Genomic DNA, 57,010 nt, shown 5'->3' with positions numbered 1-57,010 from the left:
TGTCGCCGTGCCGTACGGCCAGCTGAACGCCACCCAGGTCCGCACCCTGGCCAAGATCGCTCGCGACTACGACAAGGGCTATGCCCACATCTCCACCCGCCAGAACGTGCAGTACAACTGGCCGGCGCTGGAAGACATCCCGGACATCCTCGCCGAGCTGGCCACCGTGCAGATGCACGCGATCCAGACCAGCGGCAACTGCCTGCGCAACACCACCACCGACCAGTTCGCCGGTGTGGCCGCAGACGAAATCATCGACCCGCGCCCGTGGTGCGAGATCGTCCGCCAGTGGACCACCTTCCACCCGGAATTCGCCTACCTGCCGCGCAAATTCAAGATCGCCATCAACGGCTCGCAGGAAGACCGCGCCGCCATCGAAGTGCACGACATCGGCCTGGAGCCTGTGCGCAACGCGGCTGGCGAGCTGGGCTTCCGAGTGCTGGTCGGCGGCGGCCTTGGCCGTACCCCGGTGGTGGGTTCGTTCATCAACGAGTTCCTGCCGTGGCAGGACCTGATCAGCTACCTGGACGCCATCCTGCGCGTGTACAACCGTTACGGTCGCCGTGACAACAAGTACAAGGCGCGGATCAAGATCCTGGTCAAGGCCCTTACCCCGGAAGTGTTCGCCGAAAAGGTCGAGGCCGAAATGGTCCACCTGCGTGGCGGCAGCACCACCCTGACCGAAGATGAAGTGCAGCGTGTATCGCGCCACTTCGTAGACCCGCAATACCTGGCCCTCGACAATGTCGACTACGCAGCCCAGGACGCCGAGTACCCAGGCTTCGCCCGCTGGCGCTCGCGCAACACCCGCGCGCACAAGCGCCCTGGCTACGTGGCCGTGACCCTGTCGCTCAAGCCAACCGGCGTTGCCCCGGGCGACCTGACCGACAAGCAACTGGACGCCGTGGCCGACCTGGCCGAGCGCTACAGCTTCGGCTTCCTGCGCACCTCGCACGAGCAGAACATCATCCTCGCCGACGTCGAGCAGCGCCAGCTCCACGCGCTGTGGCTGGAACTGCGCGAGGGCGGCTTCGCCACCCCGAACATCGGCCTGCTGACCGACATCATCTGCTGCCCGGGCGGTGACTACTGCTCGCTGGCCAACGCCAAGTCGATCCCGATCGCCGAATCCATCCAGCGCCGCTTCGACGACCTGGACTACCTGTTCGACATTGGCGAAATCGACCTGAACATCTCCGGCTGCATGAACGCCTGCGGCCACCACCACGTGGGCCACATCGGCATCCTCGGCGTGGACAAGAAGGGTGAGGAGTTCTACCAGGTGTCGCTGGGCGGCAATGCCGCGCGTGGCGCGAGCCTGGGCAAGATCCTCGGCCCGTCCTTCGCCCAGGAGGCCATGGCCGATGTGATCGAGAAGCTGATCGCAGTTTACGTCGAGCAACGTACCGAGGAAGAACGTTTCATCGACACCTACCAGCGTATCGGCATCGACCCCTTCAAGGAACGCGTCTATGCAGCGAATCATTAAGAACAACCAGATCGTCGACGAAACCTGGCACCTGCTGCCCAAGGAAACGTCCTTTGACGAGCTGACCAACTGCGACGACTACATCGTCCCGCTGCAGATGTGGCGCGACCATGCGCACGTGCTCAAGGCTCGCGATGGCGGGCTGGGCGTGTGGCTGGACAGCGACCAGGAAGCGGAAGAAATCGGCGAAGACGTGCAACACTTCCAGGTCATCGCGCTGAACTTCCCCGCTTTCACCGACGGGCGCAGCTATTCCAATGCGCGCCTGCTGCGCGATCGCTACAAGTTCAAGGGCGAGCTGCGCGCCATTGGCGATGTGCTGCGTGACCAGCTGTTCTTCATGGCCCGTTGCGGCTTCGATGCGTTCGCCATCCGTGCCGACAAGGACCCGGAAGACGCGCTGCAAAGCCTCAAGGACTTCTCGGTGACCTACCAGGCCGCCACCGACGAGCCGCTGCCGCTGTTCCGCCGCCGCTGATCGTCCAGCCTCAACGAAACAGCCCGCCTTTCGGCGGGCTGTTTCGTTCATAGGCCCTGGCGCTCAATGGCCTCGCGACTCAACTCGAGCAAAAGCTGCTGTTGCGCCACCTCACGCTCTGCACGGATTTGCTCGGTTTGCGTAAGGTAATCGCGATCGCTCAACGTTTTCGATTGTTCGAACACGCTATCCAGTCGCTGCTGGAATGGCTCGTTCATACGGCTGAAGCGTTCAGCCTGATGCTTGTACAGGTAAGCCTGCCAGAATGACCGATCAGCCAGAGCTTCAGCCAAGGCGTGCGGCGTTTCCGCCTGCAGAACCTCAATGCGTGCAGCGTTCAGGTCTTCACGGATAACCCCGCTGTAAGTCTCGAATGCCAGATCGCTGGGCTGTTCTGGAAGGTCGAGGCTATCCGCCAGCTTGACGCGATAGGTCAGGTAAACTTCAACGGGATCGTTCGAAGAATATTGGGCAACATGCCGCGCCGCAATTTCGTTGACTTTGTCCAGACGGGACAAGGAGCGCCCCAGCATCACCAGCGCCCGTTCCTTCAGCAGCCCACTGCTGGCTGTTTCAGCCCTGGCGACCATCGCGCCAACCTCCAGCTCGCTGAGCGTCAGCAGCAACTCGTCACTGCAACTGCGCGGATGGCTAACCTGCTCGAACAGACTCGCGCGCACTTCGGCATGCTGCTCGCAAGCTTCGAGGATATGCCACACACGCGCCTGAAGGTCGCGGGGCTGTGTTTGATATTCACGCAGAATCTGCAAATCAGCGATGAACTGGAACAGATCACTCGCGTCGTCCTCCTGGTACAAGCGATTCCAGCGCGCCAATCGCTCTTCGCGCTCAGCCGGCGTAAACCCTGACAGCCAAGGGGATGCAGCGCTCGGGCTCGACGATCCGTGCGGCGCACGTCGACGCGCAGTTGCCCCGGCTGCCGCCCTGGCCAATTGCAGGCGCTGAAGGGTCTCGTCCGAGAGGGGATTGTCGTGCAACGCCAAGCCCTGCAACAAGCGAAGCGGCAACATGGTCAATGCTTCAGGCAACGTCTGGATCTGGTTGTCACGCATGTCCAGCAACTCCAGATTGCCGTGCCTGGCCAGTTCAGCAGGCAAGTTGCCCAGCCCGGTGTTGCGCAAGGACAAACGGCGCATCTGGGGGAACGATGCCAAAGGTGGCAGCAAGCCTACAGGGTTGCCGTTGAGTTCCAGACGCCGTAGCCCAACAAGCTGGCCCAAGCGAAGGTTATCGTCGCTGGAAAGCACGATCTGGTTACCGCCCAGGCGCAGGGTCCTCAATTCGGCCAGTTGCTCGATACCTGCCGGAAGGCGTGTCAGCTGGTTACCTCGCAAGTCCAGGTTGCGCACCTTGCTGAAACGGCCGAGGAAACCCGCGTCAAGGGCCGTCATCTGCATGTTGCGCAGGGTCAGGTGGGTGATGTGGTCGAAAGCCACATTCTCAGGCAAAGCCGGCAGCCCACCCACCCGCTCACCCACGATGGTCAGGTGGAAATCACCCGCCAACTCCCCTGGGCTCATGCGCCGCCAACTCGTCGTAATGCACCTGGCGACCTTGCTGCGGCGCCAGCGACGAAAAATGTTCAGCCCCGGCTCGTTCCGCCAGGCCTGCAATACCTGCTTGAGCCTGGCCTTGGCCTGTAGCAATTGGCTGACATGATTCCACGGCTCCATCCCTCGTTGAGCCAGATCTTCCAGGTATGACTCCAGCTGCTCATTGCTCATCAGCGGGAACAGCTGATTCAAAGCACGGCACAGTGCCTGGCGAGTCCCCGACAGGTGGCCGCTGAGCGGGTAGCCCAAACGCTCATCGAATAAACGCACCGGCGGGCGCACCCCCTGCCCCACCCGGGCCAACCCAATCAGCCGGGCCGCCGCTTCACGGTCCGCAAGCGCTTCACGCCCCAGCCGCTCGCCCAGTGCGCTTTCCGTTATTTGGCTAGCGCCGAGCAACTGCACCTGGCTGCTTTGCAGCTGCCGCATCAACGCCTGCAGTACCCCACCCTTGCCAGCGGTAGGGAGTTCAACTTCGACCCCGGCCGGCCAGGGTGCGATGGCATCGATCAGGCCCCGCGCAAGCTTTGCGCTATCGTCATTGGCTGCCGAGGCCTGACGCAACCCTGCGCAGGCACGGTCTATCCGGCTGTCGCGTATTGCCCAGCGCGCCCGCTCCGCCAAAGCCAAAGGCACCCGCCCTGCGCTGATCAGACTTTCCAGCTCGTCGCTATTTGCCCCTTCGACGATTTCCCGTGCGCAGCGGTGCGAAAGGCTTGGAAAGCTGCGCATCAATACGTGGTCCGCTGCCTGCGGGTTGATCTGCCGCTCGTTGAACAATTCCTCGAAAGCACCACCTCGTAACGCCGGGAAATCACGGTGCAATTGCGCACGCTCAATGGCATCGAGCAAGCGTGCCGGCGGTGGTGCGTTTTCCAGTAACAAACGACGCAGGCCATCGGCATCGAAACCGGTGACCTGGAGCGCGACAGAAGCCGCCTCGTCGGATACTTGAGCTGTGCGGCTGGCCAGGCGGCGCACCAGGTAAGCGGCATCCTGCCAGCACTGCGGCTGCTCGAACTCATGCACCCACCCTCCGGCACCATTGTGTTCAAGGGCCGGTACATAGGCCCCCGGCCGCGTGGGGTGATGAATACGCAATGTGCCATCGCTGTGTTCGCTGACCTCATAGGCAGCATCGTGCAGGCGCCTCAGCGTTCGGCCATTGACAGTGGCAGCCTGCCCAACCACCAAGCTGACGCCATCATGCTGATAGGCCGACAGCGCTGGATCACACAAGCGCAACTGGCCATCCGCAAGACTCACCGGCACCATGGCATCTACGCGTGCCACTCGCTGGGCCAGCTTGCCGAGTGCCGACGTGCCAGCGGCCGTCACCGCCCCCAGCGCCACCGTCTCGGCCACGTTGAACAGGTGCCCCAATGCGGCGTTGCGGTCGCCCAGTTGCCAATCCTGATAGCCTTCGTACACCTCGCCTGCCAATTGCACTACCGTCATCCCAAGCAGGGCCTGCCCCAACACTGGCACGAACAGCGCGGCCAGGCCCGCAACGCTAAGCCCCAGGTTCAGATAGCCCTGTAGGCGTGCCTGGCGGTCGGCGATGTCCTCATCCTCTGTCGATACTGCCAAAACCCGAGCGTCATCCAGCATTTTTTGGGTTTGGGCTCTGCCCAGTGCGACGAACACTCCCCCTTCGATCGCAAAGCAGCGGCCATCGAGCTCAAGCATTGAACCTGTTTCGTCCTGCGTAAGCTGCGAGTTCAGGGCCGTATGGAAGGCAACCCGATCACGCTCTGCGATGAAACGCTGGAAGTACTTGCGATACGCTTCGCTGCGCAAACGTACGCCAAGCGCCGTGTACAGCAACTCCCAGGTTGTATGCCAGCTCACCGGGGCGTAGAGGTCCTCGGGAAACCACGCAATAACCCCGAGTAGATCAGCGTTGCGACGCACTTCGATCACAAGCGCGCCAATGATCTGCTTGCCCAGCAGCCTCAAGGTATGGCACTTCAACACAGCATTGTCGGCGGACGACACAGGTGCTGCGCTCACCACGCGAGCTATTCGCTGATGCGTCTGCTCGTCGATCTCACCCTTGGTCCTGGCGAGGATAGCCGCCACTTCCAGATTGGCGCTGGATGCCTCTTCCATGCATTCGGTCATCACCTCGCCTTCAAGGTGCGATTTCAAGTGGTTTTGATACCGCCGCCCGATATCGAGCCGTCGGCAAAGGTCGACGAATACCTCCACGCTCATTGGCAGCAGCCGCCCACTTGCATCGGTCAACTGTGACCCTGTAGCGAACCAACCCGGCTGCGTTTCATTTTCGTGAAAGTTGTGCAGCGCCGCTGAAACAAGCGTCTGGCTGCTAACCCGTTGCGTCCACTGGAGTGGCAAGGAGGGTGTAACTGGCGGGCTTAGCCGCCGGGTCACCATGGTAACCTGGGCCAAGCGCAGGTCTACCTGGGTGATCGAGTGCTTCGCGAGTGCGCTGGCAAGCAACGACTCGGCGAAGGTTTCCAGGGGGCTGATGGCTTGCAGCCTGGAATTGAGGTCGTCCTGGGCATTTTGCTGACGCAGTAACGCCGCACGCAATAAAGCCAGGTGTTCGGCTGAAGCTCCTTTGAGCCAACCTGGCAGCAGGCGGGCAATCAGCGCATCTATGGAGTCAGCAGGTATTACTGAAGTAGTCATGGGCAGCCTCTGCGCTTGATAGAAGCGGTAGCTGACCAAGGTTTCGACCCGTTCTGGCCATACTTATGTCTGAAGACAAAGCTTGGTGAGTGATTCGTGCCTACAGGTCAAATGACTTTGACGCAGTAGGCGCTTACTCACAGCCCTATGAAGTTGCACACTGGCCATCACATGATTCGCCCCACTTCTCCGGAGTAACCCCCATGAGCGTTCCTGCCTTCGGCCTCGGTACCTTCCGCCTCACCGGCCAGGCCGTCATCGATTCGGTCAAATCGGCCCTGGCGCTGGGCTACCGTGTCATCGACACCGCACAGATCTACAAGAACGAAGCCGATGTCGGCCAGGCCATCGCCGAAAGCGGTGTGCCGCGCAACGAGCTGTTCATCACCACCAAGATCTGGGTCGACAACTACGCCGCCGACAAGCTGATACCCAGCCTGCGCGAAAGCCTGCAAAAACTGCGCACCGACTACGTCGACCTGCTGCTTATCCACTGGCCGGCGCCGGGCAACGGTGTTGAACTCACCGAATACATGAAGGCCTTGGCCGAGGCCAAACAGCAAGGCCTGACCCGCCAGATCGGTGTCTCCAACTTCAACATCGAACTGACCCGCCAGGCGATCGAGGTGGTCGGCAAAGGCGAAATCGCCACCAACCAGATCGAACTCAGCCCTTACCTGCAGAACAGCAAGCTGACCGCGTACCTGAAAGAGCAGGGCATCACCGTGACCTCGTACATGACCTTGGCCTATGGCAAGGTGCTGAAGGACCCGGTACTGGCCGAGATCGCCGCCAAGCACAAGGCCACCGTTGCCCAGGTTGCCCTGGCCTGGGCATTGCAACTGGGCTACGCCGTGATCCCATCGTCGACCAAGCGTGAGAACCTGGCCAGCAACCTGCTAGCCCGCGACCTGAAGCTGGACGCCGACGACATGGCACGTATCGCCACGCTTGAGCGTAATGGACGCGAAGTCAGCCCTGACGGCCTGGCGCCGATCTGGGACTGAGGACAGCACCGCGCTGCTCGCCCTGTGGGTTTTGCACTGGCCAGTTGCTGGCAGTGGCCGGCCAGTCAAAACCGCACCCCCACATTGACCATCCCCGCCGCTGCCCCCAGCACCACGAATTCCGCCCCCAGCGGCCCCCAGTGCGCGCCAAACGACGGAATGATCACCGGTGCGACACCAAAATGGTTCAACGGTATCTTGTCGTCATACTCGCCCTTGTAGCCTTCTATCAGCCCTGCGCTCAACTTCACGTACACCGGATAACGGTCGTTTTCCCAGACCTTGCCCAGGTAGGCATAGTACGAGCGCTGGTAGAACGAGTTCTTGAACGTTGCCGCGCCCCACAGCAAACCATCGGTGTAGACCCGCTCGATGCCGACCAACTCCTGGTGGTTGTTGTGGTCCGGGTCATGGGTCCAGTGCTTGGTGTAGGCGCTGGTCTGCACGTACCAATAATCCCCTTCACGCTCGCCTTCCTCGGCGTTTGCAGCCAGACTCATGACCAGCAGCCCTAGCGCTGCGAATGACGTCCTGTTCATGTTCAACGCCTCGTGGGTCAATCCAGAGACCCTAGCCAAGCCCACACGATCGCGCCAATGCAAGGTTGCAGGGGGCGGCGATGGCGTAACACCCATTCCACCGTTGCACCTGGCGAAATTATGAAGTCCTCGGGCCAGGCATTCTCGCCATGGCTTTGAACCACTACGCTCCTACGTGCCCCTTCAACCCTTGGGAGTTAACCCGATGCCCCGCCCACCCCTTCCACCCTTCACCCGCGACAGTGCCATCGAAAAGGTTCGCCTGGCCGAAGATGGCTGGAACGGCCGCGACCCGGCCAAGGTTGCGCTGGCCTACACCCCCGACACGGTCTGGCGTAATCGTGTCGAATTCCCCCGCGGCCGTGCCGAGGTCGAGGCGTTTCTGACCCGCAAATGGAACCATGAACTGGAATACCGCCTGATCAAGGAGCTGTGGGCCTTCACCGGCAACCGCATTGCCGTGCGCTATGCCTACGAGTACCACGATGACAGCGGCCAGTGGTTCCGCGCCTATGGCAACGAAAACTGGGAGTTTGCCGACGACGGGCTGATGCACAACCGCCATTCGAGCATCAACGAACACCCCATCAGCGAAGCCGAGCGCAAGTTCCACTGGCCATTGGGGCGGCGCCCGGATGACCACCCTGGACTGAGCGAATTGGGCCTCTGATCACCCCAGCGGCAGTGTGACCTTGGCTTGCAGGCCGCCCTCGGGGCGGTTGCTCAATGTCAGGCTGCCGCCCTGCTCCAGCACGATGGCCCGTGCAGCGGGCAGGCCCAGCCCCACACCGCCCGTATCGCGGTTGCGTGAGCCTTCAATCCGGTAGAACGGCGCGAATACCTGCTCATGCAGTTCGGGCGCGATGCCCGGCCCGCGGTCCTGCACGGTGATTTCTATCTGCCTGGCGGTTACCGCCAGCGCCACCGTTGGCTCGCAGCCGTACTTGGCCGCATTGTCGATCAGGTTGACCAGCACCCGTTTGATACCCACCGGCCTGCCGCTGTACACACAACGCTGAGGCCCAGCAAAGCCAACCTCTATCCCCGCGTCCTTGAAGTCATCCACCACGGTCAGCAACAACTCGCCCAGGTCGAATACCGTGGTGGGCTCCAGCCGAGCGTCATCACGGAAGAACGCCAGCGCGGCATCGACCATCGCCTGCATGTCATCGACATCCTGGAACAACTTGGCCTGCAATTGCCCATCCTCGATGAACTCGGCACGCAAGCGCATGCGTGTCAGCGGTGCACGCAGGTCGTGGGAGATGGCCGCCAGCATCTGGGTGCGGTCGTTGAGGTAATGCTTGAGCTGCGCCTGGGTGGCATTGAACGCCAGAATGGCCTGGCGCAAGTCGTGCGGGCCGACCACTGGGATGGGCGGTGCGTTGAAATCCTTGCCAAAAAGTCGCGCGCCTTCGGTAAAGCGCTCCAGCGGCTTGGCCAGAAAGCGCGTGGCGAAGAAAGCCACGGCAAGGCTGGACGCCAGCATCAAGCCGAGGATGATCAGGTTGCGCGGCAGTTCATCCAGCCCCCAACTGCGGCTGGTGGCACGAAACAGCACCCAGGACTTGTCGCTCAGTTCGATCATCAGGGCATAGCCACGCTCCGGGGCGTATTCCGGCATGTCGGTAGGCTCGAATGCCTCGACCCTGGCATCCGGCCGCTTGAGCAGCGTCCGCAGAATAGGCGTGCCCTGGCGGAACTCGGCATCGACCAATACCGGCACACCGGCTTCGTCGTGGCGTTGCAGCCAGCGCACCGAGTATGAGCCATCACCTGCCGCGCCGGCGATATTGCTGCGCTGCGCGGCGGGCGCGGCATCGAGGATACGGGTTACCGTTGCCACTTTCTCGATAACCCCGCTCTCCAGCAGCGGTGGTTGCGCCCACACGCTCAGCAGCAGGCTGAACAAACCCTTGAGCAGCAGCAGGAACAACATCGCCGTCAGGGTGGTCAGCGCGATCCAGCGGGCTATGGTGATTCTTGGCTGCGGCAGGGCCTGGCGCAACCGGGCGAGCCACCTCATCGCCTGACGACCGCGGGGGTGAACAGGTAGCCGACGTTGCGCAGGGTGCGGATCAACGGCTCATGGCCGTTGTCGCTTTCAAGCTTGCGGCGCAATCGGCTCACTTGCACGTCAATGCTGCGGTCATAGGCGTCGTACGCTTCGCCACGGGCTAGGTCCAGCAATTGCTGGCGGCTGAGTACCCGGCGCGGATGCTCGGCAAACACCAGCAACAGCTCGAATTCGCCGTTGGACAAGGGGATCATGACGTTTTCCGGTGAGCGCAGCTCGCGCCGCACCACATCCAATTGCCAGCCGGCAAACTCCAGGGCCGAAGCTTGGCTCGTTGCGCCACCCGCGCCTTCCCCGGCCCTGCGCAGCACTGCCCTGACCCGTGCCAGCAGCTCACGGGCGGCGAAGGGTTTGGTCAGGTAGTCGTCCGCCCCCAGCTCCAGGCCCACCACGCGATCGCTCAGTTCGCCCATGGCGGTCAACATGATCACGGCCACCTTGTGCTCGGCCAACAGCCGCTGGCAGAGCACCAGGCCACTGTCACCGGGCAGCATCACATCGAGGATGACCAGGTCGGGTACGCGCCGCTCAAGCGCCTGCCAGAGCGCTTTACCGTCGCAGGCCACGTCTACCTCGTAGCCATGCTGGCGAAGAAACTTCTGTAACAGGTCGAGCACCTCGACATCATCGTCGACGATCAGCAAATGGCTCACAAAAAAGCACCGAAAACAAGGTAACCAAGCGCTACTTTAAGGCCATCACCCCGCGGCCGTCATATATTTCAACCCGGTAACAAAGTGTCCGAACCGAGACAATCCAGACATTCACAGGCAAGAAAACCCGGGCAGGATCGCCGCCAGTTCTTGCCAGGAATGCACCTATGTCCCGTTCATCCTCCACCTCCCGTTCGGCGCGCTCTGCCGCGCTGGCATTGTCGTTGCTCGTGGCCGCCGGCTGCAGCCAGCGCGCCCCGGCCGCCGCGGCCTGTGGCCCAGTTGCCTATCAGGTCAGCGACCCGGCGGAGCCCGCCAACCGCGCAGTGTTCGCCTTCAATCGCACGGTCGATGACTACCTGCTGACACCTGTCGCCCGGGGCTACACTGCGCTGCCAGATTTTGCCCAGCAGGGCGTGCACAACTTCGCCAGCAACTTCGGGGAGCCCAAGGTGTTCGCCAACGACCTGCTGCAAGGCAATGGCGAACGGGCGATGACCAGCCTTACCCGCTTCATCTTCAACACCACGCTCGGTGTGGCGGGGTTGGTCGATGTGTCCGGCAAAATGGGGCTGAGCCAACACCGCTCGGACTTTGGCCAGACCTTCGGCGTCTGGGGCATCGGCAATGGCCCCATCGTCGAACTGCCGCTGCTAGGTTCGCACAACCTGCGTGACGCCACCGGCACGGTCTTGAGCATGGCAGTGGACCCGTTCGGCGATAACAGCAATACAGTCGATACCCTCACTACCGTGGCCACAGCCGGGCACATCGTGGACAGCCGCGCTGCTGCGCTACCGTTGACCGACTTGCTGCACACCTGGCCTGATTACTACCTGGCGATGCGCGACTACACCGCGCAACAGCGCAGCAACCTGGTCGCAGAAGGCAAGGCAGGCAGACCGGGAACGTGGCAGGCCAATTGCCCGGAGGTCACTGGCCATGAATGATGCCCAAGCGGCCATGCTGCTGTTCCGGCGCCTGGAGGGTGCCGCCCGGCAACCCCTGTTGCTGCACGAATTGGAGGCTCGGGTGTCTGCCGATGGGCGCAGTCTGGTCCTCAGCCGTTATCGCGAACGCTATACCGCCGAGGGCGAGCCCTACCGGCACGAGGCTCACCGCAGTGTGCCGATTGCGGCATTGCTGCGCTGGATGGCCAAGAAAACCGAGCGATGATCCGTTCCCTGACCGGCGCCGATTACACCTGTAGGAGCAGCCTTGTGCTGCGAAGAGGCCGGCAGGGCCAAAGATCACCTTAGGCTGCAATGGCCTCTTCGCAGCACAAGGCTGCTCCTACCGGGTGATTCGCTAGCCTGGGGTGATGTCCGAAATACGACAGTGCCTGCCTGTTCGGCGCGAGACAGGCAACCCAGGCACTGGCTAACCTGCTGCGGCAATGCCTTGCTCCCTTGCCACAGAAGAACCTAGCCCATGACAACCTCCTCTGCCTCCGTGGCCGCCGCCACGTCTGCCGACCAGCCCCAAGGCTTTGCAGTACGCATCGTCGGTGCTGCTGCATTTGCCCATCTGCTCAACGACTTGATCCAGGCCGTGCTGCCGTCGATCTACCCGATGCTGAAAAGCGACTTCGCGCTGAGCTTTGCCCAGATCGGCTGGATCGCCCTGGTCTACCAGGTCACCGCGTCGCTGCTGCAACCTTGGGTCGGCATGTTCACCGACAAGCACCCACAACCCTACCTGCTGCCGGCCGGTATGCTGGTGACACTGGTGGGCATCGCCCTGCTCGCCTTTGCCGGCAGCTATGAAATGCTGCTGGTCGCCGCCGCCGTGGTTGGCGTGGGTTCGGCGACCTTCCACCCCGAGGCCTCGCGGGTGGCCAGGATGGCCTCCGGCGGGCGCTTCGGCACCGCGCAATCCACCTTCCAGGTGGGCGGCAATACCGGCTCGGCCCTCGGCCCGCTGCTCACCGCCGCCATCGTGATTCCGCACGGCCAGCCGGCCATTGCCTGGTTCATGCTCGCGGCAGCGCTGGCGGTCATGGTGCTGCTGCGGGTGACCGGCTGGAGCGTGCGCCACGGTCAGGCCCGGCTCAAGACCTTCGCCAGCCAGCAGGCTCCCGGGTTATCGCCTAAGGCCATGTGGCGCGCGGTGGTGGTGATTGCCGTGCTGATGTTCGCCAAGTTCGTCTACATCGCTTCGTTCACCAACTTCTTCACCTTCTACCTGATCGAGCATTTTGGCCTCAGCGTGCAACACAGCCAGCTTTACCTATTCGTCTTCCTCGCCGCCGTGGCGCTGGGCACCTTTGCCGGTGGCCCGGTGGGTGACCGCATCGGGCGCAAGGCTGTGATCTGGGTCTCGTTCCTCGGCGTGGCGCCCTTCGCCCTTGCCCTGCCCCACGCCAACCTGGCCTGGACAGCGGTACTGGCGGTGGCCATCGGCCTGGTGATGTCCTCCGCTTTCGCAGCCCTGGTGGTGTATGCCCAGGAGGCGGTGCCAGGCCGAGTCGGCATGGTCTCGGGGGTAATGTTCGGGCTGATGTTCGGCATCAGCGGTATAGGGGCTGCCGGCCTGGGCGAGCTGGCCGACCGGTATGGCATCGAGTGGGTGTACCAGGCCATTGCCTTCCTGCCGCTGCTGGGGCTGGCCACCGCGCTGCTGCCGGCTACCCGCTCACATGCCCGTCCCAGCCGTTGCTGCTAAAGTGGCGCGGCCAGGCTGCATCTACGCGAGGACACGATGGTAAAGCCGCAGCGTGAATTGCTGGTGGAGGTGGATGGGTGGACCTGGGAAGTGGGTAGCCGCGCGACGGACTACCCGAGCGACTGGTTCATCGAGCCCCATCAGCATGCCAAGCATCAACTGATCTATGCCATCAAAGGCCTGATGATCGTCGAGTCCGGCAACGAATGCTGGACGGTGCCGCCCAGCCGGGGGGTATGGATGCCTTGCGGCCAGGTGCACGCCATCCGCTGTGTCGGCGATGTGAAGATGCGCAGTGTGTTCGTGCGCACCGACGCAGCGGCCGGCCTGCCCCTGCAGAGCAAGGCCATCAGCATCTCGCCGCTGCTCAGCGAACTGATCAAGGCCTCGGTGGGCTTTACCGCACCGTTTGCCGAGGACTCGCGCGAGGCCCGGGTAATGCGCCTGATCCTCGACGAGATCTGCGTGTTGCCTACCTTGCCGCTAAAGTTGTCGCAGCCCAGTGACAAGCGCCTGCGGGTGATCTGCGCGGCGTTGCATGAACGGCCCGACGATAACGCCACCGTGGCCGATTGGGGCCAGCAACTGGGGGTGGACGAAAAGACCATCCAGCGGTTGTTCCGCAAGGAAACCGGCATGACCTTCGGCCAGTGGCGCCAGCAGGCGCGGCTGATGCAGGCGCTGGAACGGATAGCCCTGGGCGAGCGGATCATCGATGTGGCGGGGGCACTGGGGTATGACAGCCCCAGTGCCTTCGCCAGCATGTTCAAGCGCCAGTTCGGCATCACGCCGAGCCAGTTCTTCAAATAACCTGCAACCGGCCTCTTCGCGGGCATGCCCGCTCCCACAGGGACATCACTGGATCCAAGGCTGATGATCTTCTGTGGGGGCGGGCGTGCCCGCTCCCACAGGGATATCACTGGGTCCGAGGCTGATGATCTTCTGTGGGGGTGGGCGTGCCCGCTCCCACAGGGATATCACTGGGTCCGAGGCTGATGATCTTCTGTGGGAGCGGGCGTGCCCGCGAAGAAGCCGGAACAGGCAGTGCATCACTCTGCCTGATAACCTGCTTGCGGCTCGAACACCGTCACCGCCCGCGCATCCACTGGCTTGGGCAGCAGCCCCTCGCGATAGAAGGCATCGGCAATACGCTGTTGCTCACCCAGGTTGTCCAGTTGCACCGGCTGCACGTCATAACTGCGCCGGCCATTGGCCTGCTGCACCGTGGCGCTGTCCAAGTTGCCCCACAGCGGCCCCAGTACCCGGGCAGCCGCCGCAGGGTTGGCCTTGGTCCAGGCACCGATCTCGCGCAGCGCCTGATACACCTGCTGCAGCACTTCGGGGTGCGCCTTGGCGTAATCGCTGCCGGCCAGGTAGTAACGCTGGTAGCTCGCCAACTCGCTGCCATCGGCCAGGATGCGCGCATTCTGCTGGCGCTGGGCGCTGGCCACGTAAGGGTCCCAGGTAACCCAGGCATCAACCTTGCCATTCTCGAAGGCCGCCCGGCCATCGGCAGGGATCAGGTAGGCCGGGGTGATGTCCTTGAAGCTCAGGCCAGCCTTGGCCAGGGCCTGGATCAACAAGTAGTGGCTGCCCGCCGCCTTGGTCACCGCCACGCGCTTGCCCTTGAGATCGGCCAATGTCTTGAGCGGCGAATCGGCCGGAACCAGGATAGCCTGGGCCGAAGGCGATGGCGCCTCACGGGCGAAGTAGGTGAGCTTGGCACCCGCCGCCTGGGTGAACACCGGTACCGTGTCGGCCACGTCCGCCGACAGGTCGACATTGCCCAGGTTCAGCGCTTCCAGCAACGGCAGTCCACTGGGGAACTCATGCCAGCTGACGCGGATGCCTTCGGCTTGCAGGCGCTGCTCCAGCGTACCGCGGGCCTTGAGCAAGGTCAGCAGGGTGGAGGATTTCTGGTAACCGATGCGCAGGGTCTGCTCGGCGCTGGCAAGCGACGGCAGCAGGCCACCGAGCAGCAGGCCCAGGGCCAGGTGGCGCAGGCGTTTGCGGTGCAGCATGGGGTGTCTCCAGGTCAGTGTTGGGCCAGTGCATCAGCAGCGGGCACGGTGAAGCCAGTGGCGAAGGTCGGGGCAACGTCGAGGCGTTGATTCATCAGGCCATGGGCGTGGTAGAAGTCGGCGGTTTCCTGTTGTTCGCCGATGGTCTTGGCGTCGATGACCTGCCAACGCAACTGCCGGCGTTCAAACTGCAGACGCGCGGCGTCCTCAGGGAAGCCAATGATCGCCGCCAGGGTCTTCGAGTAGCTGTCCAGGTGTTGGTAGGCCCACACCTGGGCTCCCGCCAGGCGGGCCAGATAATCCTGCAGAGCCGCGCGCCGCGCCGGGTCCTCCAGCGCCTTGTCGGTAGCGGCAAGGAAACTGTTGCCGGTGGACAGCCCACGGCCATTGACCAGGACCTTGCCCTGGCCGCTCAGCTCGGCAAGCGCGGTGTAGGGTTCCCAGGTCGACCAGGCATCCACCGAGCCGTTGGCCAGGGCGATCTTGGCGTCGACCGGGCCGAGAAAACGGAACTCCACGTCCTTTTCGCTGAGGCCGACCTGATCCAGCGCCTTCAGCGCCAGGTGATGGCCAATAGAGCCGCGCCCGGTGGCGATGCGCTTGCCCTTGAGCTCGGCGGCGCTGTGCAGCGCGGCATCGGGGCGCACCAGCAGCGCCGTGCCATACGGGTCGGACTTGTCCACGGCAATGGCCTTGACCGGCGCCCCGGAGGCCAGCACGAACAACAATGGCGCGTCACCGATGATGCCGGCATCGATCGCCCCGGCATTCAATGCCTCGGCCAGTGGCGCGGCTGCGGGGAACTCGGCCCAGCGGATGTCGTAAGGCAAGTCACGCAAGGCATCGGCCGCCTCCAACTGGGCGCGCATGTTGCCCTTCTGGTCGCCGATGCGCAGGGTCAGGCGTTCGCTGGCAAAGGTGTGGGTAGCCAGCAATGTGGCGGCGGCGAAGAGCAACAGGCGAGATCGAAGGGACATCCGCAGTTCCTTGCAGGTTGAGGGAACTGCGAATGTAACGGGCCCACACAGATAACTGAAATTGATTTTAGAGATAAGCTAATATGCAAAATGATTAGTTAAATGACGACACCAGATAGGAGGCACTAGCTTTCGCTTCTACTTCAGCCCAGCCAGCGTACCGACGCAAAACCCGCGAAGGTCATCAGCAACGAGCCCAGCACATGCGCCGAAACCGTGGCCATTGCCCAGCCATAACGGCCATGCATCAACATCGCCATCACCTCGGCGGAAAAGGTCGAAAAGGTGGTGAGGCCACCGCAGAAACCGGTAGTGATCAGCAGTCGCCAGGCCGGGTCGAGGTTGGGCCAGCGCATGAAAAAGGCCATGGCTGCGCCGATGATGAATCCGCCGATCAGGTTCACCAGCAACGTGCCGAATGGCATGCCCGGCAGTAGCGAATTCAGGCGCAGGCCCAGCAACCAGCGCAACACGCAGCCAACGCTGCCACCAACGACTACAGCGAAAAAAGACAGGTACATCGGGATACTCCACAAGGTAGACGAAACCCTGTGGGCAGAAGGCGAGCAATAGCCTACGCGCCCTGTCACAGGGTGTGCGTAGGCATCATCAGCGCGGGGGCGGTTCGAGGAGGAATGCCATCTCCTGAAGGGCAATGTATGGAACCAGGCCCTGCTTTGCAACAAGTTGATACATCAGCACTCCAAGGCACCCATGTCACGAACAGGCGCATCAACCCTGCCAAGCCGTGTACAGTAGCCCTATAAAAACGCCCGATAAGGAGCCCGGCCAATGACCGTGACGCTGTCCCCCCTGCAGATCGACTGCGATTTCGACTCCGGCAACATCCAGGTGCTGGATGCCAGCAACCCGGCCCAGGTACACCTGGCCATCCGCCCGGACACCTACAGCGGCCACTACCAGTGGTTCCATTTCAAGGTCAGCGGGCTCACACCGGGGCAGGTCCACCGCTTCAGCCTCGACAACGCGTCCGGCTCCTCGTACAAGAACGCATGGAGCGGCTACAACGCGGTGGCCAGCTACGACCAGCAACGCTGGTTCCGTGTGCCCAGCCAGTTCGACGGCACGGCGCTGTCGTTCGAGGTAAAGGCTGAACAGGCGCAGATCTGGTTCGCCTACTTCGAACCCTACCCCCGTGCCCGTCACAACCAGTTGATCGAGCGTGCCCGGCAAATTCCAGGGGTCGAGTTGCTGGCCAACGGCCGCAGTGTCCAGGGCCGCGATATCCCGCTGCTGCGCGCCGGTGACGGTGCCCAGGGCAAGCGCAAGCTGTGGCTGATTGCCCAGCAGCACCCGGGCGAGCACATGGCCGAATGGTTCATGGAAGGCGTGATCGACCGCTTGCAGGCCAACGATGCGGTGGTCAAGCAATTGCTGGCCAAGGCCGACTTGTACCTGATCCCCAACATGAACCCCGACGGCGCCTTCCTCGGCCACCTGCGCACCAACTTCAAGGGCAAGGACCTCAACCGCGCCTGGCAGGACGCCAGCGTCGAGTTCAGCCCGGAAGTGTTCTTCGCCCAGACGCAGATGAAGCAATACGGCGTGGATGCATTCATCGACGTGCACGGTGACGAAGAAATCCCGCACGTATTCACCGCCGCGTGCGAAGGCAACCCAGGCTACACGCCGCGGCTGGCAAAACTCGAAGAACAGTTCCGCAGCACCTTGTGCAGCGTGACCCGCGACTTCCAGACGGTGCACGGCTATACCCGTGACCAGCCTGGCCAGGCGAACACAACGCTGGCGTGCAATGCCGTGGGCATGGCCCATGACTGCCTGTCGCTGACACTGGAGATGCCGTTCAAGGACCATGACGACGCGCCCGATGCGGTAACCGGGTGGTCGGGGGCGCGCTCCAAGGCACTGGCCGGGGCAGTGCTGGAGACGCTGGCAAAAATGGTTGGCGATTTGCGCTGATACCGATGGGGCAAACACAGCACCTGTAGGAGCAGCCTTGCGCTGCGAAGAGGCCGGTAAGGCTAACGATCATCTTCGGCTGCAATGGCCTCTTCGCAGCACAAGGCTGCTCCTACCGGGTAATGCAGTAGCCTGGGGATGGTGCCCTCAGAACTGCACATCCAATATCACACTGTCGGTATAGGTCGCCGCCGGCGGCGTCGCCTGGTCGGTATAGACCTTGGCGTTGTAGTTGAATACCTGGCTACCCGTGCCTGTACCCACACCGGGGTTGACGTCGGCATCCGTACTGGAGCGCCTGGCAGCGCCTGCCGAACCCCAGCGCACCGTCCCGGCGCTTTTGAAAATGTCATAGGCCAGGTAGTTGTTGGCCGGCGACTTCATCCGCCGCCGCCCAGCGGATACGTTCTGCCCATCATCCAGCCCCACCGTGTAACTGCTGCCTTTGGTGCACGACACGTTGATGCCCTGGCTCACCGTACCAAACCCTGCCACCACCGGCGCACTGGCGAAACTGATATTGGGGGTGGTGATCTGGCAATCGTTGGTCACCGTCAGGCTCACGTTCAAGGTCTGGCTACCCGAACCGATGTCACGCCCAAGGCATATCCCCAACGCGCCAATCCCCGAACAATAATTCCAGCTCCAGGCCACGGTCAGGTTCTCTTGATACAACCCCGCCGCGACATTGCTGCCAATCTGGGTGCGCATGTAGATCGGCACCGCCTTGGGCGTGGTGCCGCCGAGCAGCCCCAGCAGGTCGAGGATGCCGTTGCGGGCAAAGTCATAGGCCACACCTCGAGTGATCGGGTAGTTGGTACTGTTGTCGGCATACAGCGTGTAGGGGATGACATCGCCTGTCGGGCCTACCAGCCCGCCCGAGGCGGGCATGATCGTGGCGTAGAAATGATCACCGCTACTGAGCAAGGTCAGTAGCGAGCCGGTGCACTGCAAGCCGGAGTTAAGGCTGGAAGCCGTCTGTACCGTGGTCCGCACTTGCGTTGAATTGAGGCTGCCGAACGCTGCCGGCAACGTGGCCACCGACGAACACAGCGCCCAGGCCGTACCCGCTGGCAATAGCAGCACGCTCGCCCACAGGGCGCGCAGCCAGGCATTCATCGGCACACCAACGGGCCGATCAAGGGGACCGAGCCTTGAGCTTCAGGCAGGTCGAACGCCACCGCGCAATGCCCACCCCCTTCAATGTCCACCTGCAGATTGTTGTGCGGCGACAGGTTCTCCAGGTACACCAACCCGTCCCAGCCCACCACCGCCTGGCTGCCACTTTCCGTATGGGTGACCCGGCTACCCAGCTTGAGCACTTGCTGGTTGCCATCCACCAGTTCGACGCTGGCTGCCATCACGCGCTTGAGCGGGAACTCCAGCAAGTAGCCACTGCCCCGCCTGACCGCCACACGCTGCTCAACGTTCGGCGCGAGGACATCCGGTGGCAGGTCCATGGGGTCGATTTCGTACTTGCCACGGTAGTAACCGCTGCTGTATGGCACCAGCAAGTGCCCCTTGGAGTCGGTGCGGCCGACGTCCTGGTTTTCGTAGCGCACCGGCACATCGGCGTAGCCAGCGGTACTGACCACCACAAAGGCATCGTCGATGCGGTTGGCAGCGAATACCCCGGCATCCATCCACACCAGTGAGCCACTGGCGTCGGCCCAACGGGTCATTTCGCCGCTGCTGCCATACACACCGGCCTGCAACTGCACCGATTGCAGGCGCCAGGTGACGTCGGCCTGGCGATAGGCATCACGGTCGCTGCCTGCGGCATAGCCCAGGTTGTAGCCGACGCCGACACCCGCCGGCACCGCGCGACTGTAATTGACCCGTTGCAGGGTTTCGCCTTCCTTGCTGCGCTCCATGCCCAGCGCCAGGGTGCCGTGCAGGTCGAACGGGATCACCAACTGCGCCTGCACCGCCCACTGGCTGTCACCGACCTCACGGTTGGCCGACAGGTACACACTGCTGCTGCCCCATAGCGGCTTGCTGTAGCTCAGGTTGATCAGCCGGGTACGCGTGCCGTCTCCGGCGCGTACATCGAAGTAGCCGGCACCGATGCTGCCGTATTCGTTCAGGTTCAGGCTGAGGGTGACCTGCTCGCTGCTCTTGCTCAGTTGCATGTCGGCAAGGTCGACCCGGCTCAGGTCGGCATAGTCGCCATGGCGTTGCACGCGCTGGTAACTGAAGCCGATGCGCTGGCTGTTGTACTGGTAGCCGAGGGCGATCTGGTGGCCCTTCTCGCCCTCGAACCGGCTTTGTGCCAGGGCGGCGTTGAGCACGCCGAAGTTGCCCAGGCGCATGTTGCCGCCCAGGCCGCCCAGCATCAGCGACTCGGCCGTTTCGGCGTGGGTTTCCAGGGTGAACATGTCACTGAGCCCATAGCGCAGGCTACCCGAGGCCACACCCGGCCCATAGCTGAAATCGCGTACGCCGTAATCACGGCGCAGGCTGCCGGCGGCCACCGAGTAATCGGTCAGGCCCTTCTGCAGCAGGCTGCTGGTGACATAGAACGGCAAGGTGGTCGACACCTGCCGGCCTAGGGCGTCGGTGGTGACCACCACCGCCTCCCCGGCACCGTTGATGAACGGTACGTTGGTCAGGGTGTACGGCCCTGGCTGCAGCTCGGTGGTGCTGGACTTGAAACCGTTGATGAACAGGTCGAGCGACGTCGGCACCGCTGCCTCGCCTGCAAACGCCGGCAACGGGTAAGTGACCAGATCGGGGCGCGCAGCGAAGTCACGCGACAGCTGCACGCCGCCCACCCGCACCGAGCTGCTCCAGGGCAAGGCACCGGTCACAAAGTCGCCGGCTTCGTAGGTCAGCAGGCGCTGCTCGTCGGTAAAGCGCCAGGTGCTGTCGTAACGCATGAAGCCTTGGCGCGTATCGTCTGCCTGTGCGCCATTGAATGACTGGCGCCACTGCCCGGTACTGGAGAAGGTGCCCCAGCTGTCAAACAGGCGCAGCTCGTTCCAGGCTGCCAGGTAAGTGCCGCCCTCATCGGTGTCGTTGAGATACAGGTCGTAGTTGAACAAGGCGCCGAAACTGCTGCGCGCATCGCTGGGCGGGTACAGGTTGCGGTCGCCCACTTGCTGCTCGGGCAACCATGCCGGCGGCACCTGCAGCAGCAGGCGCTGGTTCTGGCTGTCGTAGTCGGTGTGCAGCCCTGTGATGCTGTCCAGGGCCACTTCGCCTTGGGGGTTGCCCGGCAACGAGATACCGGCTGCCCGCAATAGGTCGCTGTCCAGGTACAACTGCCCGGCCCGCTGCTGCACCGGTACCAGTTCAGCCCTGGGCATCTGGTTCACGACCAGGTCGAGGTACAGGGTGGCGTCGGCGATGGCGGACATCTCCGTGGGCGGCGGGGGCAGGTCGTCGGCCAGCGCCAACCCGGTGCTGACCATGGCCAGCCCCAGGCACCAGCGGCGCGTCGTCGCCGATAGCCATTTCACACACGGTTTCCGACCATTGCCGGGTCCTCCCTGGCCCCTGCACTGCATTCAGTCGTTGGCTCATTGGCCTTGGCGGATGGCGTCCGCCGAGCCTTGGCCATTGATCCTGCCCTTCAGCACGCTGCCACTGCCGGGCGCCACGGGCGCAGGCCAGCGCATGCTGGCGCCCGGCAGCACATAGCCCAGCAGCCCTTCGGCCAGTGGCTTGCTCTGGCTGCCTTGCTGCACCACCACATCGGTCAGCCGCGCATGCACAGGGCCGGTGTTGCGCAGTTCGACGTAAGGCTTGCCCTGCACGGTAACCGGGCGCCAACTGAGCTGCGGCTTGCCCACGCCCTCGGCATTGCGCTTGCCGTCAGGGTCGGCCTTGCCCCACAGCCCTTCGCCATAGACGAACAGCGGCACCGAATAACGCATCTGCAAACGAATGGCCGCGGTAGCGCCGGGCTCGGCCTTGTCGACCGGGATGGCGGGCGGGATCTCGTCGATGATGATGCGGTAGGCCTGCTCCTGGCCGGCGGGTGACGAGCCGGTACGGGTCAGGCGGATCAGTTGCTTCTGCCCAGGGGCAATGTTGGCGACCGGTGGGCTGCCGATGATCTCGCGCTGCGCCTGGAACTGCTCCTGGTAATCACCCTGGCGCCAGGCGAATACCCGTACCTGCAAGTTGGCCGGCGCAGTGCCACGGTTTTCCAGCCACAGGGCACCGGCCTTCTGGTCGGCCTCCAGCACCGGGTCGATCGGCCAGATCAACACCGAGGTGGCCGCCCCGGCCGGCAGGCTCGCCAGCCACCACAATCCGATCAATCCTCGCGCCCACTTCGCGCCTACCCGCATGCAGCTCTCCTTAGACACTTGTCGTTGGTGGCGCTGGCGTTCACCAGGTCACCGTCACTTGCACCACATCGGTGTAGGTCCCTGCCGGCAGCGTGCCGGTCAGCTGGACCCGCCCGTACACCGGCAGCTTGATCGCCGTCGGGTCGGCATAGCTCACGGCCACGCTCTGGCCGATCCCCAGGCTTTGGCTAAAGGCCGCGTCCCGGTACAACTGGTAGGCCAGCACTTGCGTGCCACTTGTGCGTTTCAGGTTGCGTGTGCCGCTGGCACTGTTCTGCCCGCCGTCCAGGCTCATGCTCATGGCCACGCCCGGCGTGCACTGGAAGGTCACGGTCGCACCACCCAGCGAAGTGCTGAGCAACCCCGTGGACAGCGCCGACTGCGAGCCATAATCGAGCGTGCCGTAGCTGGTGACACCGCCCACCACCAGGCAGCCGGCGACAACCTGCGCCGTCACCGTGAAGGTACTGCTGGTCACCGCCCCCAGCGGGGCGGCCAACAGCATGCCGATTCCGCTCAGGCCACCTGCCAGCCAGCCGCGCATGGTTCAGAACGACAGCTCGACCGAAATCGTGTCGCTGTAGACCCCGGCGGGTAGGCCCGCCTTGCCCACGGCCTTGCCGTATAGGTTGACGGTCTGGGCTGCGCCGGTACTGGTCGGCAGGGTGATGGTGCCGTCGATTGCCAGCAAGTTCGTACGCCCGGCGTCGGTGTAGAGGTCATACGGCACGAAGTTGCCCGAGCCATCGGCCAGCGCGCGCGTACCACCGCTCGACTGGCCGTCATGCAGGCCGGCGCGCACTTTGATGGCAGGCACCGTACCCGACGAGCAGAGGATGCTCATGGCACCGCCCCCGCCACCCAGCACCTGGGCATTGGCAGTGGTGAACAGGGCATCCTGAGTGCCAAAGTTCAGCGCGCCGAAGTTCAGCCCCGAAGTGCCCGAACTGCCGTTGACCTGGCACGCGGCAATCAGGGTCAGCGTCGAGGTGATACTCCCGGTCACCGTGGCGGCCTGGGCCTGAGTGGCCAGCGCCAGGCCAAGGCCTGCAAGCATGCAGCATGAAAGGTTCGTTCGCATCGGAGTCTCCTTGCGTGGTTACCAGTCCAGGGTCACTCTGAGGGTGTCGCGGTAAAGCCCGGCGGGCAGCGCGCGCGGCTGCGCCACGACCACACCGTAGATGGGAATCGGCACCTGCTGGCTGCTGCGAATGGTGAAGGCGCGCGCCTGGCCGATGCCGTAGCGGCTGTTGCCGCCCGGGTCGACCGCCAGTTGATAGGGGATCAGTTCCCGGCCGTTGCTCAGGCGGCGAATGCCGTCGTCACCATTCAGGCCGCCATTGATGCGCACGTTGAACGCCCGAACTTCGGGCGTGCAGGTGATCTGCAAGCTGCCCTCGCCCCCCACTTCGTCAACCCGGCTGCGCAGCGGCTGGTCCCAGTTCGGGCCGCGCTCGCCAAAGTCCAGTACACCCGGGTTGCCCAGCACGGCCGGTTGCGTCTCGTTGCTGCTGATCTGGCAGGCCGCGCTGATCACCAGCCGCGCCTGGATGAAACCGCTGCTGCTGCCATGTGCCGCACCGCCGGGTACCAGCAGCGGGCCAAGGGTGAGCAACAGGATCGAGGTGCGGTTCATGGCATGGCGTCCTTGTGCATGGTGGCGTCCCTACCAGGTGACGGTGACTTTGAGCAGGTCGGCATACAGCCCTGCATTCGGTACCCAGGCCAGTTTGTCGATACGTGCGTACAGTGGCAGCTCGACCGAGCCACTGTCCGGCACCCGCGCCGACTGGGCCACCCCCACCGCCAAAGGCTCGCGCCAGGCAGCGTCGCGGTACAAGCGGTAAGGAATGGGCCGGGCCGAGCGGTCGCTGCTGGCCAGGAAGCGCAGCTCGCCGACGCCGCCATGCTGGCCGCCGTCGACGCGCACCTGATAGGGGGTGTCCGGGTTGCACTCCAGGCGCGGTGGGCGCTGGCTAAGCAGTACGCCGCTCAAGGGTGCGCCAGGGCCATCCAGGCGCGCCGTCGCCCCTAGGTCGATACGCCCCAGGGCCTGTGCCCCCGCGTCGCGTGTCTGGTTGACCAGCATGCAGCCACGCTGCACCAGCACCCGCACCTCCACGAGGAAATCCGCTGCCACGGTACTGCCGCTGAACAACAGGCCCAACAGCGCGGCCACATAGCGCTCCGTCACCTTGTTATCCTTGTCGAAACGTCGTGACTTGAGCGTAGCAGCGAGGCAGCGCAACCGTGGTGGCATCAAGCCATTTTTTTGTATTAGCGATAAAGCGATACCGCTACATCAAAAAAAGCCTGAACGGTGCAGAACCCTTGAGCCACCCGATGCCTCCAATGGCCAGGGGCCGGTAAATGTGCCTGGATTCTGTTAGGGTGAAACAACCTCACCCTGCACCAGGCACCTGTGCCGCACATGGACGGACATGACAGGAGCGTTTTCAATCATGACTGCAGACAACACGCTGGCAGATGCGGTGGAGCGCTGTGCCCAGGAACCAATCCAGGTGCCAGGCAGCATCCAGCCTCACGGCTTTCTGCTGGTGCTGGATGCCACCGACCTGTGCGTGCTGCAGGCCAGTGAGAATGTCGAGCACTGGCTGGGCTTGCCAGCCCGGGAACTGATCGGTTGCCACTTTGCCAACCTGGTCAGCGACGGTTTCGACCTGCAGGCGCACCTCACACGGCTGCCAGAGGATGAAATCTTCCCCTTTCACATCGGCGATGTGCGCTTGCGCCAAGGTGCGCCCTACAGCGCCCCGCTGCACTTGCTGGCCCACTGTCACGACGACGTGCTGATCGCCGAGTTCGAACCCCCACGCCTGCCACCAGAGCTGGCTGGGCAAGGTGACTATTACCCACTGGTGCGCAGCTTCGTCGGCGGCCTGCAGCTGGCCGCAAGCCTTGAAGACCTGCTGCAGCAAACGGTGCAGCAGCTCAAGCGCATCACCGGTTTTGGCCGGGTCAAGGCCTACCGTTTCGATGCCGAAGGCAACGGCCAGGTGCTGGCCGAGGTGGCCGACCCTGGCTACCCCAGCTATCTGGGCCTGTGCTTCCCGGCCGCGGACATCCCGCGCCAGGCGCGCGAGCTGTACCGGGTCAACCGCATCCGCGTGATCGAAGATGCCAACTACCAACCCTCGCCCCTGCTGCCGTCAACCAACCCGCACACCGGCAAGGCGCTGGACATGAGTTTCGCCTCGCTGCGCAGCGTGTCGCCGGTGCACCTGCAGTACATGCGCAACATGGGCACGCTGGCCTCGATGTCGCTGTCGATCGTGGTCGACGGCGAGCTGTGGGGGCTGGTGTCGTGCCACCACCATCAGCCACGCGCGGTGGACCTGCGCACCCGCACGGCCTGCGAGCTGCTGGCCAGCGTGCTGTCGCTACAGATCGAATCCCGCGAGTCCCATGCCAGCACGCGCAAGTTACTGGCGCTGCGTCAACATATCGTGCGCATGATCTCGTCCATGGCTGACCATGACAGCGTCAGCGACGGCCTGCGCGACCTGCCCCACGTACTGCTGGCCTTTGCCGGCGCCCAAGGTGCGGCGGTGATCTCGGCCGAACGCTGCGACCTGATCGGCCAGACCCCGCCCGAAGCGCAGGTGACCGCACTGGTGCACTGGCTTGGCCAACGCGGCGAAGACAGCGTGTTCCACACTGACAACCTGCGCCGCGACGTCATTGACCTGCCCGAGCTGGCAGCCCATGCCGGTGGTGTGCTGGCAGTGGCCATCTCGCAGATCCATTCGCATTACCTGCTGTGGTTCCGGCCCGAACAGGTGCGCACGGTAAATTGGGCCGGTCAGCCGAGCAAACAGGTCGGGCCGCAGGGCAACCTCGACCCGCGGCACAGTTTCGAACGCTGGCAGGAGGAGCTGCGCGGCTACTGCGAGCCCTGGGACCCGTTAGTGATCGAGGGCGTGATGGAGCTGCGCAGCGCTGTGCTGGGCATTGTCCTGCGCAAGGCCGAAGAGCTGGCGCAACTGGCTGGCGAGTTGCGCCGCTCCAACAAGGAACTCGAGGCGTTTTCCTACAGTGTTTCCCACGACCTGCGTGCGCCCCTGCGGCACATCGCTGGCTACACCGAGCTGCTCGGCGAAATCGAAGGCCAAGGTTTGAGCGAGCGCGGCAAGCGCTTTTTGCAGCATATCGGTGAAGCGGCGCACTTTGCTGGCAGCCTGGTCGACAACCTGCTCAACTTCTCGCAGATGGGCCGCTCGGCCTTGCGCCTGTCCGACGTCGACCTCAATGCGCTGGTCGAAGCCATTCGCAGTGAACTGGCCCCTGATTACGAAGGCCGCGCAATCGTTTGGGACATCGCCCCGCTGCCTAAGGTGATCGGCGATCCGGCCTTCATCAACATGGCGCTGCACAACCTGATAGCCAATGCCATCAAGTACACCCGCGGCCGCACCCCGGCACGGATCGAAGTCAGTGCCGTGCAGCACCCTGGCGAAACCGAGGTCTGCATCCGCGACAATGGCGTGGGTTTCGACATGGCCTACGCCAACAAGCTGTTCGGCGTATTCCAGCGCCTGCACCGCATGGAGGACTTCGAGGGCACCGGGATCGGCCTGGCAAGCGTACGCCGCATCATCGAGCGCCATGACGGCCGGGTGTGGGCCACCGGCCAGGTCGACCAGGGCGCCAGCTTCCACTTCACCCTCCCCCGAAACACTGCAACCTGAGGCACCGCTACCATCATGCTCAAGCCCATCCTGCTGGTCGAAGACAACCCCCGGGACCTGGAACTGACCCTGCTGGCCCTGGAACGCAGTCAGTTGGCCAACGAGGTCATCGTGCTGCGCGACGGCGCCGATGCGCTCGACTACTTGCTGCGCCGCAATGCCTATGCCGAACGCGATGACGGCAACCCTGCGGTGCTGCTACTGGACCTGAAACTGCCCAAGGTCGACGGCCTGGAAGTGCTCAAGGCCGTGCGCACCACAGCCGAACTGCGCAGTATCCCCACGGTGATGCTGACCTCCTCGCGCGAAGAGCCCGACCTGCTGCGTGCCTACGAACTGGGCGTGAACGCGTATGTGGTCAAGCCCGTGGAGTTCAAGGAATTCGTCGCCGCCATCTCCGACCTCGGGGTATTCTGGGCAGTGCTCAACGAACCGCCACCCGGCTCACTGCGGCTGAACCGTCGCGGTAGCAACTGAGGCCGCCGCAACGATGCAGCAAACGCCGTTGAAACTCCTGATGGTCGAAGACAGCTCGATGGACGCCGAGCTGACACTGATGCGCCTGGAACGCAGCGGGCTGCATGTGCAGTCGCAGTTGGTGTTCGACCATGCGGGCGTCGAACATGCCCTGCGTGAAGCCCACTATGACCTGATCCTGTGCGACTGCGTGCTGCCAGGCTCGTCGGGCACCGAGGTGCTGGCCATCGCCCAGCGCCTGGCACCGGATATCCCGTTCATCTTCCTGTCTGGCATTTACGGCGAAGAGCACGCGGTGGAAATGATCCGCCTGGGCGCCACCGACTATGTGCTGAAAAAGAACCTGCCACTGCTGCCCAAGGCCGTGCGCCGGGCGCTGACCGAGGTGCAGGAGCGCCAACGCCGGCGCCGCGCCGAAGAGGCCTTGGCCGACGTCGAGGCGCGTGCGCGCATCGCCATCGACGCTGCCGGCATGGGCACCTGGGACCTGCGCCCGCAAGAAGGCCTGTTGATATGGGATGACCGATGCAAGACCTTGTTCGGCCTGCCCACCAGCACCGAAATGAGCCTTGAGGTGTTCTACGCAGGCATCCACCCCGACGACCTGCCAGTGGTGCGTGAAGCGGTGGAGCATGCCATGCGCCCGGAGAGCGGCGGCCATTACCGGGTGGAGTTCCGGATCGCGCAGCCCAATGGCCTGGAACCACGCTGGCTGCTCAGCAGTGGCCAGAGCCAGTTCGTCGACGATCAATGTGTGCGCTTTTCCGGTGTGCTGCAGGATATCCACACGCAACGCCTGGCCACCCAAGCGCTGCGCCAGCTGAACGAGATGCTCGGCGAACGGGTCGAGCGGCGCACGCGCGAACGCGATCGCGCCTGGGAGCTTTCGCAAGACCTGCTGGCCGTACTGAACAAGGACCTGACCCCGGTCGCGCTGAACCCCGCCTGGGAGGCCAGCCTGGGCTTCTCCCGCGAGCGCCTGAGCCAGTCGTCCTTGCTGCACCTGCTGCCCGAGCCCGACCAGGAGTTGCTGCTCACCGAACTGGCCGCCCTTGCCCATGGCCGCACCAGCGCACGCTTTGTCGGCCGCATCCTGCATGCCGGCGGCCAGCAGCGCTGGCTGTCGTGGGTGGTGGTGCCGGAAGACACCCTGCTGTACGTGGTGGCACGCGACATCACCAGCGAGCGCGAATCCGCCCTGGGCCTGGCGCAAGCCAACGACCGCCTGCGCGAGCAGATCAATGAACGCGAGCGCATCGAAGCCGCCTTGCAGCAGATGCAGCGGCTGGAAGCGGTCGGCCAACTGACCGCTGGCGTGGCGCACGACTTCAACAACCTGCTGACGGTGATTCTCACGGGCGCCAGCTTCCTTGAGCGCGATCTGGCCAAGGCCGACCTGGACAAGGCCCGCACGCGCCTTACGCATATCCGCGAAGCGGGCGAGCGCGGCGCCAAGCTGACTTCGCAACTGCTGGCGTTCTCCCGTCGCCAGCGCCTGGAGCCGGTAGCACTGAACCTCAACCGCACCTTGACCGGCCTGGAAGAGCTGTTGCGCCGCACCCTGGGTGGCAACGTCTCGGTGCGCCTGGACCTGGACCAGGCGCTGTGGCAGGCCATGACCGACCCCACCCAGACCGAGATGATCATCCTCAACCTGGCGATCAATGCCCGCGATGCCATGCCCGAAGGCGGACAGCTGACCCTGACCACCCGCAACACCCGTATCGGCACGCGCCCGCAACGTCCCGAAGACCCGGACCCGGGTGAATACGTGATGCTGAGCATTCGCGATACCGGTTGCGGCATGAGCGAAGACGTACTGGCCAAGGTGTTCGAGCCCTTCTTTACCACCAAGGACATCGGCAAAGGTTCGGGCCTGGGCCTGGCCCAGGTGTTCGGCTTTGCCAAGCAGTCCGGGGGTGGTGTGCGCATCGACACCACACCGGGGCGCGGCACCGAGGTGGCGGTGTACCTGCCGGCGGTGAAGGATGAAGTGGCGAACGATCCCGTCGCGGCGGTGCTCAGCCAGTCGATCAGCGAAAGCGGCCGCAACCGCACGGTGCTGCTGGTGGACGATGACCACCTGGTGCGCGACATGCTAGGCGATGTGCTGCGCCAATACGGCTACCAGGTGCGCCAGGCGCACAGCGGCGAGCAGGCTTTGGCATTACTGGATGACGAGATCGACCTGCTGCTGACCGATTTCGCCATGCCCGAGTTCAACGGTGCGCAATTGGCGCTGGCGGCGCGCGAGCGCTACCCCTGCTTGCCGGTGGTATTCCTTACCGGGTATGCCGAGCTGCAGGGGTTGGAGTTGCCGGGCAGCCTGGTGATCCAGAAGCCGGTGCAGGCCGATGAACTGGCCAGGGTGCTGAACGAGATACTGGGGAAAGCAGGGTAACCTGCTCTGCCCCTATCGCCGGCAAGCCAGCGCCAGGGCCGAAAAAACCACAGAAACGACAAAACCCAGCGCTTATCTGCTTAAGCACCGAGTCATATGCGTTGAAACTGGAAAATGGCAGGGGCGGCTGGATTCGAACCAACGCATGGCAGGATCAAAACCTGCTGCCTTACCGCTTGGCGACGCCCCTGTATCGGATGCAGCATTCGCTGCTCTGACAATTCCAACTGAGTGACAACTGGGTTGTTGTCTTGGAATGCGCGGCACTTTAACAACAAACTTTCGGTCTGTGAACCCCCTGATTAAAAAAAATTACTAAAAAACAGCGGGTTAGTCATTTCGACGTTGGCGCAGCAGCCTTTCGTCGCTATCCCCCGCTGCGCTTCAACACACCAGACCTATCGCATGAAGCGATCATTGCCGGTCACTTTCTGGATTGGTCAAAATGGCCGCCCTCGGGCAAGCTGCATGCTGCCCCGCCATCGCCCAAGGAGCGTTGCTTTTGTCTGCCTGGATCCCTGCCCCACTGCGCCAGCTTGGTCAGCGCCTGCGAGGCGCCGCCGCCAACCAGAGCGAACTGCTGACCTGGTTCGAGGACAAAGCCCGAAGCCGGGGTTATCAGCTAAGTGACGGCCAGCGACGGGTGATCCACTGCATGGCCGAACAGCTGGCACAGCTCGAACAAGGGCAGCCACGCAGCCTGTACCTGTACGGGTCGGTGGGGCGCGGCAAGAGTTGGCTGCTGGACGGCTTCTTCCAGGCGCTGCCGGTGGAGGCCAAGCGCCGCCTGCATTTTCATGATTTCTTTGCCCGCCTTCACCAAGGCATGCACCGCCACCGGGCGCTGGACGATGCACTGGGCGCAACCCTCGACGAGCTGGTGGGTGGCTGTCAGGTGTTGTGCTTCGACGAGTTCCACGTGCATGACATCGGCGATGCCATGCTGCTTACGCGCCTGTTCAACGCCCTGTTCGCACGCGGCGTGTTCTTGCTGGTGACGTCCAACTACGCGCCAGAAGGGTTGTTGCCCAACCCGCTGTACCACGAGCGCTTCCTGCCGGTGATTCGCCTGATCAACAGCTCGATGCACGTGCTGGAAGTGGGCGGCGACACCGACTTTCGCAGCTTGCCGGCCAACCGCGAGCACCAGCGCTTTACCCAGGGCCACTATGTGTGGCCGGGGAACGCGGCGCAGCGCCAGGCGCTGAAGGTGCCGAACGTACAGCCGGTGATACTGGAAGTGAACAAGCGCCCGCTGCGAGCGCTGGCCATCGATGGCCGGCGGCTGCTGTTGGGCTTTGACGATTTGTGCGAGAAAGCCACGGCGGTCATTGACTACCTGGTGCTGGCCGCGCAGTACGATGAATGGATCATCGAGGGGCTGGATGACCTGGCGGAGTGTTCGCTGGCGGCTCAGCAGCGCTTCGTCAACCTGGTGGACGTGTTGTATGACCAGGACCGGCAGGTGACGGTGATTGGCAAACGGCCACTGGAAGAAAGCTTGGGCGGGCCGCTGGCCGACCTGATGCGTACCCGCAGCCGTTTGGGGCAACTGCATCAGATAGCCCCTTGAAACTGCATCGGTACAGCACAAGCCATCAAGGCCTGCGTGGAATTTGTAGGAGCAGCCTTGTGCTGCGAAGAGGCCATTGCAGCCGAAGAGGATCTTTAGCCCTACGGGCCTCTTCGCAGCACAAGGCTGCTCCTACAGTGACGGCGCCAACCAGAAGGCTTAGGTCAAAGCATCAACCGGCCCTGGGCAAATCCGCCAGCACCGCCTCGATCTCGCCAAGCACCGCCGGGTCATCCAGGGTCGAAGGCGGTACATAGTCCTGCCCGTCGGCGATCTTGCGCAGCACCGCGCGCAAAATTTTCCCCGAGCGGGTCTTGGGCAGCCGCTTCACCAGCCGTACTCGGTTGAAACAGGCCAGCGGACCGATTTCTTCACGCACGCTGCCCACCAGCTCCACCAGCAACTGCGCCTCGGCAATGCCCTCGCCATCCTTGAGCACCACCAGCGCCAAGGGTACCTGCCCCTTGATCTCGTCATGCACGCCGATCACCGCGCACTCGGCCACTGCCGAGTGCCGCGCCACCAGGTCTTCCATTTCGCCGGTAGACAAGCGGTGCCCGGACACATTGATCACGTCGTCGGTGCGCCCCATGATGTAGACAAAACCGTCATCGTCCAGGTAGCCGCCGTCACCCGTGTGGTAATACCCTGGGTAGGTGCGCAGGTACGCTTGCAGGTAGCGCTCGTGGTCGCCCCACAGCGTCTGGCTGCAACCGGGTGGCAATGGCAGGGCGATCACGATCGAACCCTGATGGTTGGGCCCGAGCAAGTGGCCGTCGTCATCCAGCACGCGCACGTTGTAGCCGGGCACTGCCCGGTTGCTCGACCCCGGCCTCGCCGCGCTGCCCGCCAGCCCGACACACGGCGCAGTGACCGGCCAGCCGGTCTCGGTTTGCCACCAGTGGTCGTGCACCGGTTTGCCACTGACCCGTTCCAGCCATTCGTGGGTGCTGGAATCGAGCTTTTCCCCCGCCAGGAACAATTGGCGCAGCGAGCTGAGGTCATGTTTGCGGATCAATTCGCCTTCCGGGTCTTCCTTGCGGATGGCGCGCATGGCCGTAGGCGCACAGAACAACGCGTTGACCCGATACTGCTCCACCACCCGCCAATAGGCCGATGCATCCGGGGTACGGATCGGCTTGCCTTCGTAGAACACAGTGGTACAGCCGCTCATCAACGGCCCGTAGACGATCAGCGAATGGCCGACCACCCAGCCCACGTCGGAAATACCCCACCACACATCGCCGGCCTGCATGCCATAGATATGGCGCATGGCATAGCACAGCGCCACGGCATTGCCGCCGTTTTCCCGCACGATCCCTTTGGGTTTGCCGGTGGTACCCGAGGTATACATGATGTACAGCGGGTCGCCGGCATCCAGCTCGACCGGGGCCACCGGCGTGGCACCGGCCAAGGCCACCTGCCAGTCCAGGTCGCGGCCTGGTTGCAACTCAGCCTGCACCTGCGGCCGTTGCAGCACCAGCACATTGCGCGGTTGGTGCCGGGCCAGTTGCAGGGCGCGGTCGACCAGCGGCTTGTACGCGATCACGCGATCGAACTCCAGGCCGCAGGAGGCCGTCAGCAACAAACTGGGCCGAGCATCGTCGATGCGCAGGGCCAACTCGTTGGCGGCAAAGCCACCGAATACTACCGAATGCACCGCGCCAATCCGCGCGCAAGCCAGCATGGCCATGGCCGCCTGCGGCACCATCGGCATATAGATGATCACGCCGTCGCCCTTGTTCACCCCTAACTGGCGCAACAAGCCGGCCAGGCGCGCCACCTCGTCGCGCAACTGGTTGTAGGTGTAAACCTGCTGTACGCCTGTCACCGGCGAATCGTAGATCAGCGCCAGTTGCTCGCCACGGCCCTGCTCGATCTGGTGATCGAGGGCCAGGTAGCTGCTGTTCAGGCGGCCGTCGGCAAACCAGCGGTGGGTACCGTCGGCATTGTCTTGCAGGGTCAGGGCAGGCTTGCGGTGCCAGGCCAGGTGCGCGGCCTGTTCCGCCCAGAAAGCGGCAGGGTCGGAAATGGAATGGGCGTAGCTGTGCTGGTAGCTCATATCGAAAGAAACCCGGTACTTGTTGTTATTGAAGGGCGAAACTTGAGTATGGACCGCTGCACCCACACCGCCATGGGACTAAAGTCACAACCGACCTGCAAATTTGCAGACAAGGCAAAAACGCCCCATAACGGTGCGAAGCCTTTAGAATAGGCCACCCCTTCAGCCACCGAGCAGCGCATGGACATCGATCAGGCCCGAACCTTCCTGGAAATCGTGCGTTGCGGCAGCCTGGTCGCCGCGGCCGAACGCCTGTTCGTGTCACAGACCGCGATCACCGCCCGGGTACAGCGCCTGGAGCAGCAGCTGGGTTGCCAGCTGTTCGTACGCAGCCGCAACGGCGCCAGCGTGACCCGCGATGGCGAAGCGTTCGTCATTTATGCCAACCAGCTGGTACAGACCTGGGAAGCGGCGCGCCGCGACCTGCCGCTGCCTGAAGGCTGCCAGCAAGTGCTGCATGTGGGCGGTGAGGTAAGCCTGGGCAACCCGATGATGCTCGACTGGGTCAGCGCCCTGCACCGTGAGCTGCCCAGCCATGCCATCCGCAGCGAGGTCAGCGACGGTGAGTCGCTGTTGCGCAAGGTCGAGATGGGCCTGCTGGACGCCGCCCTTGTCTACCAGCCGGCCTACGGCCCAGGCCTGCAGGTGGAGCAGCTGATGGAAGAAAAGCTGATCCGCGTGCGCCGGGTCGACCAGCCTGAACCGTACATCTACATCGACTGGGGCGAGGCCTTCCGCCGCCAGCACGATGCCGCCCTGCCCGACTGCGCGCGCCCGGCACTGAGCTTCAATCTCGGCCCATTGGCCCTGCAGTTCATTCTTGATCAAGGTGGCAGCGGCTACTTCCGCACACGGGTGGTGCAAGCCTACCTGGACAGCGGGGTGTTCGAGCGGGTGCCGCAGGCGCCGGAGTTCACTTACCCGACCTTCCTGGTGTACCCGCGCAAACGCGACAGCCAGGCCCTGCAACAGGCCTTCGCCATCCTGCGCCGGCTGGTGGCTGCCGGCGCCAGCGACTGGTCACAACGCTGGGACCCGGTTATCTGAAGCCTCGGCCTTGCTGAGCAGCTGGCGCTTGAGGCCGGCGATCAGGTCGGTCTGGGTGACCACGCCCACCAGTTGGTCGCCATCGAGCACCGGCAGGCAGTGCAGGCCTTGTTCGCACAACAATGGCAGCAACCGCTCCAGCGGGTGCTGGCTGCCGACGCTGACTACCCGCCGACTCATCACTTGCTCCATGCGCACCGCCTTGCGGCCGAACAGACCGCGCCAGCTGAAGCGGCCACGCTGCATGGCCGGGCCGACCAGGTCGCTGAGGCTGACGATGCCCACCAACTTGCCTTGCTGCAGTACCGGCAAGGTTTTCAAGTGATGGCTGGTGAGCATTTTCCAGGCCTGGTCCAGCGTGGTATCAGGCGTGGCGAACTGCACATCGCGGGACATCACCGACGCCGCAGTGATACCGCCCAGGCTGCGCTGCAGCGCGTGCTGCTCGGTGGCGAGGATGATGCGCTCCAGTTCGTCACGGGTGACGTCGACGAACTCACCCAACTCTTCCAGCGCCTGGTCCAGGTCTTCACTGCGGATGCCCACCCGCTCACCGGGCAGTGGGTCATGGGTGTGGTGCAGGTCTTTGCGCGGCACCGCGCCTTTGGGATAGCGCACGCCAGTCAGGCGGTTGTAGACGACTGCCACGGCCACCAGGATCAGCGCATTGAGCAGCACCGGCTCCAGCAGGTGATCGCCCATGGCGGTCAGCCCCGAGTCAGCCAGCACCGCACTCACTGCCACCCCGCCTCCTGGTGGGTGCAGGCAACGCAGCAGGCACATGACCAAAAGCGAGACACCCAGCGCTGCGGCGGCGACCCACAGCTCTGGGCCGAAGCCTTCGCGCATGGCCAAGCCTGTTGCGCCAGCCAGGGCGTAGCTACCCAACACCGGCCAGGGTTGAGCCAGCGGGCCGGAATGCACGGCAAACACCAGCACCGCCGAGGCCGCCAGGGGGCCGAGCAGATGCAGGGCGATACCGGGGCCATAGGCCATGCTGGTAAGCCAGCCGGCGAGGAGCAGGCCAAGCAATGCGCCGATACCGGCACGCAACCATTCTTTGGGCGGGATATTCAGGGGCGCCGGCAACAGGCGCTGCAGACGGCTTTCGGATCGCGAGGCAGACATTGGGTATTCGGGATCTTTGGTTTTTCTGATTAAAAAGAAAGCCCAGCCGAGCGGGCCTGGGCCTCGTATTGCGCGTGCAATACCACAAGGGGCTCCGTCCGTGGAGAGATGGAAACCGCAGGGTTTCGTGAGAGGGATTTTGCCGGGAGGGGTGCGATTGGGCTAATTCAAAAAACTGCGCCTGTACTGCAGTTTTTTTGCAGTACTGCCATGGCAGCTGTGGGAGCAACTGTCTTGTGCTGCTTGTGCCCGCGAAGCAAACTACGCGGTGGATGGCACGGACTCCGCCCGTGTTCGCGGGCATGCCCCCGGCTCTAACGAGCCTTGCGCGGCAGGTCGATGCTCACCCGCAATCCGCCCAATGGGCTCTCCTGCAAGGCCAGTCGCCCGCCCCAGGCGTCGACGATATCGCGCACGATGCCCAACCCCAGCCCATGCCCGTCCACCTGCTCGTCCAGCCGCGAACCGCGCTCCAACACCTGCTGCCGCCGGTCCTCAGGGATGCCGGGGCCATCGTCATCGACCCACAGCCGGTAGCCCTCGCCATTCGGCGCCACTCCCAGGCGCACCTCGCTGTCAGCCCACTTGCAGGCGTTGTCCAGCAGGTTGCCCAACAGTTCCAGGAAGTCCTCGCGGTCCCATGGCAACAACAGCCCAGGCGGTACATCACTTGCCAACTGCAAGCCCTCGCCATGGATCATGCCCAAGGTCCCCAGCAACCCCGGCAGTTCGGCATCACAATCGAACTGCGCACCCGGCAAGGCATCCCCTGCCAGGCGTGCACGGTTCAGCTCGCGCGCCAGGCGTTGCTGAATCTGCTCCAACTGCTCGCGCATCTGCGCGCGGACTTCAGGCAGATCCTTCAGGCGTTCGCTGGAGGCCAGGCTCAGCAGCACCGCCAGCGGCGTCTTCAGCGCATGGCCGAGGTTGCCGAGGGCATTGCGCGAACGGCGCAGGCTGTCTTCGGTGTGGCTGAGCAAGTGGTTGATCTGCCCCACCAGTGGCGCCAATTCGCTGGGCACTTCGGCATCCAGCTGCGAGCGCTGGCCCTGCTGCAACTGGGCGATCTGCTGGCGTGCCCGCTCCAGGGGCCGCAGCGAGCGCGTAACTGTTACGCGCTGCAGCACCAGGACCACGATCAGCGCCACAAAGCCCATACCCAGGCCGATCTGCTGCAGGCGCCGGAAGCTTTCGCGCACCGGTGAATAGTCCTGTGCCACACTGATCGAAATCGCCTGGCCCAGGCGCCGGTAGTCGGCGCGCAGGGTCAGCAACTGCTGGCCTTCCGGGCCGAGTTCATGGCTATCGGAAAGCCCTGGCGCTGCGGGCTTGGGCATGTCCAGGTCCCACAACGAACGAGACCTCCAGGTGCCTTGGTCAAAATCGATGCGGAAGTAGTAACCGGAGAACGGCCGCTGATAAGCCGCCGAAATACGCCGCTCATCCAGCTGCAGGCCGGAAGGCCCACGCACCAATGCCACCAGCAGGTTCTCGCTTTCCTTGCGCAGGCCATTTTCCAGGTAGCGTTGCAGGCCGGCTTCGAACAGCCACAAGGTCAATTGCGCCAGCACCACGCCAACCACCACCAGCACGGCCACCAGGCCCAGGCTCAGGCGCGCCTGGATCGACTTCACTCGCCGCTCCCGGCATAGATGTACCCTTGCCCGCGACGCGTTTCGATGACACTGCGGCCCAGCTTGCGGCGCAAGTGGTTCACATGCACTTCCAGCACGTTCGAGTCGCGCTCGGTTTCACCGTCGTAAAGGTGCTCGGCCAGATGGCTTTTGGACAAGATCTGTTGCGGGTGCAACATGAAGTAGCGCAGCAGGCGGAACTCGGCGGCGGTCAGCTGGATGTCCACGCCATCACGGCTTACGCTCTGTCGGCTTTCGTCAAGGTGCAAACCGGCCGCTTCCAGTTTCGGCTGGTTGGCCAGGCCACGGGCGCGGCGCAACAATGCCTGGATGCGCAATTGCAGCTCTTCGGGGTGGAAGGGCTTGCTCAGGTAGTCATCGGCGCCGGCCTTCAACCCTTCGATACGCTCGGCCCAGGAGCCACGCGCGGTAAGGATCAACACCGGTGTGGCCAGGCCAGCGGCGCGCCACTGGGCCAGCACTTCCAGGCCTGGCAAGCCGGGCAGGCCGAGGTCCAGGATGATCAGGTCGTAAGGCTCGCTCTGGCCCTGGTACACCGCATCACGGCCATCGGCCAGCCAGTCCACGGCATAGCCCTGGCGCTGCAGGCCGGCGGTCAGTTCATCGGCCAGTGGCACATTGTCCTCGACAAGCAACAGGCGCATTCAGTCGTCTTCCTCGTCTTTGAGCAGGGCGCCGGTGCTGGCATCGAGTTTGATCTCGCGCACCACACCTTCAGTCGTCAGCAACTCGACTTCATATTCATAGCGATCGTCGTCCTCTTCCAGCTCGGCCTCCAGTAAACGCGCCCCGGGGTAACGCCCCAGGGCGGTTTCCAGCAGTTGCTCAAGAGGCAGGATGATGCCCTTCTGCCGCAGCTGCAGGGCTTCGTCCTGATCGAGGTCGCGGGCAGCGGCCAGAGAACATACGGCCAGCAGCGCCAGCGCGAGGTAACGCGCTGGCCGCGCTAAGTGAATCATCAATTGTCCCGCTCATCCTTCAACACTTCACCGGTCTTGGCGTCCAGCGCCACGTCCCATTCGACGTTTTGCGTGTCACGCAGCTCGACCTTGTAGATGTAGCGGCCGTACTCGTCTTCAAGTTCCGAGTCGGTGACGGTGGAGCCCGGGTGCTTGGCCACGGCGGCAGCCTTGAGTTCGTCCAGCGACTTGATGGTCTTGGCGTTGACCAGTTTGACCACTTCGTCGGGTTGTACATCCTTGGCGAAAGCGGCATTGGCGCCCAAGGCGAGGGCAGCGGCGGTGAACAGGGCAGTCAAGGTTTTCATCGTTCTTCTCTCCTGAGAACTGTACAAGTTGTCTACGGGGTTAAGATTAACCGCTGGTCCTTAATTCAACCTGAAAACAGCTGGCGGCATGATAGCGCAGTTACGTCGCCTGCCAGACTCGGCCCATTGTAGGAGTAGCGCTAGGGACGCTGCTGGCGCGGATTGCCACCGGGCGGTTGCATGAACGCCTGCAAGCCTTGTAGCGACCATGCTGGTAGACTGCGCGCATTGTTGATTCACATAGAGTTATGACAGCGTGGAAATCTTTAAAGAATTCACATTCGAATCGGCCCACCGCCTGCCCCACGTCCCTGAAGGGCACAAATGCGGCCGCCTGCATGGCCACTCGTTCAAGGTCGGCCTGCACCTGACCGGCCCTCTGGACCCGCACACAGGCTGGATCCGCGACTTTGCCGAGGTGAAGGCGATCTTCAAGCCGATCTACGAGCAGCTGGACCACAACTACCTGAACGACATCCCAGGCCTGGAAAACCCCACCAGCGAAGTGATCGCCAAATGGATCTGGGACCAGGTCAAGCCGCTGATGCCGGAGCTGTCGAAGGTGCGTATCCACGAAACCTGCACCAGCGGTTGTGAGTACACCGGCGACTGATTCGGTCGTTTCACCGGCCTCTTCGCGGGCACGCCCGCGAAGAGGCCGGTAGCTTTATCAAGAAAGCGTCAATCTTGCCCCGTCGCCAAGGCATCGCGCAGGAAGCTGGGGGCGATATAGCGCTGATAATGCGCTTCGGAAAGCAGAAAGAACTCGCGATCGATCGCATCGCGCAACTGCGGCAGCTCCCAGTCGCGGAACTCCGGCAACAGCACCATGCCGTAGGCCTCCAGGTCACGGATCATCCGCGCCCCACGGGCAATCAGCTGGTAAGCCCAGCAATATTCCGACTGCTGCTCGACAAAGCGGATGGAGCGCTGCTCCAGTTGCTGGCGCAGCAGGCCTTTGTCGAACACCTCGAGCTTGGCCATCATCACCTGCACCAGCAACTGCTCAAGGCGCATCCACACCGCACGCTTTTGCGTGTCGTCGTAGCCGTTCCAGTTGATTACTTCGTGGTGAAAACGCTTGCAGCCACGGCACACCGTGTCTCCGTACACCGTGGAGCACAGGCCGACGCAAGGGGTTTTGATGGACTTGTTGGACATGAAAAACAACAGCTTGGCGGTGGAACACAGGCCCATGTTAGCCCTTTGTCTAACCAGGGTCACTCGTTAAAGTCATGATCACCGCCTTACCTTCGGGCTTTTTTTGCCGTAGAATCATCCCGCCTTTTCAAAGGCAACAATGTCCGTTGGAAGCTGTTTTCAAAGCGTCACGAGCACAGTTGATCCGGTAGAACGGCGTTGGCCCGGGCCATGCATCCCTCGCATGCCCGCGCCAGCCCTCATCAGCCCCCGTTCTGCAGGCGTAAAACTTTGAAAGCAGCTTCTGTAAGGATTCTTTGCGACCTTGGCTGGGCGGCCCACAAAGCCGTGGCAGCGCATAGGTGCATTGAATGCTGGATAAGCGTCCCGGACCCCCTTTAGGGACCACTGATGAGGGAAATAACTGTGCTTGAAGCCTACCGCAAACACATCGAAGAGCGTGCCGCCCTGGGTATCGTGCCCCAGCCGCTGAACGCCGAACAAACTGCAGGCCTGGTCGAGCTGCTGAAAAACCCGCCGGCCGGCGAAGAAGCCTTCCTCGTAGACCTGATCACCAACCGCGTACCGCCAGGGGTCGACGAAGCTGCCTACGTCAAGGCCGCTTTCCTCTCCGCCGTCGCCAAGGGCGAAGCCAAGTCGCCACTGATCGACCGCAAGCACGCCACCGAACTGCTGGGCACCATGCAGGGCGGCTACAACATCGAAACGCTGGTCGCACTGCTGGATGACGCCGAACTGGGCGCCGTCGCGGCCGAGCAGCTCAAGCACACCCTGCTGATGTTCGATGCCTTCCACGACGTGGCCGAAAAAGCCAAGGCCGGCAACGTTCACGCCAAGGCCGTGCTGGAATCCTGGGCTGCCGGCGAGTGGTTCACCTCGCGCCCGGCCATCGCCGACAAGTACACCCTGACCGTGTTCAAGGTGCCTGGCGAAACCAACACCGACGACCTGTCCCCTGCCCCGGACGCCTGGTCGCGCCCCGACATCCCGCTGCACGCCCTGGCCATGCTGAAAATGGCCCGCGACGGTATCGAACCGTCGCAGCCTGGCTCGGTCGGCCCGCTGGCCCAGATCGAAGCCGTCAAGGCCAAGGGTTTCCCGGTTGCCTATGTAGGTGACGTGGTCGGTACCGGCTCCTCGCGTAAATCCGCTACCAACTCGGTACTGTGGTTCTTCGGCGACGACATCCCGTACGTGCCGAACAAGCGCGCCGGCGGCTTCTGCTTCGGCACCAAGATCGCCCCGATCTTCTACAACACCATGGAAGACGCCGGCGCCCTGCCGATCGAATTCGACTGCACCAACCTGGCCATGGGCGACGTCATCGACGTCTACCCGTTCAAAGGTGAAGTGCGCCGTCACGGCAGCGACGAGCTGGTCACCAGCTTCGCACTGAAAACCGAAGTACTGCTGGACGAAGTGCGCGCTGGCGGCCGTATCCCGCTGATCGTCGGCCGTGGTCTGACCGAAAAAGCCCGCGCCGAGCTGGGCCAGGGCCCGTCGGACCTGTTCAAGAAACCAGAGCAGCCTGCCGACACCGGCAAGGGCTTCACCCTGGCGCAGAAAATGGTCGGCCGTGCCTGTGGCCTGCCAGAAGGCCAAGGCGTGCGCCCTGGTGCCTACTGCGAACCGAAGATGACCACCGTCGGCTCCCAGGACACCACTGGCCCGATGACCCGCGACGAGCTGAAAGACCTGGCGTGCCTGGGCTTCTCCGCTGACCTGGTGATGCAGTCGTTCTGCCACACCGCGGCCTATCCGAAGCCGATCGACGTCACCACCCACCACACCCTGCCAGACTTTATCCGCACCCGTGGCGGCGTGTCGCTGCGCCCAGGCGACGGCATCATCCACAGCTGGCTGAACCGCATGCTGATGCCTGACACCGTAGGTACCGGCGGCGACTCGCACACCCGCTTCCCGATCGGCATCTCGTTCCCGGCCGGTTCCGGCCTGGTGGCCTTCGCCGCCGCCACCGGCGTCATGCCGCTGGACATGCCAGAATCGATCCTGGTGCGCTTCAAGGGCAAACTGCAGCCAGGCATCACCCTGCGTGACCTGGTACACGCCATCCCTTACTACGCCATCCAGAAAGGCCTGCTGACCGTCGAGAAGAAAGGCAAGAAAAACGCCTTCTCCGGCCGCATCCTGGAAATCGAAGGCCTGGACGAGCTGACCGTCGAGCAAGCCTTCGAGCTGTCCGACGCCTCGGCCGAGCGCTCCGCTGCCGGTTGCACCATCAAGCTGCCAGAGAAGGCCATCGCCGAGTACCTGCAGTCCAACATCACCCTGCTGCGCTGGATGATCGGCGAAGGCTACGGCGATGCCCGTACCCTGGAGCGCCGTGCCCAGGCCATGGAAGCCTGGCTGGCCAAGCCTGAGCTGCTGTCGGCCGACGCCGATGCCGAATACGCTGAAATCATCGAGATCGACCTGGCCGACGTCAAAGAGCCTGTGCTCTGCGCGCCGAACGACCCGGACGATGCCCGCCTGCTGTCCTCGGTACAGGGCGAGAAGATCGACGAAGTGTTCATCGGTTCGTGCATGACCAACATCGGTCACTTCCGCGCTGCCGGCAAGCTGCTGGACAAGGTCAAGGGTGGCATCCCAACCCGTCTGTGGCTGGCGCCGCCAACCAAGATGGACGCTCACCAGCTGACCGAAGAAGGCTACTACGGCATCTACGGCAAGGCCGGTGCACGCATGGAAATGCCAGGCTGCTCGCTGTGCATGGGTAACCAGGCACGTGTGCAGACCGGTTCGACCGTGGTCTCCACTTCGACCCGTAACTTCCCGAACCGTCTGGGCGACGCTACCAACGTATACCTGGCATCGGCCGAGCTGGCTGCTGTCGCTTCGATCATCGGCAAGCTGCCGACCGTCGAAGAGTACATGCAGTACGCGAAGGACATCGACAGCATGGCTGCCGACGTTTACCGCTACCTGAGCTTCGACCAGATCGCCGAGTTCCGCGAAGCGGCAGCCAACGCCAAGATTCCGGTGGTTCAGGCGTAAGCTGAGTTACACGCTGTAAACGAAAGCCCCGGCAGTGATGCCGGGGCTTTTTTGTCTTGGTCCATGCCGGCTTCTAAAAACCTGCGCAGGCCCCTGTAGGAGCAGCCTTGTGCTGCGAAGAGGCCAGCAAGGCAACAGCCCCTCTGGTCAGTAATGACCTCTTCGCAGCACAAGGCTGCTCCTACAAGCCCCTCACAGACTCAGATCACGAACAAATCCACAAACCGGTGCACCGACATCCCTTCCAGCCTCTGCTGATCCTTGCACACACCGACAATCTCTTCACAGCGCTGCCGCGCAAACCGCGTCGCCAGATTGGCCCTGAACTTGGCTTCCAACAGCGGTATGCCCTCCCCTCGCCGCCGCCGATGCCCGATCGGGTACTCCACCACTACCTGCTCGGTACTGCTGCCATCCTTGAAGAACACCTGCAGCGCATTGGCGATCGAACGCTTGTCCGGCTCCAGGTATTCGCGACTGAAGCGCGGGTCCTCCACCACCTCCATCTTCTCGCGCAATCGGTCGATGCTCGGGTGGTTGGCATGGAACGCATCCTCATAATGCTCGGCAACCAAATGGCCAAAGATCAGCGGCACCGCCACCATGTACTGCAGGCAATGGTCGCGGTCGGCGGCATTGGCCAGCGGGCCGCTCTTGGAAATGATGCGGATCGCCGATTCCTGGGTGGTGATGACGATACGGTCGATTTCATGCAGGCGGTTACGTACACGCGGATGCAGCGTTACCGCCGCTTCACAGGCAGTCTGGGCGTGAAACTCGGCCGGGAAACTGACCTTGAACAGCACGTTTTCCATCACATAGCTGCCCAGGGCCTGGGGCAGGCGCAGCTCATACTGCCCGGCGGGCTTGAGCGCCAGGTCCTTGTTGGTATGGCTGAACGATACGTCGTAGAACCCCCACTGCGGCGCCGTAAGCACACCCGGCACGCCCATCTCCCCGCGCAAAGCGATATCGGCCAGGCGCACACCTCGGCTGGAAGCGTCACCGGCAGCCCAGGACTTGCGCGACCCCGCGTTGGGCGCATGGCGGTAGGTACGCAGCGCCTGGCCGTCGACGAAGGCATGGGACAATGCCGAAAGCATCTGCTCTCGATTGGCCCCCATCAGCCTGGCGCACACGGCGGTCGAAGCCACCTTCACCAGAATCACATGATCGAGGCCGACGCGGTTGAAGGCGTTTTCCAGCGCCAGCACGCCCTGGATCTCATGCGCCATGACCATGGCTTCGAGCACCTCACGCATCAGCAGCGGCTTTTCACCTGCGGCCACGCGCTTCTGTGACAGGTGATCGGCAACCGCCAGGATGCCGCCAAGGTTGTCCGACGGGTGAGCCCATTCGGCGGCCAGCCAGGTGTCGTTGTAGTCCAGCCAGCGTACCGTGCAGCCGATGTCCCAGGCCGCCTTGATCGGGTCGAGGCGGTAGGCGGTGCCAGGGACACGGGCGCCATTGGGGACCAGCGTGCCTTCCACCTGAGGGCCAAGCAGCTTGGTGCATTCGGGGAAGCGCAAGGCCAGAAGGCCGCAGCCGAGGGTGTCCATCAGGCAGTTGCGTGCGGTGTCCAGGGCTTCGAGGGCTTCGACCCGGTAGCCGAGGGCGTAGTCGGCCAGGGTTTGCAACACCCGGTCGTAGTCCGGGCGGTCATTGAGGTCTACGTTGGCGCTCATATCCAGCTCCCTTCAGAATGGCCGGGGCTGCTGTGCAGCCCTTCGCGGGCTTGCCCGCGAAGGGCCGCCAAGCGGTCCCAACTGACTAAAGCCGAGCGCCAGTGGTGCGTTAGAAGCTATCGCCAGGCACGCGAACCCAGCCTTCCATCAGCACGCGAGCACTGCGGCTCATGATTGCCTTGGTCACCGTCCACTCACCCTTCACCTGGCGCGCCTCGGCGCCAACCCGCAGGGTGCCCGAGGGGTGACCGAAACGCACGGCGCTGCGCTCGCCGCCGCCAGCGGCGAGGTTGACCAGCGTGCCCGGAATGGCCGCCGCGGTACCGATCGCCACCGCCGCCGTACCCATCATGGCATGGTGCAGCTTGCCCATCGACAAGGCCCGCACCAGCAAGTCGATATCACCCGCCTGCACAGGCTTGCCACTGGACGCAGTGTAGGTGCTCGGCGGCGCGACGAACGCCACTTTCGGCGTGTGCTGACGCCCGGCAGCCTGGTCGACGTTGTCGATAAGCCCCATGCGCACGGCGCCATAGGCGCGAATGGTCTCGAAGCGCAGCAGCGCCTGTGGATCGCCATTGATGGCGTCCTGCAGTTCGGTTCCGGTGTAGCCGATATCGGCAGCATTGACGAAGATGGTCGGGATACCGGCATTGATCAAGGTCGCCTTGAAGGTGCCGACACCCGGCACTTCCAGGTCATCGACCAGCTTGCCGGTGGGGAACATGGCACCGCCGTCGCCGTCTTCATCGGCTGCCGGGTCAAGGAACTCCAACTGCACCTCGGCCGCCGGGAAGGTCACCCCGTCCAGCTCGAAATCGCCGGTTTCCTGTACCTCGCCTTCGGTGATCGGCACATGGGCGATGATGGTCTTGCCGATATTCGCCTGCCAGATACGCACGGTGGCGATACCGTTGCGCGGAACCCGCGCCGGGTCGACCAGGCCGCTGCTGATGGCGAACGAACCGACCGCAGCGGACAGGTTGCCGCAGTTGCCGCTCCAGTCGACGAAGGCCTTGTCGATGCTGACCTGGCCGAACAGGTAGTCCACATCATGCTCGGGCTTGATGCTGCGCGACAGGATCACGGTCTTGCTGGTGCTCGACGTCGCGCCGCCCATGCCGTCGATCTGCTTACCGTAAGGGTCGGGACTGCCGATGACCCGCAGCAGCAGTGCATCCCGGGCCGGGCCGGGAATTTGCGCCTGCTCGGGCAAGTCTTGCAAGCGGAAGAACACGCCTTTGCTGGTGCCGCCACGGATGTAGGTGGCGGGGATTTTTACTTGCGGTACATGTGCCATTGTCTTGGGCATCCTGATAGTCCGGTGAAATACCCTGGGGCTGCTACGCAGCCGCCCCCACAGGAGCGCGCGGTCCCTTGTAGGAGCGACCTTGTGTCGCGATTGGCCGCATAGCAGCCCCGTTTCATGCTCAGGCAGTCGCTTCGAGGAAGTCCTGGGCAAAGCGCTGCAGCACCCCGCCCGCTTCGTAGATCGACACTTCCTCGGCGGTGTCCAGGCGGCAGGTCACCGGCACTTCCAGGCGCTCGCCGTTAGCGCGGGTGACCACCAGCGTCAGGGTCGCCCGAGGCGTGCGCGCGCCAAGCACGTCATAAGTCTCGCTACCGTCCAGGCCCAAGGTCTTGCGGTCGGTACCCGGCTTGAACTCCAACGGCAACACCCCCATGCCCACCAGGTTGGTGCGGTGAATGCGCTCGAAGCCTTCGGCCACGATCGCCTCGACACCTGCCAGGCGCACGCCCTTGGCTGCCCAGTCGCGGGACGAGCCCTGGCCGTAGTCGGCACCGGCTACGATGATCAGCGGCTGCTTGCGCTGCATGTAGGTTTCGATCGCCTCCCACATGCGGGTGACCTTGCCTTCCGGCTCGATTCGCGCCAGGGAGCCCTGCTTCACGCTGCCGTCTTCCTTGCGCACCATTTCGTTGAACAGCTTGGGGTTGGCAAAGGTGGCGCGCTGGGCGGTCAGGTGGTCACCACGGTGGGTGGCGTAGGAGTTGAAGTCCTCTTCCGGCAAACCCATTTTCGCCAGGTACTCACCGGCGGCGCTGTCGAGCATGATGGCGTTGGACGGCGACAGGTGGTCGGTGGTGATGTTGTCCGGCAGCACCGCCAGCGGGCGCATGCCACGCAAGGTGCGCTCGCCGGCCAGGGCGCCTTCCCAGTAGGGTGGGCGACGGATATAGGTACTCATCGGGCGCCAGTCGTACAGCGGCGCCACCTTCGGCCCACGGTCTTCCTCGATGGCGAACATCGGGATGTACACCTTGCGGAACTGCTCCGGCTTGACCGAGGCACGCACCACGGCGTCGATTTCTTCATCGCTGGGCCAGATATCCTTCAGGCGGATTTCCTTGCCATCGACCACGCCCAGCACATCCTTCTCGATGTCGAAGCGGATCGTACCGGCAATGGCATAGGCCACCACCAGCGGCGGCGATGCCAGGAAGGCCTGCTTGGCATACGGGTGGATACGCCCGTCGAAGTTGCGGTTACCCGACAGCACAGCCGTGGCGTACAGATCGCGGTCGATGATTTCTTGCTGGATCACCGGGTCGAGGGCGCCGGACATGCCGTTGCAGGTGGTGCAGGCGAAGGCGACGATACCGAAGCCCAGTTGCTCCAGCTCTTTCTCCAGGCCGGCTTCTTCCAGATACAGCTGCACGGCCTTGGAGCCTGGCGCCAGCGACGACTTGACCCACGGTTTGCGGGCCAGGCCAAGCTTGTTGGCATTGCGCGCAATCAGGCCTGCGGCAATCACGTTGCGCGGGTTGCTGGTGTTGGTGCAACTGGTGATGGCAGCGATGATCACCGCGCCATCAGGCATCTGCCCCGGCACTTCTTCCCAGTTGCCGGCGATACCTTTGGCCGCCAGGTCGCTGGTGGCCACGCGGGCATGCGGGTTGGACGGGCCGGCCATGTTGCGCACCACGCTCGACAGGTCGAAGCTCAAGGTACGTTCATAGACGGCCGCACCCAGGCTGTCGGCCCACAGGCCGGTGGCCTTGGCGTAAGTCTCTACCAGCTTGACCTGCTGCTCTTCGCGGCCGGTCAGGCGTAGGTAGTCGATGGTCTGCTGGTCGATGGCGAACATCGCCGCGGTGGCACCGTACTCCGGCGCCATGTTGGAAATGGTGGCACGGTCGCCCAAGGTCAGGGCACGGGCCCCCTCACCGTGGAACTCCAGATAGGCGCCGACCACCTTCTGCTTGCGCAGGAATTCGGTCAGGGCCAGCACCAGGTCGGTGGCGGTGATGTTGGGTGCCAGCTTGCCAGTCAGCTCGACGCCGACGATTTCCGGCAGGCGCATCCAGGAGGCGCGGCCAAGCATCACGTTCTCGGCTTCCAGGCCGCCCACGCCGATGGCGATCACGCCCAGGGCGTCGACATGCGGGGTGTGGCTGTCAGTGCCGACGCACGTGTCCGGGTAGGCCACGCCCCGGTCGTTGTGGATCACCGGCGACATCTTCTCCAGGTTGATCTGGTGCATGATGCCGTTGCCCGGCTGGATCACGTCGACGTTCTTGAACGCCTTCTTGGTCCAGTTGATGAAGTGGAAGCGATCTTCGTTGCGGCGGTCTTCGATGGCGCGGTTCTTCTCGAAGGCCTGCGGGTCGAAACCGCCGCACTCGACGGCCAGCGAGTGGTCGACGATCAGCTGCACGGGCACCACCGGGTTGACGGCCGCCGGGTCGCCGCCTTTGTCGGCGATGGCGTCGCGCAGGCCAGCCAGGTCGACCAGCGCGGTCTGGCCGAGAATGTCGTGGCACACCACACGGGCCGGGAACCAGGGGAAGTCGAGGTCGCGCTTGCGTTCGATCAGCTGGCTCAGCGAGGCGTCGAGGGTGCCCGGGTCGCAGCGGCGCACCAGGTTTTCGGCGAGCACGCGGGAGGTGTATGGCAGGCCGTCGTAGGCGCCGGGCTTGATCGCCTCGACTGCCGCACGGGCATCGAAGTAGTCCAGGTCGGTGCCTGGCAGGTGCTTGCGGAATGCAGTGTTCATCATGGAATCAGGCTCGGTCACAGGATTCGGAAGGTTCCTCCGCCCCTGTGGGAGCGGGCTTGCCCGCCAATGCGTCCGCCCTGCTGGCGCATTCGCGGGCAAGCCCGCTCCCACAAAGGAAACGGGTTGCCTCTCTATGTCTAATCAGCGCTGCTCGATCGGCACGAACTGGCGCTGCTCGACGCCGACATACTCGGCGCTCGGGCGGATGATGCGGTTGTTGGCGCGCTGCTCGAAGACGTGCGCCGCCCAGCCAGTCAGGCGCGAGCAGACGAAGATCGGGGTGAACAGCTTGGTCGGAATGCCCATGAAGTGGTACGCCGAGGCATGGTAGAAGTCGGCGTTGGGGAACAGGCGCTTCTGCTCCCACATGGTCTTGTCGATGGCTTCGGAAACCGGGTACAGCACCTTGTCGCCCACTTCGTCAGCCAGTTGCTTCGACCAGCCCTTGATCACCTCGTTGCGCGGGTCGGACTCTTTGTAGATGGCATGGCCGAAGCCCATGATCTTGTCCTTGCGTTCGAGCATGCGCAGCAGCTCGGCAGTGGCTTCCTGCGGGCTCTGGAAGCGCTCGATGAGCTCCATCGCGGCTTCGTTGGCACCGCCGTGCAGCGGGCCGCGCAGCGAGCCGATGGCAGCGGTAACGCAGGAGTACAGGTCGGACAGGGTCGAGGCGCAGACACGCGCCGTGAAGGTCGAGGCGTTGAACTCGTGCTCGGCGTAGAGAATCAGCGACACGTTCATGACCTTGACGTGCAGCTCGCTTGGCTTCTTGCCGTGCAGCAGGTGCAGGAAGTGGCCACCAAGGGTGTCTTCTTCGCTGGTGCAGTCGATGCGCACGCCATGGTGGGTGAAGCGGTACCAGTAGCACATCACGGCCGGGAACAGCGCCAGCAGGCGGTCGGTCTTGTCGCGCTGGGCTTCGAAGGTCAGTTCTGGTTCGAGGGTACCCAGTACCGAGCAACCGGTGCGCATCACGTCCATCGGGTGGGCGTCACGCGGGATGCGCTCCAGCACTTCTTTCAAGGCTTGCGGCAGGTCACGCAGGCCCTTGAGCTTGCGCTTGTAGTCAGCCAGTTCTGCCTGGGTTGGCAGCTCGCCGTACAGCAGCAGGTAGGCAACTTCTTCGAATTCGGCACCGGCCGCCAGGTCACGCACATCGTAACCCCGGTAGGTCAGCCCGGCACCGGCCTGGCCCACGGTCGACAGTGCAGTCTGGCCGGCCACTTGGCCACGCAGGCCTGCGCCACTGAGTACTTTTGCTTCGGCCATGGTGTTTCTCCTTTCTTGAATTTGTTATGGATGCTTGCAGGCTAATTCGGGAGATGTCGCTCAGCCTTTCTTCTGGGCGAACAGCGCATCGAGGCTCTGCTCGAAGGCGTGATAACCGATGGCATCGTAGAGCTCCATGCGGGTCTGCATGGTGTCGATCACGTTCTTCTGCGTGCCGTCACGGCGCAGCGCGGTGTACACGTTCTCGGCCGCCTTGTTCATGGCACGGAACGCCGACAGCGGGTACAGCACCAACGACACGTCGACCGAGGCCAGCTCTTCGGTGGTGTACAGCGGCGTGGCGCCGAACTCGGTGATGTTGGCCAGAATCGGTGCTTTCACCCGATCGGCGAAGGTCTTGTACATCTGCAGTTCGGTGATGGCTTCCGGGAAAATCATGTCGGCACCGGCCTCGATGCAGGCCTCGGCACGGTCCAGGGCGGCATTCAGGCCTTCGACGGCCAGTGCGTCGGTACGCGCCATGATCACAAAGCTGTCATCGCTACGGGCATCGACGGCAGCCTTGATGCGGTCGACCATTTCCTGCTGGGTGACGATTTCCTTGTTCGGGCGGTGGCCGCAACGCTTGGCGCCAACCTGGTCCTCGATATGGATTGCGGCAGCGCCGAACTTGCTCATCGAGCGCACGGTACGGGCAACGTTGAAGGCCGAGGCGCCGAAGCCGGTGTCGACATCCACCAGCAGCGGCAGGTCGCACACATCGGTAATGCGGCGCACGTCGGTGAGCACGTCGTCCAGGCCACTGATGCCGAGGTCTGGCAGGCCAAGCGAGCCTGCGGCCACGCCACCACCGGACAGGTAGATGGCCTTGAAGCCGGCGCGCTTGGCCAGCAGGGCATGGTTGGCGTTGATGGCGCCAACCACCTGCAGCGGATGTTCAGCGGCGACGGCATCGCGGAAACGCTGACCGGGGGTGCTCTTCACAGTCATTTCTCACCTCGTGGGCTGTTGTTGTGGGCGTCCAGATAGTGACGCTCGATATTGCGCTTGGACGCGCCGATGTGGCGGCGCATCAGGAGTTCGGCCAGTTCACCGTCACGATCGGCGATGGCATCGAGAATGCGGTGGTGCTCGGCAAAGGCCTGGCGTGGCCGGTTGGGTGTGGCGGAGAACTGGATGCGGTACATGCGCACCAGCTGGTACAGCTCGCCACAGAGCATCTTGACCAGCGTCTGGTTGCCGCTACCCTGAATGATCCGGTAGTGGAAGTCGTAGTCGCCTTCCTGCTGGTAGTAACCCAGGCCCGCCTGGAACGCGGCGTCGCGCTCGTGGGTATCGAGCACCCTGCGCAACTCGTCGATGTCAGCCTGGCTCATGCGTTCGGCGGCCAGCCGGCAGGCCATGCCTTCCAGGGATTCGCGAATTTCGTACAGCTCGATCAGCTCGGCGTGGTTCAGCGACACCACCCTCGCCCCCACATGCGGCACGCGCACCAGCAGGCGCTGGCCTTCAAGGCGGTGGATAGCCTCGCGCAGCGGCCCGCGGCTGATGCCATAGGTGCGCGCCAGCTCCGGCTCGGAAATCTTGCTGCCGGGGGCGATATCACCTTTGACGATGGCCGCCTGGATGCGCCGGAAGACGTTTTCGGAAAGGGTTTCCGTTTCGTCTGCCTGCACCGGGCTGGGGGTGGAAAGGTCCTGCATATTGTCGACACCTTGAAAAACACTTCGCCAGAAATTAACGAACAGAGGCCTTCAAGTCAAAGACAAAATGAATATTGTCGACAATCGTCTAAGAACGAACTATCACCACCTCGATGCTGTCAGATCGCGCACCGCTGGCGTCAAGACGTCGGCGTGATAGAATGCCGCGCCTCCGATGGGGTATGGATAGCCTGTCTGTCATACATTCATGCTTGTTGGCAGATAAACGAGGAAGCTTGCGCAGTAGTTGCCAGTCACCTTGACCTGAACCTTGCCTAGAACCTTGCACTGCACCGCGCCAGGATTATGAGACTTACACCCGTTTTATTGCTGCTATGCCTCACCCTGCTGCCGGCCCTTGGCCAGGCCGCGGGCAAGACCGTGTATGGTCTCAACGAATACGCACGGCTGGGCGACCTGGACCTGGAAGTGGCCGCCAAGCTCGACACCGGCGCCAAGACCGCGTCGCTCAGCGCCCGTGACATCAAGCGGTTCAAGCGCAACGGCGAAAGCTGGGTACGCTTCTACCTCGCCATCGATGCGGCCCATTCGCACCCGATCGAACGCCCACTGGCACGGGTAAGCAAGATCAAGCGCCGGGCCGGCGACTATGATGCCGAATCGGGCAAGGCCTACACGGCCCGCCCGGTCATCGAACTCGAAATCTGCATGGGCCAGGCCATGCGCACCATCGAAGTCAACCTCACCGACCGCAGCGCCTTCCAGTTCCCGCTGCTGATCGGCTCCGAGGCGCTCAAGCACTTCGACGCGCTGGTCGACCCAAGCCTTAAATATGCGGCCGGCAAACCTGCCTGTGCCACCGACGCTCCCAAAGCAGAGTAATCCCGATGCGCTCTCTTACCCTCCATCTGAAAGTCCTGATCACCGTACTGGTGCTATTGGGCGTGGCGGTCACGGCTTATCAGATCTTCTTCCTCGGCATCCCGGTGACCGAGGATGAAACCGACGACCTGTGGAACATCGACGCCAAGGTCGAGTTCGTGGCCAGCACCAAGGACCCGGTCAAGGTGCAGATGTTCGTGCCACCGCTGAACCGCGACTACGTCAGCCTCAACGAGAGCTTCATCTCCAACAACTATGGGGTCAGCGTCAACCGTGCCGACGGCAACCGCAAGGTTACCTGGTCGGCCCGCCGCGCCAGTGGCAACCAGACCCTCTACTACCGCCTGGTGCTGACCAAGCGCTACAGCAACGAGAAGACCACGGTCAAAGGCCCGACCTTCCGTGACAGCCTGGCCGTCGAAGGCCCCGAGAAGATCGCCGCCGAGGCCCTGATGGCGCCGATCCGCCAGCACTCGGCTGACGTCGAGACCTTCGTCAGCGAGACCATCAAGCGGGTCAACAACCTCAACGACGACAACGTCAAGCTGCTGCTGGCCGGCGACACTTCGGCCATGAAGAAGGCCCAGATCATCGACCTGCTGCTGTCGATCGCCCATGTGCCGATGGAGAAGGTGCACACCATCCGCCTGGTCGCCGACACCCCGCAAACCCCGGAACTGTGGCTGCGCAGCTTCAACGGCAACGACTGGCTGTACTTCAACCCGGACACCGGCGAGCAGGGCCTGCCGAGCGACCGCCTGCTGTGGTGGACCGGTGACGACAACCTGATCACCGTCGATGGCGGCAAGAAGGCCAACGTCACCTTCAGCATGAACAACAGCGAGATGAACGCCATCCGCCTGGCCAAGCTGACCGACGAGAACACCGACGCCGACTTCCTCGAGTACTCGCTGTACGGCCTGCCGCTGCAAACCCAGCAAACCTTCATGATCATGGTCATGATCCCGATCGGCGTGCTGGTGATCCTGGTATTGCGCAACCTCATCGGCTTGCAGACCCTGGGCACCTTCACCCCGGTGCTGATTGCCCTGGCCTTCCGCGAGACCCAGTTGGGCTTCGGTATCGTGCTGTTCACGGTGATCACCGCCCTGGGCCTGTCGCTGCGCTCGTACCTGGAGCACCTCAAGCTGCAGATGCTGCCTCGCCTGTCGGTAGTGCTGACCTTCGTCGTGGTGCTGATCGCCGCCATCAGCCTGTTCAGCCACAAGCTGGGCCTTGAGCGCGGGCTGTCGGTGGCACTGTTCCCGATGGTGATTCTGACCATGACCATCGAGCGCCTGTCGATCACCTGGGAAGAGCGTGGCGGCGGCCATGCCATGAAAGTGGCCATCGGCACCCTGTTCGCTGCCTCCCTGGCGCACCTGCTGATGATGGTGCCGGAGCTGGTGTACTTCGTGTTCACCTTCCCGGCGGTGTTGCTGATTCTGGTGGGCTTCATGCTGGCAATGGGCCGCTATCGCGGTTACCGCCTGACCGAGCTCGTGCGCTTCAAGGCATTCCTGAAGAAGGCTGACGCCTGATGTTTGGCCTGATCAAGACGTGGAAAGCCCTGGAGGCCCGGGGCATCATGGGGATCAACCGGCGCAACGCGGACTACGTGTTGAAGTACAACAAGCGCCACCTATACCCGATCGTCGACGACAAGATCATCACCAAGGAGCGCGCCCTGGCGGCCGGGATCCATGTGCCGGAAATGTACGGCATCATCGAGACCGAAAAAGAAATCGAGAAGCTCGACCAGATCATTGGCGGGCGTAGCGATTTCGTCATCAAGCCGGCGCAAGGCGCCGGCGGTGATGGCATCCTGGTGATCGCCGACCGCTTCGAGGACCGTTACCGCACGGTGTCGGGCAAGATCATCAGCCATGAGGAAATCGAGCACCAGATTTCCAGCATCCTCACAGGCCTGTACTCGCTCGGCGGGCACCGCGACCGCGCGCTGATCGAGTACCGGGTGACCCCGGACCAGATCTTCAAGAGCATCAGCTACGAAGGCGTGCCGGACATCCGCATCATCGTGCTGATGGGCTACCCGGTGATGGCCATGCTGCGCCTGCCGACCCGCCAGTCCGGCGGCAAGGCCAACCTGCACCAAGGCGCCATCGGCGTGGGTGTCGACCTGGCCACCGGCGTGACCCTGCGCGGCACTTGGCTGAACAACATCATCAGCAAGCACCCGGACACCACCAACGCGGTGGATGGTGTGCAGTTGCCGAACTGGGACGGCTTCATGAAGCTGGCCGCCGGCTGCTACGAGCTGTGCGGCCTGGGCTACATCGGTGTGGACATGGTACTGGACCAGGACAAGGGCCCACTGATTCTGGAGCTCAATGCCCGCCCGGGGCTGAACATCCAGATTGCCAACGACTGCGGCCTGACCCAGCGCACCCATGCCATCGAGGCGCACATCGAGGCGCTGGCCAAAGCGGGCGTTACCGAAGATGCCGAGCAGCGCGTGCGTGTCGCGCAGGGCTTGTTCGGGCATGTGCCTGGCCGCTGAAGAACCGGGGGCTGCTTTGCAGCCCATTCGCAGCACAAGGCTGCTCCTACGGGCCTGTAGGAGCAGCCTTGTGCTGCGAATGGGCCAAACACAATGTTGAATGTCGCGCCCAGTGCTAGGCGCTTTTCCTACACAGGTCTACAATCGCCCTCCTCGCTTTTACATCGCCGTCCACACTGATGCCGACCTGTACGCTCCACCCCCTGCCCTACCAGCCCGACCCTGCCGCCTATTTCGCCCGCCTGCGCCAGGCCCCCGGCGCGATCCTGCTCGACAGCGCTCGCCCTGGCGCCGAACGCGGTCGCTTCGACCTGCTCAGCGCCTGGCCACTGCAACAACTGCAAGCGCAGCCCGATGAAGAGGGCCGTGCCTTCCTCCAGCGCCTGCGTACCGGCCTGGCGCAACTGGGTCACGCCGAGCTGCCCAAGGGTGTAGACCTGCCCTTCGCCGGCGGCCTGATCGGCTACCTCAGCTACGACTTCGGCCGCCGCCTGGAACACCTGCCAAGCCTGGCCACGGACGACCTCGGCCTGCCAGACGCCCACTTGGGCCTGTACGCCTGGGCCTTGGTCAGCGACCATCTGCTCAACACCAGTCAACTGGTGTTCCACCCCAGCCTGGCAAGCGACGAACGCGAACGCCTGATCAGCCTGTTCCAAGGCGACAACCACAGCGAAACCGGCGACTTCCAGCTGCTTGCGCCAATGGCCGGCGACCTGCAGCCCGAGCAGTACAAGGCAGCGTTCGACCAGGTACAGCGCTACATCCAGGCCGGTGACTGCTACCAGATCAACCTCACGCAACGCTTCCGCGCCCCCTGCCAAGGCGACCCGTGGCGCGCCTACCAGGCCTTGCGCCAGGCCTGCCCGACGCCGTTCTCCGGCTACCAGCAGTTGGCCGACGGCAGCACCTTGCTGAGCTTTTCGCCCGAGCGCTTCATCCGCGTTCGCCAGGGCCAGGTGGAAACCCGGCCGATCAAGGGTACTCGCCCACGCGCCAGCGACCCCGTCGAAGACAAGCGCAATGCCGAAGAACTGTTGCACAGCCCCAAGGACCGCTCGGAAAACCTGATGATCGTCGACCTGCTGCGCAACGATCTGGGGCGTACCTGCGAGATCGGCTCGGTCAAGGTCCCGGAACTGTTCAGCCTGGAGAGCTACCCCAACGTGCACCACCTGGTCAGCAGCATTACCGGCCAGCTGGCCAGCAACAGGGATGCCCTGGACCTGATCGGCGACAGCTTCCCCGGCGGCTCGATCACCGGCGCACCCAAGATCCGCGCCATGCAGATCATCGACGAGCTGGAGCCATCGCGCCGGGCGCTGTACTGCGGCTCGCTGCTGTATGTGGACGTGCGCGGCGAGATGGACAGCTCCATCGCCATTCGTAGCTTGCTGGTCAAGGCTGGGCAGGTCAGCTGCTGGGGCGGTGGCGCGGTGGTAGCCGACTCCGAGTGGCAGGCAGAATATGAAGAGTCGATCGCCAAAGTGCGGGTGCTGATGCAGACCCTGCAGGGCTTGTGAGTCCGTCTAGCCCGCGTTTTTTTGTTACCATCACCTCACTACGAGCGCACAGCGCCACAGCCAAGATGGAAACCGCCTGATGAGCCAACCCTTCGACGTCGCCGCCCTGGCCGCGACCTATGCCAACAAGTCCCCGCAGGACATTCTCAAGCTTGCCTTCGAGCACTTCGGTGATGACCTGTGGATCTCCTTCAGCGGCGCCGAGGACGTGGTGCTGGTCGACATGGCCTGGAAGCTGAACAAGCAAGTCAAGGTGTTCAGCCTCGACACCGGCCGCCTGCACCCGGAGACCTACCGGTTCATCGACCAGGTACGCGAGCAGTACAAGCTACCGATCGAAATCCTCAGCCCCGATCGGGCCAAGCTCGATCCGTTCGTCAAGGAAAAGGGCCTGTTCAGCTTCTACAAGGACGGCCATGGCGAGTGCTGCGGCATTCGCAAGATCGAGCCACTGCGCCGCAAGCTATCCACCGTCAGTGCCTGGGCCACCGGCCAGCGCCGTGACCAGAGCCCAGGCACCCGCAGCCAGGTGGCGGCCGTGGAAATCGACAGCGCCTTCTCCACGCCTGAGCGCACGCTGTACAAGTTCAACCCGCTGGCGCAGATGAGCAGTGA

Annotated in this window: 48 protein-coding genes, 1 tRNA gene and 1 riboswitch (2 of these 50 cut by a window edge); of the genes, 21 read left to right on the top strand and 28 right to left on the bottom strand. The window is 63.4% G+C overall.

Features of this window, described 5'->3' with window-relative positions:
- A protein-coding gene (locus ACNFBR_RS07710; protein WP_416734340.1) for a nitrite/sulfite reductase crosses the window boundary here: on the top strand, positions 1 to 1,489 show its 3' portion. Its footprint begins 164 nt before the window's first position; 1,489 of the gene's 1,653 nt are visible here — the last part of the coding sequence; its start codon lies off the left edge, out of view; the stop codon is at positions 1,487 to 1,489.
- On the top strand, positions 1,473 to 1,967 hold the full coding sequence (locus tag ACNFBR_RS07705; RefSeq protein WP_012271633.1) for a DUF934 domain-containing protein: 495 nt from the start codon (positions 1,473 to 1,475) through the stop codon (positions 1,965 to 1,967). The genes ACNFBR_RS07710 and ACNFBR_RS07705 overlap by 17 nt, the downstream gene beginning before the upstream one ends.
- Positions 1,968 to 2,014: 47 nt before the next feature.
- Here ACNFBR_RS07705 and ACNFBR_RS07700 read toward each other — a convergent pair whose 3' ends face one another.
- The gene (locus tag ACNFBR_RS07700; protein WP_416734339.1) at positions 2,015 to 6,196 is read right to left on the bottom strand and encodes an NEL-type E3 ubiquitin ligase domain-containing protein; all 4,182 of its coding nucleotides are present in this window, start codon (positions 6,194 to 6,196) and stop codon (positions 2,015 to 2,017) included.
- Between the two features lie 203 nt (positions 6,197 to 6,399).
- On the opposite strand from ACNFBR_RS07700, the gene dkgB reads away from it, so the two are divergent.
- On the top strand, positions 6,400 to 7,203 hold the full coding sequence (gene dkgB / locus ACNFBR_RS07695) for a 2,5-didehydrogluconate reductase DkgB (protein WP_416734338.1): 804 nt from the start codon (positions 6,400 to 6,402) through the stop codon (positions 7,201 to 7,203).
- A gap of 65 nt (positions 7,204 to 7,268) precedes the next feature.
- On the opposite strand, the gene ACNFBR_RS07690 is transcribed toward dkgB, so the two are convergent.
- The gene (locus ACNFBR_RS07690; RefSeq protein ID WP_416734337.1) at positions 7,269 to 7,742 is read right to left on the bottom strand and encodes a sn-glycerol-3-phosphate transporter; all 474 of its coding nucleotides are present in this window, start codon (positions 7,740 to 7,742) and stop codon (positions 7,269 to 7,271) included.
- A gap of 205 nt (positions 7,743 to 7,947) precedes the next feature.
- Here ACNFBR_RS07690 and ACNFBR_RS07685 point away from each other — a divergent pair, with 205 nt between their 5' ends.
- Entirely contained in the window at positions 7,948 to 8,412 is a 465-nt protein-coding gene (locus tag ACNFBR_RS07685) for a DUF1348 family protein (protein ID WP_416734336.1), read from the top strand.
- On the opposite strand, the gene ACNFBR_RS07680 is transcribed toward ACNFBR_RS07685, so the two are convergent.
- Both ACNFBR_RS07680 and ACNFBR_RS07675 read right to left on the bottom strand, forming a co-directional pair.
- Positions 8,413 to 9,768, bottom strand: coding sequence for an ATP-binding protein (locus ACNFBR_RS07680; RefSeq protein WP_416734335.1), 1,356 nt, complete (start codon positions 9,766 to 9,768; stop codon positions 8,413 to 8,415). It lies immediately after the preceding gene.
- Positions 9,765 to 10,472, bottom strand: coding sequence for a response regulator (locus ACNFBR_RS07675; protein WP_416734334.1), 708 nt, complete (start codon positions 10,470 to 10,472; stop codon positions 9,765 to 9,767). The genes ACNFBR_RS07680 and ACNFBR_RS07675 overlap by 4 nt, the downstream gene beginning before the upstream one ends.
- A gap of 167 nt (positions 10,473 to 10,639) precedes the next feature.
- Between ACNFBR_RS07675 and ACNFBR_RS07670 the strand changes: the two genes are divergently transcribed.
- The 4 genes from ACNFBR_RS07670 (at position 10,640) to ACNFBR_RS07655 (ending at position 13,946) form a co-directional block, all read left to right on the top strand.
- Entirely contained in the window at positions 10,640 to 11,422 is a 783-nt protein-coding gene (locus ACNFBR_RS07670) for a VacJ family lipoprotein (RefSeq protein WP_416734333.1), read from the top strand.
- The gene (locus ACNFBR_RS07665) at positions 11,415 to 11,648 is read left to right on the top strand and encodes a hypothetical protein (protein ID WP_416734332.1); all 234 of its coding nucleotides are present in this window, start codon (positions 11,415 to 11,417) and stop codon (positions 11,646 to 11,648) included. Before ACNFBR_RS07670 ends, ACNFBR_RS07665 begins: the two co-directional genes overlap by 8 nt.
- Before the next feature lie 255 nt (positions 11,649 to 11,903).
- Positions 11,904 to 13,136, top strand: a complete 1,233-nt coding sequence (locus tag ACNFBR_RS07660; RefSeq protein WP_416734331.1) for an MFS transporter — start codon at positions 11,904 to 11,906, stop codon at positions 13,134 to 13,136.
- Positions 13,137 to 13,172: 36 nt separating this feature from the next.
- Positions 13,173 to 13,946, top strand: coding sequence for an AraC family transcriptional regulator (locus tag ACNFBR_RS07655; protein ID WP_416734330.1), 774 nt, complete (start codon positions 13,173 to 13,175; stop codon positions 13,944 to 13,946).
- Positions 13,947 to 14,185: 239 nt separating this feature from the next.
- Here ACNFBR_RS07655 and ACNFBR_RS07650 read toward each other — a convergent pair whose 3' ends face one another.
- The 3 genes from ACNFBR_RS07650 to crcB form a co-directional block, all read right to left on the bottom strand.
- Positions 14,186 to 15,157: an aliphatic sulfonate ABC transporter substrate-binding protein gene (locus tag ACNFBR_RS07650; protein WP_416734329.1), complete on the bottom strand. Its 972-nt coding sequence runs from the start codon at positions 15,155 to 15,157 to the stop codon at positions 14,186 to 14,188.
- 14 nt (positions 15,158 to 15,171) lie between these two features.
- Positions 15,172 to 16,134 (bottom strand): ABC transporter substrate-binding protein, encoded by a 963-nt coding sequence (locus ACNFBR_RS07645; protein ID WP_416734328.1) that lies wholly within the window; start codon positions 16,132 to 16,134, stop codon positions 15,172 to 15,174.
- 143 nt (positions 16,135 to 16,277) lie between these two features.
- Positions 16,278 to 16,655, bottom strand: coding sequence for a fluoride efflux transporter CrcB (gene crcB, locus ACNFBR_RS07640; RefSeq protein ID WP_416734327.1), 378 nt, complete (start codon positions 16,653 to 16,655; stop codon positions 16,278 to 16,280).
- 72 nt (positions 16,656 to 16,727) lie between these two features.
- Positions 16,728 to 16,789: riboswitch (Fluoride riboswitch) on the bottom strand.
- Between the two features lie 137 nt (positions 16,790 to 16,926).
- On the opposite strand from crcB, the gene ACNFBR_RS07635 reads away from it, so the two are divergent.
- Positions 16,927 to 18,075 (top strand): M14-type cytosolic carboxypeptidase, encoded by a 1,149-nt coding sequence (locus ACNFBR_RS07635; protein ID WP_416734326.1) that lies wholly within the window; start codon positions 16,927 to 16,929, stop codon positions 18,073 to 18,075.
- Between the two features lie 147 nt (positions 18,076 to 18,222).
- Here ACNFBR_RS07635 and ACNFBR_RS07630 read toward each other — a convergent pair whose 3' ends face one another.
- From ACNFBR_RS07630 to ACNFBR_RS07600, 7 genes are all read right to left on the bottom strand, one after another.
- Positions 18,223 to 19,194, bottom strand: a complete 972-nt coding sequence (locus ACNFBR_RS07630) for a spore coat U domain-containing protein (protein WP_416734325.1) — start codon at positions 19,192 to 19,194, stop codon at positions 18,223 to 18,225.
- On the bottom strand, positions 19,191 to 21,488 hold the full coding sequence (locus ACNFBR_RS07625) for a fimbria/pilus outer membrane usher protein (RefSeq protein ID WP_416734505.1): 2,298 nt from the start codon (positions 21,486 to 21,488) through the stop codon (positions 19,191 to 19,193). The genes ACNFBR_RS07630 and ACNFBR_RS07625 overlap by 4 nt, the downstream gene beginning before the upstream one ends.
- Positions 21,489 to 21,596: 108 nt before the next feature.
- Positions 21,597 to 22,373 (bottom strand): molecular chaperone, encoded by a 777-nt coding sequence (locus tag ACNFBR_RS07620; RefSeq protein ID WP_416734324.1) that lies wholly within the window; start codon positions 22,371 to 22,373, stop codon positions 21,597 to 21,599.
- 40 nt (positions 22,374 to 22,413) lie between these two features.
- Positions 22,414 to 22,917, bottom strand: coding sequence for a spore coat U domain-containing protein (locus tag ACNFBR_RS07615; RefSeq protein WP_416734323.1), 504 nt, complete (start codon positions 22,915 to 22,917; stop codon positions 22,414 to 22,416).
- Positions 22,918 to 22,920: 3 nt separating this feature from the next.
- Positions 22,921 to 23,454, bottom strand: coding sequence for a spore coat U domain-containing protein (locus tag ACNFBR_RS07610; RefSeq protein ID WP_416734322.1), 534 nt, complete (start codon positions 23,452 to 23,454; stop codon positions 22,921 to 22,923).
- Between the two features lie 18 nt (positions 23,455 to 23,472).
- On the bottom strand, positions 23,473 to 24,009 hold the full coding sequence (locus tag ACNFBR_RS07605; protein ID WP_416734321.1) for a spore coat U domain-containing protein: 537 nt from the start codon (positions 24,007 to 24,009) through the stop codon (positions 23,473 to 23,475).
- A 30-nt stretch (positions 24,010 to 24,039) separates the two neighbouring features.
- Complete coding sequence (locus ACNFBR_RS07600) at positions 24,040 to 24,567, bottom strand: spore coat U domain-containing protein (RefSeq protein WP_416734320.1); 528 nt, start codon at positions 24,565 to 24,567, stop codon at positions 24,040 to 24,042.
- Positions 24,568 to 24,835: 268 nt separating this feature from the next.
- Here ACNFBR_RS07600 and ACNFBR_RS07595 point away from each other — a divergent pair, with 268 nt between their 5' ends.
- From ACNFBR_RS07595 to ACNFBR_RS07585, 3 genes are read left to right on the top strand one after another with little or no spacing between them, the layout of a single operon-like run.
- Complete coding sequence (locus tag ACNFBR_RS07595; RefSeq protein ID WP_416734319.1) at positions 24,836 to 27,082, top strand: ATP-binding protein; 2,247 nt, start codon at positions 24,836 to 24,838, stop codon at positions 27,080 to 27,082.
- A 15-nt stretch (positions 27,083 to 27,097) separates the two neighbouring features.
- Positions 27,098 to 27,559, top strand: coding sequence for a response regulator (locus tag ACNFBR_RS07590; protein WP_416734318.1), 462 nt, complete (start codon positions 27,098 to 27,100; stop codon positions 27,557 to 27,559).
- 13 nt (positions 27,560 to 27,572) lie between these two features.
- A complete protein-coding gene (locus ACNFBR_RS07585; RefSeq protein ID WP_416734317.1) occupies positions 27,573 to 29,960 on the top strand; it encodes a response regulator in 2,388 nt (795 codons plus the stop codon).
- A gap of 115 nt (positions 29,961 to 30,075) precedes the next feature.
- On the opposite strand, the gene ACNFBR_RS07580 is transcribed toward ACNFBR_RS07585, so the two are convergent.
- A tRNA-Gln gene (locus ACNFBR_RS07580) sits at positions 30,076 to 30,150 on the bottom strand.
- A gap of 312 nt (positions 30,151 to 30,462) precedes the next feature.
- Between ACNFBR_RS07580 and zapE the strand changes: the two genes are divergently transcribed.
- Positions 30,463 to 31,533: a cell division protein ZapE gene (zapE, locus tag ACNFBR_RS07575; RefSeq protein ID WP_416734316.1), complete on the top strand. Its 1,071-nt coding sequence runs from the start codon at positions 30,463 to 30,465 to the stop codon at positions 31,531 to 31,533.
- Positions 31,534 to 31,705: 172 nt separating this feature from the next.
- Here the strand turns inward: zapE and ACNFBR_RS07570 are convergent, their stop codons facing one another.
- On the bottom strand, positions 31,706 to 33,595 hold the full coding sequence (locus tag ACNFBR_RS07570; protein WP_416734315.1) for a propionyl-CoA synthetase: 1,890 nt from the start codon (positions 33,593 to 33,595) through the stop codon (positions 31,706 to 31,708).
- A gap of 180 nt (positions 33,596 to 33,775) precedes the next feature.
- Between ACNFBR_RS07570 and ACNFBR_RS07565 the strand changes: the two genes are divergently transcribed.
- The gene (locus tag ACNFBR_RS07565) at positions 33,776 to 34,642 is read left to right on the top strand and encodes a LysR family transcriptional regulator (RefSeq protein ID WP_416734314.1); all 867 of its coding nucleotides are present in this window, start codon (positions 33,776 to 33,778) and stop codon (positions 34,640 to 34,642) included.
- Here the strand turns inward: ACNFBR_RS07565 and ACNFBR_RS07560 are convergent.
- The 5 genes from ACNFBR_RS07560 to ACNFBR_RS07540 all read right to left on the bottom strand — a co-directional run bounded on the left by ACNFBR_RS07560 (position 34,616) and on the right by ACNFBR_RS07540 (position 38,692).
- Positions 34,616 to 35,770 carry an HPP family protein gene (locus tag ACNFBR_RS07560; protein WP_416734313.1) on the bottom strand — a complete coding sequence of 385 codons (1,155 nt, stop codon included), beginning with the start codon at positions 35,768 to 35,770 and terminating at the stop codon, positions 34,616 to 34,618. The two genes, ACNFBR_RS07565 and ACNFBR_RS07560, sit on opposite strands and share 27 nt — an antisense overlap.
- A 314-nt stretch (positions 35,771 to 36,084) precedes the next feature.
- Positions 36,085 to 37,404, bottom strand: a complete 1,320-nt coding sequence (locus tag ACNFBR_RS07555) for an ATP-binding protein (RefSeq protein ID WP_416734312.1) — start codon at positions 37,402 to 37,404, stop codon at positions 36,085 to 36,087.
- Entirely contained in the window at positions 37,401 to 38,069 is a 669-nt protein-coding gene (locus ACNFBR_RS07550) for a response regulator transcription factor (protein WP_416734311.1), read from the bottom strand. The genes ACNFBR_RS07555 and ACNFBR_RS07550 overlap by 4 nt, the downstream gene beginning before the upstream one ends.
- Complete coding sequence (locus tag ACNFBR_RS07545; RefSeq protein ID WP_416734310.1) at positions 38,070 to 38,384, bottom strand: PepSY domain-containing protein; 315 nt, start codon at positions 38,382 to 38,384, stop codon at positions 38,070 to 38,072.
- Entirely contained in the window at positions 38,384 to 38,692 is a 309-nt protein-coding gene (locus ACNFBR_RS07540) for a PepSY domain-containing protein (protein ID WP_012271601.1), read from the bottom strand. The genes ACNFBR_RS07545 and ACNFBR_RS07540 overlap by 1 nt, the downstream gene beginning before the upstream one ends.
- Positions 38,693 to 38,948: 256 nt before the next feature.
- Here ACNFBR_RS07540 and queD point away from each other — a divergent pair, with 256 nt between their 5' ends.
- Positions 38,949 to 39,305, top strand: coding sequence for a 6-carboxytetrahydropterin synthase QueD (gene queD / locus ACNFBR_RS07535; RefSeq protein WP_012271598.1), 357 nt, complete (start codon positions 38,949 to 38,951; stop codon positions 39,303 to 39,305).
- 68 nt (positions 39,306 to 39,373) lie between these two features.
- Here queD and ACNFBR_RS07530 read toward each other — a convergent pair whose 3' ends face one another.
- Complete coding sequence (locus tag ACNFBR_RS07530) at positions 39,374 to 39,853, bottom strand: DUF1289 domain-containing protein (RefSeq protein ID WP_416734504.1); 480 nt, start codon at positions 39,851 to 39,853, stop codon at positions 39,374 to 39,376.
- Positions 39,854 to 40,258: 405 nt separating this feature from the next.
- On the opposite strand from ACNFBR_RS07530, the gene acnB reads away from it, so the two are divergent.
- The gene (acnB, locus tag ACNFBR_RS07525; RefSeq protein WP_416734503.1) at positions 40,259 to 42,868 is read left to right on the top strand and encodes a bifunctional aconitate hydratase 2/2-methylisocitrate dehydratase; all 2,610 of its coding nucleotides are present in this window, start codon (positions 40,259 to 40,261) and stop codon (positions 42,866 to 42,868) included.
- Positions 42,869 to 43,068: 200 nt separating this feature from the next.
- Here acnB and prpD read toward each other — a convergent pair whose 3' ends face one another.
- The 6 genes from prpD to ACNFBR_RS07495 all read right to left on the bottom strand — a co-directional run bounded on the left by prpD (position 43,069) and on the right by ACNFBR_RS07495 (position 51,508).
- On the bottom strand, positions 43,069 to 44,553 hold the full coding sequence (prpD, locus tag ACNFBR_RS07520) for a 2-methylcitrate dehydratase (protein WP_416734309.1): 1,485 nt from the start codon (positions 44,551 to 44,553) through the stop codon (positions 43,069 to 43,071).
- Between the two features lie 109 nt (positions 44,554 to 44,662).
- Positions 44,663 to 45,853: a 2-methylaconitate cis-trans isomerase PrpF gene (prpF, locus tag ACNFBR_RS07515; RefSeq protein WP_416734502.1), complete on the bottom strand. Its 1,191-nt coding sequence runs from the start codon at positions 45,851 to 45,853 to the stop codon at positions 44,663 to 44,665.
- Positions 45,854 to 45,983: 130 nt separating this feature from the next.
- The gene (gene acnD, locus ACNFBR_RS07510; protein ID WP_416734501.1) at positions 45,984 to 48,572 is read right to left on the bottom strand and encodes a Fe/S-dependent 2-methylisocitrate dehydratase AcnD; all 2,589 of its coding nucleotides are present in this window, start codon (positions 48,570 to 48,572) and stop codon (positions 45,984 to 45,986) included.
- Positions 48,573 to 48,716: 144 nt separating this feature from the next.
- Entirely contained in the window at positions 48,717 to 49,844 is a 1,128-nt protein-coding gene (gene prpC / locus ACNFBR_RS07505; protein WP_416734308.1) for a bifunctional 2-methylcitrate synthase/citrate synthase, read from the bottom strand.
- 60 nt (positions 49,845 to 49,904) lie between these two features.
- Positions 49,905 to 50,795 (bottom strand): methylisocitrate lyase, encoded by an 891-nt coding sequence (prpB, locus tag ACNFBR_RS07500; RefSeq protein ID WP_416734307.1) that lies wholly within the window; start codon positions 50,793 to 50,795, stop codon positions 49,905 to 49,907.
- A complete protein-coding gene (locus ACNFBR_RS07495) occupies positions 50,792 to 51,508 on the bottom strand; it encodes a GntR family transcriptional regulator (RefSeq protein ID WP_416734306.1) in 717 nt (238 codons plus the stop codon). Before ACNFBR_RS07495 ends, prpB begins: the two co-directional genes overlap by 4 nt.
- Before the next feature lie 306 nt (positions 51,509 to 51,814).
- On the opposite strand from ACNFBR_RS07495, the gene ACNFBR_RS07490 reads away from it, so the two are divergent.
- The 5 genes from ACNFBR_RS07490 to ACNFBR_RS07470 all read left to right on the top strand — a co-directional run.
- Positions 51,815 to 52,351 (top strand): ATP-dependent zinc protease, encoded by a 537-nt coding sequence (locus tag ACNFBR_RS07490; protein ID WP_016485910.1) that lies wholly within the window; start codon positions 51,815 to 51,817, stop codon positions 52,349 to 52,351.
- 5 nt (positions 52,352 to 52,356) lie between these two features.
- Positions 52,357 to 53,892 carry an inactive transglutaminase family protein gene (locus ACNFBR_RS07485; RefSeq protein WP_416734305.1) on the top strand — a complete coding sequence of 512 codons (1,536 nt, stop codon included), beginning with the start codon at positions 52,357 to 52,359 and terminating at the stop codon, positions 53,890 to 53,892.
- Positions 53,892 to 54,872 carry an alpha-L-glutamate ligase-like protein gene (locus ACNFBR_RS07480; RefSeq protein WP_416734304.1) on the top strand — a complete coding sequence of 327 codons (981 nt, stop codon included), beginning with the start codon at positions 53,892 to 53,894 and terminating at the stop codon, positions 54,870 to 54,872. The genes ACNFBR_RS07485 and ACNFBR_RS07480 overlap by 1 nt, the downstream gene beginning before the upstream one ends.
- 179 nt (positions 54,873 to 55,051) lie before the next feature.
- Positions 55,052 to 56,395, top strand: coding sequence for an aminodeoxychorismate synthase component I (pabB, locus tag ACNFBR_RS07475; RefSeq protein ID WP_416734303.1), 1,344 nt, complete (start codon positions 55,052 to 55,054; stop codon positions 56,393 to 56,395).
- Positions 56,396 to 56,474: 79 nt separating this feature from the next.
- A protein-coding gene (locus ACNFBR_RS07470; protein ID WP_416734302.1) for a phosphoadenylyl-sulfate reductase crosses the window boundary here: on the top strand, positions 56,475 to 57,010 show its 5' portion. The gene runs 199 nt beyond the window's last position; only the first 536 of its 735 coding nucleotides appear in the window; it begins with the start codon at positions 56,475 to 56,477; its stop codon lies beyond the right edge, outside the window.

It is taken from the genome of Pseudomonas sp. NY11955 (genome assembly GCF_048068035.1).
GTDB lineage: Bacteria > Pseudomonadota > Gammaproteobacteria > Pseudomonadales > Pseudomonadaceae > Aquipseudomonas.
This window is presented reverse-complemented; position numbering and strand designations above follow the sequence as displayed.

Coding starts and splice junctions, on each gene's coding strand:
- ACNFBR_RS07705 (WP_012271633.1), top strand. CDS start 1,473: ATGCAGCGAATCATTAAGAACAACCAGATCGTCGACGAAACCTGGCAC.
- ACNFBR_RS07700 (WP_416734339.1), bottom strand. CDS start 6,196: ATGACTACTTCAGTAATACCTGCTGACTCCATAGATGCGCTGATTGCC.
- dkgB (WP_416734338.1), top strand. CDS start 6,400: ATGAGCGTTCCTGCCTTCGGCCTCGGTACCTTCCGCCTCACCGGCCAG.
- ACNFBR_RS07690 (WP_416734337.1), bottom strand. CDS start 7,742: ATGAACAGGACGTCATTCGCAGCGCTAGGGCTGCTGGTCATGAGTCTG.
- ACNFBR_RS07685 (WP_416734336.1), top strand. CDS start 7,948: ATGCCCCGCCCACCCCTTCCACCCTTCACCCGCGACAGTGCCATCGAA.
- ACNFBR_RS07680 (WP_416734335.1), bottom strand. CDS start 9,768: ATGAGGTGGCTCGCCCGGTTGCGCCAGGCCCTGCCGCAGCCAAGAATC.
- ACNFBR_RS07670 (WP_416734333.1), top strand. CDS start 10,640: ATGTCCCGTTCATCCTCCACCTCCCGTTCGGCGCGCTCTGCCGCGCTG.
- ACNFBR_RS07665 (WP_416734332.1), top strand. CDS start 11,415: ATGAATGATGCCCAAGCGGCCATGCTGCTGTTCCGGCGCCTGGAGGGT.
- ACNFBR_RS07660 (WP_416734331.1), top strand. CDS start 11,904: ATGACAACCTCCTCTGCCTCCGTGGCCGCCGCCACGTCTGCCGACCAG.
- ACNFBR_RS07655 (WP_416734330.1), top strand. CDS start 13,173: ATGGTAAAGCCGCAGCGTGAATTGCTGGTGGAGGTGGATGGGTGGACC.
- ACNFBR_RS07650 (WP_416734329.1), bottom strand. CDS start 15,157: ATGCTGCACCGCAAACGCCTGCGCCACCTGGCCCTGGGCCTGCTGCTC.
- ACNFBR_RS07645 (WP_416734328.1), bottom strand. CDS start 16,134: ATGTCCCTTCGATCTCGCCTGTTGCTCTTCGCCGCCGCCACATTGCTG.
- crcB (WP_416734327.1), bottom strand. CDS start 16,655: ATGTACCTGTCTTTTTTCGCTGTAGTCGTTGGTGGCAGCGTTGGCTGC.
- ACNFBR_RS07635 (WP_416734326.1), top strand. CDS start 16,927: ATGACCGTGACGCTGTCCCCCCTGCAGATCGACTGCGATTTCGACTCC.
- ACNFBR_RS07630 (WP_416734325.1), bottom strand. CDS start 19,194: ATGAATGCCTGGCTGCGCGCCCTGTGGGCGAGCGTGCTGCTATTGCCA.
- ACNFBR_RS07625 (WP_416734505.1), bottom strand. CDS start 21,488: ATGGTCAGCACCGGGTTGGCGCTGGCCGACGACCTGCCCCCGCCGCCC.
- ACNFBR_RS07620 (WP_416734324.1), bottom strand. CDS start 22,373: ATGCGGGTAGGCGCGAAGTGGGCGCGAGGATTGATCGGATTGTGGTGG.
- ACNFBR_RS07615 (WP_416734323.1), bottom strand. CDS start 22,917: ATGCGCGGCTGGCTGGCAGGTGGCCTGAGCGGAATCGGCATGCTGTTG.
- ACNFBR_RS07610 (WP_416734322.1), bottom strand. CDS start 23,454: ATGCGAACGAACCTTTCATGCTGCATGCTTGCAGGCCTTGGCCTGGCG.
- ACNFBR_RS07605 (WP_416734321.1), bottom strand. CDS start 24,009: ATGAACCGCACCTCGATCCTGTTGCTCACCCTTGGCCCGCTGCTGGTA.
- ACNFBR_RS07595 (WP_416734319.1), top strand. CDS start 24,836: ATGACTGCAGACAACACGCTGGCAGATGCGGTGGAGCGCTGTGCCCAG.
- ACNFBR_RS07590 (WP_416734318.1), top strand. CDS start 27,098: ATGCTCAAGCCCATCCTGCTGGTCGAAGACAACCCCCGGGACCTGGAA.
- ACNFBR_RS07585 (WP_416734317.1), top strand. CDS start 27,573: ATGCAGCAAACGCCGTTGAAACTCCTGATGGTCGAAGACAGCTCGATG.
- ACNFBR_RS07570 (WP_416734315.1), bottom strand. CDS start 33,595: ATGAGCTACCAGCACAGCTACGCCCATTCCATTTCCGACCCTGCCGCT.
- ACNFBR_RS07565 (WP_416734314.1), top strand. CDS start 33,776: ATGGACATCGATCAGGCCCGAACCTTCCTGGAAATCGTGCGTTGCGGC.
- ACNFBR_RS07560 (WP_416734313.1), bottom strand. CDS start 35,770: ATGTCTGCCTCGCGATCCGAAAGCCGTCTGCAGCGCCTGTTGCCGGCG.
- ACNFBR_RS07550 (WP_416734311.1), bottom strand. CDS start 38,069: ATGCGCCTGTTGCTTGTCGAGGACAATGTGCCACTGGCCGATGAACTG.
- ACNFBR_RS07545 (WP_416734310.1), bottom strand. CDS start 38,384: ATGATTCACTTAGCGCGGCCAGCGCGTTACCTCGCGCTGGCGCTGCTG.
- ACNFBR_RS07540 (WP_012271601.1), bottom strand. CDS start 38,692: ATGAAAACCTTGACTGCCCTGTTCACCGCCGCTGCCCTCGCCTTGGGC.
- ACNFBR_RS07530 (WP_416734504.1), bottom strand. CDS start 39,853: ATGTCCAACAAGTCCATCAAAACCCCTTGCGTCGGCCTGTGCTCCACG.
- prpD (WP_416734309.1), bottom strand. CDS start 44,553: ATGAGCGCCAACGTAGACCTCAATGACCGCCCGGACTACGACCGGGTG.
- prpF (WP_416734502.1), bottom strand. CDS start 45,853: ATGGCACATGTACCGCAAGTAAAAATCCCCGCCACCTACATCCGTGGC.
- acnD (WP_416734501.1), bottom strand. CDS start 48,572: ATGAACACTGCATTCCGCAAGCACCTGCCAGGCACCGACCTGGACTAC.
- prpC (WP_416734308.1), bottom strand. CDS start 49,844: ATGGCCGAAGCAAAAGTACTCAGTGGCGCAGGCCTGCGTGGCCAAGTG.
- prpB (WP_416734307.1), bottom strand. CDS start 50,795: ATGACTGTGAAGAGCACCCCCGGTCAGCGTTTCCGCGATGCCGTCGCC.
- ACNFBR_RS07495 (WP_416734306.1), bottom strand. CDS start 51,508: ATGCAGGACCTTTCCACCCCCAGCCCGGTGCAGGCAGACGAAACGGAA.
- ACNFBR_RS07490 (WP_016485910.1), top strand. CDS start 51,815: ATGAGACTTACACCCGTTTTATTGCTGCTATGCCTCACCCTGCTGCCG.
- ACNFBR_RS07485 (WP_416734305.1), top strand. CDS start 52,357: ATGCGCTCTCTTACCCTCCATCTGAAAGTCCTGATCACCGTACTGGTG.
- ACNFBR_RS07480 (WP_416734304.1), top strand. CDS start 53,892: ATGTTTGGCCTGATCAAGACGTGGAAAGCCCTGGAGGCCCGGGGCATC.
- pabB (WP_416734303.1), top strand. CDS start 55,052: ATGCCGACCTGTACGCTCCACCCCCTGCCCTACCAGCCCGACCCTGCC.